The 57,671-nt window shown below is 37.8% G+C and carries 51 protein-coding genes (2 of these 51 only partly in view); 20 read left to right on the top strand and 31 right to left on the bottom strand.

Annotated features, from left to right (window positions below; all coding sequences use genetic code 11):
* A protein-coding gene (locus tag G521_RS0100935; protein ID WP_026896829.1) for an ABC transporter substrate-binding protein crosses the window boundary here: on the top strand, window positions 1-139 show its 3' end. Its footprint begins 1,499 nt before the window's first position; only the last 139 of its 1,638 coding nucleotides appear in the window; its start codon lies beyond the left edge, outside the window; the stop codon is at window positions 137-139.
* Between the two features lie 111 nt (window positions 140-250).
* Here the strand turns inward: G521_RS0100935 and G521_RS0100940 are convergent, their stop codons facing one another.
* Entirely contained in the window at window positions 251-2,716 is a 2,466-nt protein-coding gene (locus G521_RS0100940) for an outer membrane beta-barrel family protein (protein WP_026896830.1), read from the bottom strand.
* 321 nt (window positions 2,717-3,037) lie between these two features.
* Window positions 3,038-5,887 (bottom strand): leucine--tRNA ligase, encoded by a 2,850-nt coding sequence (gene leuS, locus G521_RS0100945; protein WP_026896831.1) that lies wholly within the window; start codon window positions 5,885-5,887, stop codon window positions 3,038-3,040.
* A 187-nt stretch (window positions 5,888-6,074) separates the two neighbouring features.
* On the opposite strand from leuS, the gene G521_RS0100950 reads away from it, so the two are divergent.
* The 6 genes from G521_RS0100950 to G521_RS0100975 all read left to right on the top strand — a co-directional run bounded on the left by G521_RS0100950 (window position 6,075) and on the right by G521_RS0100975 (window position 10,893).
* Window positions 6,075-6,953: a cell division protein FtsX gene (locus G521_RS0100950; protein WP_026896832.1), complete on the top strand. Its 879-nt coding sequence runs from the start codon at window positions 6,075-6,077 to the stop codon at window positions 6,951-6,953.
* Window positions 6,953-7,189 carry a DUF3098 domain-containing protein gene (locus G521_RS0100955; protein ID WP_036677958.1) on the top strand — a complete coding sequence of 79 codons (237 nt, stop codon included), beginning with the start codon at window positions 6,953-6,955 and terminating at the stop codon, window positions 7,187-7,189. Before G521_RS0100950 ends, G521_RS0100955 begins: the two co-directional genes overlap by 1 nt.
* Window positions 7,189-7,983, top strand: a complete 795-nt coding sequence (locus G521_RS0100960; RefSeq protein ID WP_026896834.1) for an undecaprenyl-diphosphate phosphatase — start codon at window positions 7,189-7,191, stop codon at window positions 7,981-7,983. The genes G521_RS0100955 and G521_RS0100960 overlap by 1 nt, the downstream gene beginning before the upstream one ends.
* Window positions 7,980-8,720 carry a tRNA pseudouridine(55) synthase TruB gene (gene truB / locus G521_RS0100965; RefSeq protein ID WP_026896835.1) on the top strand — a complete coding sequence of 247 codons (741 nt, stop codon included), beginning with the start codon at window positions 7,980-7,982 and terminating at the stop codon, window positions 8,718-8,720. Before G521_RS0100960 ends, truB begins: the two co-directional genes overlap by 4 nt.
* Window positions 8,721-8,873: 153 nt before the next feature.
* A complete protein-coding gene (locus G521_RS0100970; protein ID WP_026896836.1) occupies window positions 8,874-9,827 on the top strand; it encodes a bifunctional riboflavin kinase/FAD synthetase in 954 nt (317 codons plus the stop codon).
* A 16-nt stretch (window positions 9,828-9,843) separates the two neighbouring features.
* Complete coding sequence (locus G521_RS0100975) at window positions 9,844-10,893, top strand: DUF2157 domain-containing protein (RefSeq protein WP_026896837.1); 1,050 nt, start codon at window positions 9,844-9,846, stop codon at window positions 10,891-10,893.
* A gap of 92 nt (window positions 10,894-10,985) precedes the next feature.
* Here G521_RS0100975 and G521_RS0100980 read toward each other — a convergent pair whose 3' ends face one another.
* From G521_RS0100980 to G521_RS0100995, 4 genes are all read right to left on the bottom strand, one after another.
* Entirely contained in the window at window positions 10,986-11,729 is a 744-nt protein-coding gene (locus G521_RS0100980; RefSeq protein ID WP_026896838.1) for a tyrosine-protein phosphatase, read from the bottom strand.
* Window positions 11,729-12,781, bottom strand: a complete 1,053-nt coding sequence (gene rfbB, locus G521_RS0100985; protein ID WP_026896839.1) for a dTDP-glucose 4,6-dehydratase — start codon at window positions 12,779-12,781, stop codon at window positions 11,729-11,731. Before rfbB ends, G521_RS0100980 begins: the two co-directional genes overlap by 1 nt.
* 90 nt (window positions 12,782-12,871) lie before the next feature.
* Window positions 12,872-13,909 carry a UDP-glucose 4-epimerase GalE gene (galE, locus tag G521_RS0100990; RefSeq protein WP_036677961.1) on the bottom strand — a complete coding sequence of 346 codons (1,038 nt, stop codon included), beginning with the start codon at window positions 13,907-13,909 and terminating at the stop codon, window positions 12,872-12,874.
* 2 nt (window positions 13,910-13,911) lie between these two features.
* The gene (locus tag G521_RS0100995; RefSeq protein ID WP_026896841.1) at window positions 13,912-14,895 is read right to left on the bottom strand and encodes a UDP-glucuronic acid decarboxylase family protein; all 984 of its coding nucleotides are present in this window, start codon (window positions 14,893-14,895) and stop codon (window positions 13,912-13,914) included.
* 159 nt (window positions 14,896-15,054) lie between these two features.
* Here G521_RS0100995 and G521_RS0101000 point away from each other — a divergent pair, with 159 nt between their 5' ends.
* Window positions 15,055-16,299, top strand: coding sequence for a 3-deoxy-D-manno-octulosonic acid transferase (locus G521_RS0101000; protein ID WP_026896842.1), 1,245 nt, complete (start codon window positions 15,055-15,057; stop codon window positions 16,297-16,299).
* Here G521_RS0101000 and hemH read toward each other — a convergent pair.
* From hemH to G521_RS0101060, 12 genes are all read right to left on the bottom strand, one after another.
* Entirely contained in the window at window positions 16,296-17,312 is a 1,017-nt protein-coding gene (gene hemH, locus G521_RS18245) for a ferrochelatase (RefSeq protein WP_026896843.1), read from the bottom strand. The two genes, G521_RS0101000 and hemH, sit on opposite strands and share 4 nt — an antisense overlap.
* Window positions 17,313-19,697, bottom strand: coding sequence for a TonB-dependent receptor (locus G521_RS0101010; protein WP_220096039.1), 2,385 nt, complete (start codon window positions 19,695-19,697; stop codon window positions 17,313-17,315).
* A gap of 84 nt (window positions 19,698-19,781) precedes the next feature.
* Window positions 19,782-20,471: a fatty acid desaturase gene (locus G521_RS16195; RefSeq protein ID WP_036677964.1), complete on the bottom strand. Its 690-nt coding sequence runs from the start codon at window positions 20,469-20,471 to the stop codon at window positions 19,782-19,784.
* A gap of 24 nt (window positions 20,472-20,495) precedes the next feature.
* Window positions 20,496-21,344 (bottom strand): 4-hydroxy-3-methylbut-2-enyl diphosphate reductase, encoded by an 849-nt coding sequence (locus G521_RS0101020; protein WP_026896845.1) that lies wholly within the window; start codon window positions 21,342-21,344, stop codon window positions 20,496-20,498.
* Window positions 21,345-21,423: 79 nt separating this feature from the next.
* Window positions 21,424-22,053: a carotenoid biosynthesis protein gene (locus G521_RS16200; RefSeq protein WP_036677967.1), complete on the bottom strand. Its 630-nt coding sequence runs from the start codon at window positions 22,051-22,053 to the stop codon at window positions 21,424-21,426.
* A complete protein-coding gene (locus G521_RS0101030) occupies window positions 22,050-23,030 on the bottom strand; it encodes a glycosyltransferase (protein WP_245580813.1) in 981 nt (326 codons plus the stop codon). The genes G521_RS16200 and G521_RS0101030 overlap by 4 nt, the downstream gene beginning before the upstream one ends.
* A gap of 112 nt (window positions 23,031-23,142) precedes the next feature.
* The gene (locus tag G521_RS0101035; RefSeq protein ID WP_026896847.1) at window positions 23,143-23,766 is read right to left on the bottom strand and encodes a 1-acyl-sn-glycerol-3-phosphate acyltransferase; all 624 of its coding nucleotides are present in this window, start codon (window positions 23,764-23,766) and stop codon (window positions 23,143-23,145) included.
* A 67-nt stretch (window positions 23,767-23,833) separates the two neighbouring features.
* Window positions 23,834-25,294, bottom strand: coding sequence for a 1-hydroxycarotenoid 3,4-desaturase CrtD (gene crtD / locus G521_RS0101040; RefSeq protein ID WP_026896848.1), 1,461 nt, complete (start codon window positions 25,292-25,294; stop codon window positions 23,834-23,836).
* A 156-nt stretch (window positions 25,295-25,450) separates the two neighbouring features.
* Window positions 25,451-25,900 carry a DoxX family membrane protein gene (locus G521_RS0101045; RefSeq protein WP_026896849.1) on the bottom strand — a complete coding sequence of 150 codons (450 nt, stop codon included), beginning with the start codon at window positions 25,898-25,900 and terminating at the stop codon, window positions 25,451-25,453.
* 106 nt (window positions 25,901-26,006) lie between these two features.
* Window positions 26,007-27,419: a D-alanyl-D-alanine carboxypeptidase/D-alanyl-D-alanine endopeptidase gene (gene dacB, locus G521_RS0101050; RefSeq protein WP_051189347.1), complete on the bottom strand. Its 1,413-nt coding sequence runs from the start codon at window positions 27,417-27,419 to the stop codon at window positions 26,007-26,009.
* Window positions 27,420-27,500: 81 nt separating this feature from the next.
* The gene (locus G521_RS0101055) at window positions 27,501-28,343 is read right to left on the bottom strand and encodes an endonuclease/exonuclease/phosphatase family protein (protein ID WP_026896851.1); all 843 of its coding nucleotides are present in this window, start codon (window positions 28,341-28,343) and stop codon (window positions 27,501-27,503) included.
* Between the two features lie 2 nt (window positions 28,344-28,345).
* Complete coding sequence (locus G521_RS0101060; protein WP_026896852.1) at window positions 28,346-29,335, bottom strand: aspartate-semialdehyde dehydrogenase; 990 nt, start codon at window positions 29,333-29,335, stop codon at window positions 28,346-28,348.
* A 119-nt stretch (window positions 29,336-29,454) separates the two neighbouring features.
* On the opposite strand from G521_RS0101060, the gene G521_RS0101065 reads away from it, so the two are divergent.
* The 4 genes from G521_RS0101065 to G521_RS0101080 all read left to right on the top strand — a co-directional run bounded on the left by G521_RS0101065 (window position 29,455) and on the right by G521_RS0101080 (window position 33,336).
* On the top strand, window positions 29,455-31,296 hold the full coding sequence (locus tag G521_RS0101065; RefSeq protein ID WP_026896853.1) for a lamin tail domain-containing protein: 1,842 nt from the start codon (window positions 29,455-29,457) through the stop codon (window positions 31,294-31,296).
* Window positions 31,297-31,369: 73 nt separating this feature from the next.
* Window positions 31,370-32,329, top strand: coding sequence for an NAD-dependent epimerase/dehydratase family protein (locus G521_RS0101070; protein ID WP_026896854.1), 960 nt, complete (start codon window positions 31,370-31,372; stop codon window positions 32,327-32,329).
* A gap of 47 nt (window positions 32,330-32,376) precedes the next feature.
* Window positions 32,377-33,102 carry a YebC/PmpR family DNA-binding transcriptional regulator gene (locus tag G521_RS0101075; RefSeq protein ID WP_026896855.1) on the top strand — a complete coding sequence of 242 codons (726 nt, stop codon included), beginning with the start codon at window positions 32,377-32,379 and terminating at the stop codon, window positions 33,100-33,102.
* Between the two features lie 12 nt (window positions 33,103-33,114).
* Entirely contained in the window at window positions 33,115-33,336 is a 222-nt protein-coding gene (locus G521_RS0101080) for a DUF2442 domain-containing protein (protein WP_026896856.1), read from the top strand.
* Between the two features lie 64 nt (window positions 33,337-33,400).
* Here the strand turns inward: G521_RS0101080 and G521_RS0101085 are convergent, their stop codons facing one another.
* The 9 genes from G521_RS0101085 to trhO form a co-directional block, all read right to left on the bottom strand.
* On the bottom strand, window positions 33,401-34,174 hold the full coding sequence (locus G521_RS0101085; RefSeq protein WP_026896857.1) for a carboxylesterase family protein: 774 nt from the start codon (window positions 34,172-34,174) through the stop codon (window positions 33,401-33,403).
* A complete protein-coding gene (gene bglX, locus G521_RS0101090; protein ID WP_036677970.1) occupies window positions 34,171-36,456 on the bottom strand; it encodes a beta-glucosidase BglX in 2,286 nt (761 codons plus the stop codon). The genes G521_RS0101085 and bglX overlap by 4 nt, the downstream gene beginning before the upstream one ends.
* 54 nt (window positions 36,457-36,510) lie before the next feature.
* Window positions 36,511-38,247 carry a family 43 glycosylhydrolase gene (locus G521_RS0101095; RefSeq protein ID WP_051189348.1) on the bottom strand — a complete coding sequence of 579 codons (1,737 nt, stop codon included), beginning with the start codon at window positions 38,245-38,247 and terminating at the stop codon, window positions 36,511-36,513.
* 17 nt (window positions 38,248-38,264) lie between these two features.
* Entirely contained in the window at window positions 38,265-39,614 is a 1,350-nt protein-coding gene (locus G521_RS0101100) for a glucoamylase family protein (RefSeq protein WP_026896860.1), read from the bottom strand.
* Window positions 39,615-39,655: 41 nt separating this feature from the next.
* Complete coding sequence (locus tag G521_RS0101105) at window positions 39,656-41,308, bottom strand: glucoamylase family protein (protein ID WP_026896861.1); 1,653 nt, start codon at window positions 41,306-41,308, stop codon at window positions 39,656-39,658.
* 71 nt (window positions 41,309-41,379) lie between these two features.
* Complete coding sequence (locus G521_RS0101110) at window positions 41,380-42,282, bottom strand: LamG domain-containing protein (RefSeq protein ID WP_026896862.1); 903 nt, start codon at window positions 42,280-42,282, stop codon at window positions 41,380-41,382.
* A gap of 30 nt (window positions 42,283-42,312) precedes the next feature.
* Window positions 42,313-43,827 carry a RagB/SusD family nutrient uptake outer membrane protein gene (locus G521_RS0101115; RefSeq protein ID WP_026896863.1) on the bottom strand — a complete coding sequence of 505 codons (1,515 nt, stop codon included), beginning with the start codon at window positions 43,825-43,827 and terminating at the stop codon, window positions 42,313-42,315.
* A gap of 19 nt (window positions 43,828-43,846) precedes the next feature.
* A complete protein-coding gene (locus G521_RS0101120) occupies window positions 43,847-46,858 on the bottom strand; it encodes a SusC/RagA family TonB-linked outer membrane protein (RefSeq protein ID WP_026896864.1) in 3,012 nt (1,003 codons plus the stop codon).
* Between the two features lie 185 nt (window positions 46,859-47,043).
* On the bottom strand, window positions 47,044-48,009 hold the full coding sequence (gene trhO, locus G521_RS0101125; protein WP_026896865.1) for an oxygen-dependent tRNA uridine(34) hydroxylase TrhO: 966 nt from the start codon (window positions 48,007-48,009) through the stop codon (window positions 47,044-47,046).
* A 219-nt stretch (window positions 48,010-48,228) separates the two neighbouring features.
* Between trhO and G521_RS0101130 the strand changes: the two genes are divergently transcribed.
* The 5 genes from G521_RS0101130 to G521_RS0101150 all read left to right on the top strand — a co-directional run bounded on the left by G521_RS0101130 (window position 48,229) and on the right by G521_RS0101150 (window position 50,826).
* Window positions 48,229-48,774 carry a YciE/YciF ferroxidase family protein gene (locus G521_RS0101130; protein WP_026896866.1) on the top strand — a complete coding sequence of 182 codons (546 nt, stop codon included), beginning with the start codon at window positions 48,229-48,231 and terminating at the stop codon, window positions 48,772-48,774.
* Window positions 48,775-48,873: 99 nt separating this feature from the next.
* Entirely contained in the window at window positions 48,874-49,143 is a 270-nt protein-coding gene (locus G521_RS0101135; protein WP_245580814.1) for a zinc ribbon domain-containing protein YjdM, read from the top strand.
* 25 nt (window positions 49,144-49,168) lie between these two features.
* Window positions 49,169-49,720 carry a GNAT family N-acetyltransferase gene (locus G521_RS16205; RefSeq protein ID WP_051189350.1) on the top strand — a complete coding sequence of 184 codons (552 nt, stop codon included), beginning with the start codon at window positions 49,169-49,171 and terminating at the stop codon, window positions 49,718-49,720.
* 147 nt (window positions 49,721-49,867) lie between these two features.
* A complete protein-coding gene (locus G521_RS0101145) occupies window positions 49,868-50,227 on the top strand; it encodes a hypothetical protein (protein WP_026896868.1) in 360 nt (119 codons plus the stop codon).
* 401 nt (window positions 50,228-50,628) lie between these two features.
* Entirely contained in the window at window positions 50,629-50,826 is a 198-nt protein-coding gene (locus G521_RS0101150; protein WP_026896869.1) for a hypothetical protein, read from the top strand.
* Here G521_RS0101150 and G521_RS0101155 read toward each other — a convergent pair whose 3' ends face one another.
* The 4 genes from G521_RS0101155 to G521_RS0101170 form a co-directional block, all read right to left on the bottom strand.
* Window positions 50,827-51,285, bottom strand: coding sequence for a GNAT family N-acetyltransferase (locus G521_RS0101155; protein WP_026896870.1), 459 nt, complete (start codon window positions 51,283-51,285; stop codon window positions 50,827-50,829).
* 12 nt (window positions 51,286-51,297) lie between these two features.
* Window positions 51,298-51,909, bottom strand: coding sequence for a cupin domain-containing protein (locus tag G521_RS0101160; RefSeq protein WP_026896871.1), 612 nt, complete (start codon window positions 51,907-51,909; stop codon window positions 51,298-51,300).
* Window positions 51,906-52,472, bottom strand: a complete 567-nt coding sequence (locus G521_RS17600; RefSeq protein WP_051189352.1) for an RNA polymerase sigma factor — start codon at window positions 52,470-52,472, stop codon at window positions 51,906-51,908. The genes G521_RS0101160 and G521_RS17600 overlap by 4 nt, the downstream gene beginning before the upstream one ends.
* A 149-nt stretch (window positions 52,473-52,621) precedes the next feature.
* Window positions 52,622-55,078 (bottom strand): DUF5686 and carboxypeptidase regulatory-like domain-containing protein, encoded by a 2,457-nt coding sequence (locus tag G521_RS0101170; protein WP_026896872.1) that lies wholly within the window; start codon window positions 55,076-55,078, stop codon window positions 52,622-52,624.
* A 151-nt stretch (window positions 55,079-55,229) separates the two neighbouring features.
* Here G521_RS0101170 and kbl point away from each other — a divergent pair, with 151 nt between their 5' ends.
* The 3 genes in view from kbl to G521_RS0101185 are tightly spaced (at most 32 nt apart) and all read left to right on the top strand, a layout consistent with a single transcriptional unit that may run on beyond the window.
* Window positions 55,230-56,420, top strand: coding sequence for a glycine C-acetyltransferase (kbl, locus tag G521_RS0101175; RefSeq protein ID WP_026896873.1), 1,191 nt, complete (start codon window positions 55,230-55,232; stop codon window positions 56,418-56,420).
* Window positions 56,421-56,452: 32 nt separating this feature from the next.
* Window positions 56,453-57,490, top strand: a complete 1,038-nt coding sequence (pheS, locus tag G521_RS0101180; RefSeq protein ID WP_026896874.1) for a phenylalanine--tRNA ligase subunit alpha — start codon at window positions 56,453-56,455, stop codon at window positions 57,488-57,490.
* Window positions 57,490-57,671: the 5' end (the start) of a Rieske (2Fe-2S) protein gene (locus G521_RS0101185; RefSeq protein ID WP_036677971.1), read on the top strand. The gene runs 232 nt beyond the window's last position; only the first 182 of its 414 coding nucleotides appear in the window; the start codon lies at window positions 57,490-57,492; its stop codon lies off the right edge, out of view. The genes pheS and G521_RS0101185 overlap by 1 nt, the downstream gene beginning before the upstream one ends.

Consider the following 57,671-nt stretch of genomic DNA (forward strand, 5'->3'; position numbering starts at 1 on the left):
GGATAATCTGGTTATGCAGGAATCGCCGGTGATTATTCTGTTTTATGATCAGCTTATCAATTTATATCAAAACAACATTAGCGGAATGAGTAATAATGCTCAAAATCTGCTGATTCTTAAAAAGGTAAAAAAGGAATAAATTAAGAACAAAAAAAGCCGGTTCCATAAAGGAACCGACTTCTCAAAACTAAAACTAAATTAATTACTTACTTTCTGTGTAAGAGATTGTTCAGGGTTTTATCCTGACAAATTATTGATTTCCTGCACCCTGATCACCCTGCTTCAGGTCATCATTATTTACACGTTTTTTACGCTGGGTTGCATTGAAGTTCATTTTACCAAACTGCCAGCTAAAGTTTACACCCACCGAACGGAAAGGAATTGAAAAATTAGAAGACTGATTGAAATTCTGGCCGTTAATTTCTGATCTGAAATTTTTACGTTCATTAAACGGATCGATGATATTTAAACCAATGCTGCCTTTCTTCTTAAGAATTTCTTTCTTAAAACCGATGTTCCACATATTAAATCCGGCGTTTGTTCCCTGAGAAGTACGTCTTGGTGAATTTAAAATAAAGAATGTTTCGGCGATAAAGCCACCCTTGAAAGTCATGCTTCCGCTGATAAAAGCATTGTAAAGAACCTGAATTTCATCTTCAATAATAGGAGCTCCCAAAGAAGGAATCCGATCAATATTGTAGGTATTTAAATTTAAGTTTCCTCTTAATGTTAATTTCTGTACCGGATTTACCGAACCAAATAAATTCATCCCAAAAGAATTATTAGTACCCACGTTATTAAATGTCTGAACGTTTACCGTATTGCCGGTTGTGAGATCTAAATCCTGAGTAATAAAACTTTCGATGATATTTTGAGTATTGCGGTAGTATAATGAAGCGTTAATTACTGTTGTTTTTACAAAAGTTGAATAACCTAACTCCACATTGTTAGATATTTCAGGTTCTAAATAAGCATTTCCTTGCGACTGGTTAATTGGATCACTTGAATTACGGAAAGGATTCAGGTAGAATAAACTTGGTCTCTGAATTCGCTTGTTGTAACTAATTTTAACTGTTTGAAAGTTTTTAAATGTACGTGATAAAGTTAAGCTGGGAACAAAATTATAATAGTCGTTCTCAAATGCAATTACATTACCTGACGATGAACTACCGGAAATTTTAGTGTATTCTAAACGTCCTCCAACTTTTACTCCGTAATTTTTAGCCAGCGTAAAACCTAAAGTAGTATATCCCGCTGCTACATCCTGGTTATAATCAAAAATATTTGAGCGGTCCAGGTTCCGAACAAAAGAAGAACCTGCAAGCGTGTCAATTTCTGTATTACTGGTAATATCTCTCAAAATAGCTTTAGCACCCATTTCGAGTGTAACCTTCTTAAAAGGTTGAACATAATCAGACTGGAAAGTTACTTCCTGATTATTTGCGTCATTATTTCCAATCTCGTCCGGATTATTTCCTCCGTTGTATAATGTCGTATAATCCTGCAGGTTTTTCCCCTTGGTTAACTGGGCAGCAAAAGAAAGTTCCTGACCTGCTTTTTTAAATTTACGGGTGTAATCTGTAGTCCAGTCAAAACCAGGCATAGATATTTCGCGGTCTGTATTGCTGGTAATTAATTGCTGTGCATTTCCAAAATAACGTGTTGATAATACATCTCCCTGAAATGTGTTGCCAAAACGGTTAAAACTTATTGAAGAATTTACAGCATTGAAATTATTAAAATCATAATCTGCACCGGCAGATCCTCTGAAACCTAAACGGGTAAATTCGCTGGTGCTGGTTTGATTAAAAATGGGATTTCCTGAAAGATCTGTCTGACTGAACGCAACTTCACTATCCTGAGGCCAGGCACCGTGTCCGCCAAAATTTCCGGTAAGGCCTAAACGGCCTTTTTTAATATTTAAATTGGCGTTCCCATTATTCTGGCGAGTACCTAAACCGCCACTTAAAGATCCGCTAACTCCTTCAACATTTTTCTTTTTGGTGATTATATTAATAATTCCTGAAGTTCCGTCTGCATCGTATTTTGCAGAAGGACTTGTAATTACCTCTACATTTTTAATCTGATCTGCAGGAATCATTTTCAAAGCATCAGCCATATTATTGGCCATGGAGCCGGAAGGCTTTCCGTTGATCAGTACTCTTACATTCTGACTTCCACGCAAAGAAACGTTTCCATCAATATCAACCGATAGAAGAGGCACTTTACGTAATACATCGCCGGCATTTCCGCCACCAATAGTTACATCGCGTTCAGCATTGTATACAATCTTATCAATTTTATTTTCGATCACTGCCGCCGCACCGGTTACCTGCACCTCGGCAAGTACTTTTTGGTTTGGAGAAAGAATAATGCGGCCTAAATTCAGATCCGGTTTTTCAAGAGATGTTTTTACGGGATCAATTACTTTGGTTTCGTATCCTAAAAAAGCAATAACAACACGGTAAGTTCCGGGAGCTATATTATCGACTTTAAAAGATCCTTTGGTATCAGTTAAAGAACCATTGGTAGTTTTTGTGCCTCCGCTCCTGCCAACTGCAACTGTAGCATATTCAACCGCCTGCTGAGTAATAGAATCAATAATGGTTCCCGAAATTTTTCCGGTGATCCCTGGCGCCGCTCCTCCCACGGGTCCCTGCCCAAAGGAGGTACCTATATATAAAGCAAAAGTCAATAGTAAAAGTAAACGTTTCATATTTTGTGTTTTTGATAATTAGGCGCAAAGATAAACTGAATGTTACAGCCAAATATTAAAGAATAAGTTAAATGCGGTAACATCGGGGTTACAGATCAACAGAATATACTAAACAGCTGCAGACTAGTTATATAGTATAACCAAAACGTTGATAATGAAAAAAAATCTGTAATTGAAATTAACTCTTAGCTGTAGAAAGAGTTATTTAGTCTGATTTTTTGGAGGTCTGGGATATACTGCAGAAATTATTTCAAGAGGATAAATGCTTGAGAAATTTCCGCCCCTCACATTTAATGAGGGGCGGAAAAGCAAATCAAATAATTAAACAACTAAGTTTATAATCTTACCTTTAACAAAGATCATTTTCTTTGGAGATTTACCATCCAGGTATCTTTTGACATCTTCATTATTCAGTACAAGCTGTTCCACTTCTGCGCTTTCTGAACTCAAGGAGATATTCAAGTTCATTTTCATTTTCCCGTTGATGGAAACCGGATAAGCAAATTCATTTTCCACCAGATATCCGGGTTTAAATTCGGGATAATCTGCAAAAGATAATGTACCGGGATTATTTCCTAACAGAACCCATAACTCCTCGGTAATATGCGGTGCATATGGGTGAAGAACGACAACCAGCTGCTGCAAAATTTCCCGTTTGGTACATTTTAGATCCGTTAACTCATTTACGCAGATCATAAAGCTGGATACAGATGTATTAAATGAAAAACGTTCAATATCTTCTTCTACTTTACGGATGATCTTGTGCAATGCTTTGTATTCAGCTTTAGAAGGCTCGTCTTCTGAAACACGGAAGTTAAAGCTATCGTCGTGAAACAGTTTCCAGAATTTGCGCAAAAACTTAAATACGCCTTCAATTCCATTTGTATTCCAGGGTTTGCTCTGTTCCAGCGGACCGAGGAACATTTCATACAGGCGTAAAGTATCGGCTCCGTAACGTTCAACAATGTCATCCGGACTTACCACATTGAACTTGGATTTGGACATTTTCTCTACCTCTACGCCGCAAATGTATTTCCCATTTTCAAGAATAAATTCGGCCTGTTCGTATTCAGGTCTTGATTTCTTAAAGGCTTCAATATCCAGAATCTCATGAGCCACAATATTTACATCTACGTGAAGCGGAGTTGTTAGATATTGATCTTTAAGTCCATGAGAAACAAATACATTAGTTCCTTTACCCGCCTCATCTTTAATTCTGTAAACAAAATTTGATCTCCCCTGAATCATTCCCTGGTTAATCAGCTTTTTAAAAGGTTCTTCCTCGCTCACATATCCCAGGTCTTTTAAAAACTTGTTCCAGAAACGGCTGTATAATAAATGACCTGTTGCATGTTCAGATCCGCCAATGTAGAGATCTACACTTTTCCAATAATTGATAGCAGATTCGGGAGCAAAGACATTTTCCTCTCTTTCTTCGGGCGAAGCCATATATCTGTACCAGTACCAGCTGGAACCGGCCCAGCCCGGCATGGTAGAAAGTTCATATTCATAAACCTCTCCATTACCTTGTTCAGAAGAAAGAGAATATCGCCAATCCTCGGCTCGGGCCAAAGGCGGTTCACCGCTTTCGGTAGGCAAATATTTATCTACCTCAGGTAATACAAGGGGTAATTCACTTTGCTGAATCAGGTGTGGTAATCCATCTTTAAAATAGACAGGAACGGGTTCACCCCAGTAACGCTGACGACCAAAAATAGCATCACGCATTCGGTAATTTATTTTGGCTTTTCCTGCATTTAACTCTTCTAATTTATTGATCAATACGGGTAATGCTTCCTGATAAGAAAGTCCGTTAATCAGATCCGAATTAATATACCGGCCCTCTTTTGTCGGGTCGGCCTGCTGATCTAAATTTTGCTGCGCATCGGATATGGCCACAATAGGTAAATTATATTTAGTGGCAAACAGCCAGTCGCGTTGATCGCCTGAAGGAACAGCCATCACTGCACCCGTACCATATCCTGCCAGAACATAATCTGCAATCCATACCGGGATTTGCTGTCCGCTTAAAGGATGAATTGCAAAACTTCCTGTAAAAGCTCCGGAAACGGCTTTGGCGTCTGCCATCCGCTCCAGTTCCGATTTTTTCCTTGTCAGAAGAATATATTCTTCTATTTCTGCTTTCTGCGCATTGGTTGTCAGAGCGGTCACTAACTCATGCTCAGGGGCAAGAACCAGGAAAGAAGCTCCATAAATTGTATCTGCACGGGTTGTGAAAACTTCGATGAACTTATCTTTATCAGCATCACCTAAATTCTCAACCAAGCTTGGGCTAAGGCTAAATTTCACCATCGCACCCACACTTTTCCCGATCCAGTTACGCTGCATTTCTTTGAGTGGTTCCGGAAAATCAATACTATCCAATCCCTGCAGAAGCCTGTCGGCATAGGCAGTAATGCGCATGCTCCATTGCATCATTTTCTTCTGCACAACCGGGAAACCGCCGCGTTCAGAAAAACCGTCTTTCACCTCATCATTTGCCAGCACCGTACCCATTGCCGGGCACCAGTTCACCGTGCTTTCGCGAAGGTAGGTTAACCGGTATTTGAGCAGAATCTCCTGCTTTTCATTTTCAGATTTAACGCTCCATTGTTCTGCAGTAAAATACGGGATATCTTCATCAGAAACAGCCCTTACAGAATGATTTCCGCTTTTTTCAAACACTGAAATTAAAGCACTTATGGGTTCCGCTTTATCTGAATCCAGATTATACCAGGAATTAAATAATTGCATAAAGATCCACTGCGTCCATTTATAGTAAGACGGATCACTGGTTCTAACTTCACGGCTCCAGTCAAATGAAAAACCTATATTATCTAATTGCTCGCGATAGCGGGCAATATTTGTTTCGGTAGTAATTGCCGGATGCTGCCCCGTTTGGATAGCATATTGTTCGGCGGGTAATCCAAAGGAATCGTATCCCATGGGATGCAAAACATTAAAACCTTTTAATCTTTTATAGCGTGCAAAAATATCTGAAGCAATATAACCCAGGGGATGGCCCACATGTAAACCGGCTCCCGAAGGATAGGGAAACATATCAAGCACAAAATATTTTGGCCTGGATGATTTATTATCGACTTTATATGTTTGATTTTCGGCCCAGAATTGTTGCCATTTTTTCTCAATATCCCTAAACTGATAGTCCATTTCGCATTTCAGATAAGTTGCGAAAATACTAAAATCAAAACATTTTCTGAACCCAAAGCTGAATGTATCTGCTGAGGTTCTAATTTGGCATTTAACAAAACATTAACACGCTTATTTCAACACTTAATCCTTTATTATTTACGTTTGTAGACTGAAATCTTTATTTTCGCAATTCATTTTAGCATTTATGGAAGAATTTGAAGGCAGTGCATCCTCAAAAAAAACAAAAACTATATACATTTCAACAGTTATAAGTATTGCCCTGGTATTACTTATGATTGGTCTGTTGGGCTTAATTCTGGTTCACGCTAAAAATCTGTCTAATTACGTAAAAGAGAATATTGTTCTGAATATTATTGTAAATGATGGTGCTAAAGAAGTTGATGTTTTAGCGTTAAAAAAGCAAATTGACAGCAACCCCTACGTTCTAAAAACTCAGTATGTAAGTAAAGAACTTGCGGCCAGAAACCTGACTAAAGATTTAGGAGAAGATTTTGTAGAATTTCTGGGATATAATCCGCTTCTGTCTTCCATTGATGTTTATATGAAGGCCGATTATGCCAACAACGACAGTATAAATGCCTTTACAAAGCAGTTAAATAAAAACCCATTGATAAAAGAAGTGATTTACCAGAAATCACTGATTGACATGGTTAATCAAAATATTCGTGGCATTGGACTAATCATTTTGGCTTTCGCCGGAATACTGCTGATTATAGCCATTGCACTTATTAACAATACTATTCGCCTGGCTATCTACTCTCAACGTTTTCTGATCAAGAGTATGCAATTGGTTGGGGCCACAAAGAATTTTATCCGCAAACCATTTATGACCTATGGCATATTACATGGGTTTATTGCGGGCTTAATTGCAATCATTTTATTAGTCGGAATATTATATCTGGCACAAAAACAGGTTCCAGAAATGATTATTCTGAGAAGCTGGTTTGAATTTGCAATTGTATTTGCCGGAGTTATAGGTATCGGTATCTTGATTTCAGGTTTGAGCACTTATTTTGCTGTTAGCAAATTCCTTCGTTTAAAAATTTATGACCTTTACAGATAATGGTACAAAAAAACATTCCAAATAATGAAAGCCAGCCGGAACAGTTTGTGTTCGGCAAGATCAATTACAGATTTATGCTGATCAGCATAGCAATTGTGGTTGCAGGTTTTATGCTGATGATTGGCGAGAGTGATATTTATGACTTCAGAAAAACTATATTGGCGCCGATTGTAGTTTTAGCCGGCTTTGCTGTGGGTTTTTACGCCATCTTAAAAAAACCGGGTAAAAACGTATAATGAACTTTTTTCAAGCAATAATCCTGGCCATTATTGAAGGCCTGACGGAGTTTCTACCTGTTTCATCAACCGGACATATGATAATTGGCTCGTCTTTGATGGGCATTCAAACACAGGAGTTTGTAAAACTTTTTACCGTTGCCATCCAGTTCGGCGCTATATTGTCGGTGGTGGTTTTATACTTTAAACGATTTTTTAAGAGCTTTGATTTCTACCTAAAATTATTTGTCGCGTTTATCCCGGCAGTATTTTTTGGTCTGCTATTGAACGATACCATCAACCAGCTTCTGGAAAGCCCCATGGTTGTTGCGATCTCTTTGGTATTAGGCGGAGTAGTTTTACTCTTTGTAGATAAATGGTTTAACAATCCGGAAACTGATGATTCAGACGAGATTGGCTATATGACCGCCTTGAAAATTGGTTTTTTTCAATGCATTTCCATGATTCCCGGTGTTTCACGCTCGGCAGCAACTATCATTGGCGGTATGACTCAAAAACTATCGCGTAAAGCTGCCGCAGAATTTTCTTTTTTTCTGGCTGTACCAACCATGTTCGGTGCTACGGTAAAAAAGATCTATGACTTTTACAAAGATGGCTACGTGATTACTTCTGAAGAAATTCAACTTCTGGCAGTCGGCAATGTGGTAGCATTTATAGTAGCAATGCTCGCTATTAAATATTTTATCAGCTATTTGCAAAAAAACGGATTCAGAATATTTGGATGGTATCGTATTTTTGTAGGATTAATCATCCTGGGTTTTCTATTGGCGGGGTATGATTTGAGTGTTATATGATGACTGAAACTGAGGTAAAAACTTATCCTGATTTTGATTTTGCAGCTGGCGAAATCCTTTTAATTAATAAACCCTACAAATGGACCAGCTTTGATGTGGTTGGCAAGATCCGGAATTCTTTTAAACCGCTGAGATTAAAGGTAGGCCATGCCGGCACTTTAGATCCGCTGGCAACCGGTCTTTTAATTATTTGCACCGGCAAAATGACCAAAAGAATAGACGAATTTCAGGGTCAGGAAAAAGAATATACAGGCACCATGATTTTGGGCGCCACCACGCCTTCTTATGATCTGGAAACCGAAGTGGATGAAACCTTCTCAATTGATCATATTTCTGAAGAAGATATCAGGAACAATTGCCATCAGTTTACTGGCGAAATTGATCAGGCACCGCCTGTACATTCGGCCGTAAAAGTAGACGGCGAACGCTTATACCGTAAAGCCCGCCGGGGGGAAGCCGTAGAAATCAAAACCCGTAGAGTAACGGTAAGCGAATTTGAGATTACCCGTATAGAATTACCTGAAATAGATTTTAGAGTAGTTTGCAGCAAAGGAACATATATCAGGTCTTTGGTTTTTGATTTCGGACAGGCCCTTAATAATGGCGCTCATCTTTCTGCTTTACGCCGCACACGCAGCGGTGCTTGTAAAATTGAAAATGCATACGGGGTGATGGAACTTGTAAACCATGTACGCAGCCTCAAAGAAAAAGAGAAAGAAAAAGAAGTCTCAGAATAATTGATCTGTTTCAGCTGAATATTCAGCATCGGTTAATAAAAATGAACGGTTAACATATCACAATCAAAGCAGGAAGATTTAGCTTCCGGAAATCCTGATAATTCAAAATGGCAGGTTAAAGAATCTATCAGTTAATTAAGGATATCATAGAGAATGAAAATCTATCATCATATTGATGAATTTACCCCTTTAAATCGTGCGATTGTAACCATCGGCACGTTTGATGGTGTGCATGTCGGCCATCAAAAAATCATTAACAGGCTTTGCGAAGTTGCCCGCACCAACGGTGGCGAAAGTGTTATTTTAACTTTCTTTCCGCATCCGCGGATGATCCTTCATCCCGAAGATGAAAATATAAAACTCATTAGTACCATCCAGGAGAAAGCAGATCTGATTCAAAGTCTGGGTGTTGATCATTTAATTATTACACCCTTTACAAGAGATTTTTCCAATTTATCGGCAGAGGAATATATTCGTAATGTTTTGGTTGAGAAGATTGGAACCCGGCAGATCATTATCGGCTATGACCACCGCTTTGGAAAAGATCGCCAAGGTGGTTTAAAAGACCTTCAAAATTATTCAGCCATCTACCATTTCGGAGTTGAAGAAATTCCGGAACAGGATATCCACGATGTGGCCGTAAGTTCTACAAAAATTAGAAATGCGCTTCTGGCAGGCGATGTAAAAACGGCTTCCGATTTCCTGGGATATCCTTTTCATGTAAGCGGTAAAGTGATAAAAGGCGACCAGATAGGCCGAAAAATAGGTTTTCCAACCGCCAATTTATTTGTAGAAGAAACTTATAAACTCATTCCATCCGACGGCATTTACGCCGTTAGTGTGGAAATAAAATCACAGACAACAAACTCAGAAATTCCTGCCAAAATATTAAAAGGTATGGCTTATATTGGACACAGGCCAACCATTAATGGAATGACCCGTAATATTGAAGTGAATATTTTTGATTTTGCGGATGATATTTACGGCGGTATGGTCAGACTAAATTTTCTTCATCATATCCGTAATGATGAGAAATTCGACTCTTTAGAAGAATTAAAAACGCAAATTGCAAAAGACGAGATCGCCGCAAGAAGACTTTTGGAATAAAATCTAAGTAAAAATTTTGACCAAACTAAACCTGGATAAAGAGGAAAGTGAATTTTTAGATTCCACAATTAAAAAATGGGAATCTGATGGTTTACTCGACACAGAAACTGCCAGTAAGTTACGATCATCCTATACTGTTAAAGGATTTGACTGGCGTCGGCTTGCGCAATATTCTTTTTGGGTTGCACTGGTTTGCGGCATTATTTCAATTGCTTCGCTGATTATTGATGATACAGTGATTAAATGGCTTTCTCAACTTTACGATACACCGGATATATTAATCAGTTTGATCTCAGGGGGACTGGCCGCTCTCCTCTTTTATTTGGGGAATAAAAAAAAGAAAAAATTTCCTGAGCGAGTGTTCAGTAACGAAGCTGTTATTTTTCTAGGCGTGTTATTTACAGCAAGCTGTATTGCCTTTTTAGGAAAAACTTTTGATACGGGAGCCGGTCATTTCTCCATTTTATTTTTGCTTTCGGTATTCGTGTATGGACTGCTTGCTCATAGATTTAATTCCCGGCTAATCTGGGCATTTTCACTCATCTCTCTGGGAAGCTGGTTTGGTACCGAAACAGGTTATCAGACAGACTGGAGCTACTATTTCCTGGGGATGAATTATCCATTACGATTTGTATTATTCGGCATTCTTCTGGTTGCATTCAGCTTTATCATGCAGAAAATTAACCGTCTGAACTATTTCCGAGAATTCACTTACATCATCGGACTGATGTATTTATTCATATCACTTTGGCTCTTATCTATTTTTGGCAACTTCGGTACAATTGAAGATTGGTTTAAAGTAAAGCAAATAGAATTATTTTACTGGGGAATTATTTCTACGGCCATTGCCGCTGTTGCTACAGTTTATGGACTTCGCAAAAATGATTTTATAGCCCGGGAATTTGGAATAACATTTTTGCTGATCAACATCTACACCCGCTATTTTGAGTATTTATGGGATGTAACTTATAAAGCTATTTTCTTTACCATTCTGGGTTTATCTTTCTGGCTGATTGGCCGTAAAGCAGAAAAAATCTGGAATTTAGAGTTTTTGAAGAAAGATTGAGTGACATTCTCTATTCAACAAAAGTATATTTCATGCTCCGAAGAAAGATCAGGAAAATTCTAAAAAATCAGGGTTTATTAGTTTCCGGGAAATTACAGCAAAATTGTATTCTGCAACTGATAATCTGTAAGCAAAGTTCTAACCAAGGGTAAGTTCAAGGATCTTTTTAAAGCGCCGGCATGCTTTAAATGATGCATATCACTTGCAATAAAATCAATCAGCATATTATTTACTAATTCCTCTGCAGCTTTTTGAGTTCCTTTACCATAATATCCAGTTAAGGAAATTGTGTTTAATTGCAAATAGCAACCTGATTCTTTAATCTGGCGATATTTATCCAGTGAATCTGTGAGATAAGGATATCTTTCGGGATGTGCCAAAATAGGTTTTAAACCCTTGTCCTTAATCCTTTCAATGGTTTCGAACATGTTAGTAGGAAAATTGACAAATGAAATTTCGAAAAGCAAAAAGCCATCTCCAATAGTCATCAGATCGCCCTTTTGCAATTTGGTATCAAATGATTCATCCAGATAATATTCAGCTGCAGCTTCAACGGGCATATTAATATTTTGCCTTATTAATTCTTCACGCAAAATATCCAAACCTCTTTCAATTGTATCTCGGGTATTACGGTAATAATCTGCCATAATGTGTGGCGTAGTAATAATCTTTTGAAAACCCAGATCTTTCATTGCAGAAACCAGGGCAACAGATTCTTCTACCGTTTGGGCACCATCATCCACACCGGGGATCATGTGCGAATGCAGATCTACAGCTATTCCCGAAAAATCAATTTGCGGTTCAGATGGTTGAGATTTTTTAAATAATCCGAACATTACCTTTCAGAATATTGATCCTGATAATATGATTGATAATTACCGGAAGTAACATTATTCAACCAATCTTCATTATTTAAATACCATTCAACCGTTTTTTCTAAACCTTCTTCAAATTGCAGGCTCGGTGTCCATCCAAGTTCATTCTGGAGTTTTGTTGAATCAATTGCATACCGAAGATCATGGCCAGCCCGATCTGTGACGAAAGTGATAAGTTTTTCAGAAGTTCCGGAAGGCCGATCCAATTTTTTGTCCATGATTTTACATAACAAGCGGATCAAATCAATATTTTTCCATTCGTTATGACCGCCGATATTATACGTTTTACCGGGTTCTGATTTATGGAAAATTACATCAATGGCCCGGGCATGATCTTCAACCCATAACCAATCCCGTATATTTTCGCCTTTCCCATAAACGGGAATGGGATTATTATTTTTAATGTTATTAATTGCCAGAGGAATCAATTTTTCAGGAAAATGATATGATCCGTAATTGTTAGAACAATTAGAAATCACAGTATTTAACCCATACGTATCCTGATAAGCCCTTACAAAATGGTCTGAACTTGCTTTTGATGCTGAATACGGACTATGCGGATCATATGCTGTTTGCTCAGTAAACATTCCCTGTTCGCCAAGTGATCCGTAAACTTCATCGGTTGAAACATGATAAAATAAAGTATCAGAAAATTTATTAGCCCAATGTTTCTTTGCAGCGTTTAACAGATTTACAGTACCAACCACATTGGTCATTACAAAATCCATCGGACTGCTAATGGAACGGTCTACGTGAGATTCTGCAGCTAAATGAATAACTGCATCAAATTGTTCTTCTGAAAATAATTGATCAACAAATGCGGCATCAACAATATCACCTTTAACAAATTTATAATTTGCCCGGTCTTCGATATCTTTTAGATTTAACAGATTGCCAGCATACGTTAATTTATCAAGATTCACAATCGAGTAATCCGGATATTCATTTATAAAACGACGGACAACATGTGAACCGATAAATCCGGCTCCGCCAGTGATTAATATTTTTTTCATTAGTTTAAATGAGTTCTGTTTCAAAAATACATTGAATGCTGATTAATAAATAATATTTATGGAACGCATTCTACATTAATTGAATTATTGCTATTCAAATAAAGGATTTTCCTGAAGATATTTTTCCCAGGCCCAGGCTGATCGCATCATTTCGCTTAAATCGAGTTCAGATTTCCAGCCCAGTTCATGCTCTGCTTTGCTTACGTCTCCATACACTTTTTCGATATCTCCTTTACGGCGGGGGCCAATTTTATAATCAAGTTTAACTTCTGTGGCTTTCTCAAAAGCGTTTATGACTTCTAAAACCGAACTTCCACGGCCAGTACCAATATTAAATGTAGAATAGTTTAAGTTAATCGTTTCCGCTTCCATTAATTGGATAGCTGCAATATGGGCTTTTGCCAAATCGACTACATGAATATAATCACGGATACAACTGCCATCAGGGGTTTGATAATCATTTCCATAAACAGTAATTGGTCCTCTTTTCCCGATTGCAGACTGTGTAATAAAAGGAACCAGATTTTGAGGTACACCAATAGGAAGTTCCCCGATTAAGGCAGATGCATGAGCACCTACCGGATTGAAATACCTTAATACCGTGACATTCAATTTTTTATTAACCTGAGCAATTTCTTGCAATATCTCCTCCGCTATTTGCTTGGTATTCCCGTAAGGTGATTCCGCCTTTTTAACATCGGCGTCTTCATTTACAGGTAAATTATCAGGCTGACCGTACACGGTGCAGCTGGAAGAGAAAACAAAATTAACTTCTCTGCCATCAAAAGCTTTTAACAAATTGATAAGGGAAAAGAAGTTGTTGTGATAATATTTTAAAGGATTTTCCACCGATTCGCCAACAGCTTTAAATGCAGCGAAATGAATTACTCCTTGTATATCCGGATTTGCTTTAACGAATTCCTCCGTTGCATTTTGATCACATAGATCAAATTTGTGAAATTCGGGTTTTACACCCGTAATTAGTTCAATCTGCTCTAAAATCCTGGGAGATGAATTTGAAAAATCATCAATAATTACGGGCTTGTAACCTGCGTTTATCAATTCAACTACCGTATGGGAACCTATATATCCCGCACCGCCGGTTACCAGGATTTTGTTTTTCGACATTGTTATTTATTATAATAAGAGAAATCTTTATGCTTGATTTCCTGTTCAGGCAATGATTTAAAATATTCGTATGTAATTTTTAACCCCTCTTCACGACTAACTTTGGGTTCCCATCCTAAAATTGATTTGGCTTTAGTAATGTCAGGGCGTCTTTGTTTAGGATCATCAGTTGGTAATTCCTGATATATTACTTTCTGCGAAGTTCCGGTTAATTTAATAATCTCTTCTACAAACTGCTTGATTGTTATTTCATCAGGGTTTCCAATATTAACAGGTTGTGCATAATCAGAAAAAAGAAGGCGAAAAATTCCTTCCACCAAATCATCTACATAACAGAAAGACCGGGTTTGTGAACCATCTCCAAAAACAGTAAGATCTTCGCCCCGCAAAGCCTGGCCAATAAAAGCCGGCAAAACCCGACCATCGTTTAATCGCATACGCGGACCATACGTATTAAATATCCTCACAATACGCGTTTCCAAACCGTGAAAGGTATGATAAGCCATGGTCATTGCTTCCTGAAAGCGTTTAGCTTCATCATAAACCCCTCTGGGCCCTACCGGATTTACATTTCCCCAATATTCTTCAGGCTGAGGATTTACGGTTGGATCTCCATAAACTTCGGATGTAGAAGCAATCAGAAGCCGTGATTTCTTTGCTCTTGCCAATCCCAATAAATTATGAATTCCCAGAGAACCTACTTTTAAAGTTTGAATCGGGATTTTCAAATAATCTATAGGACTTGCCGGAGAAGCAAAATGAAGAATATAATCTATTTTTCCGGCGACATATACAAACTTAGAAACGTCATGGTGGTAAAACTCAAAATTTTCTAATTTGAACAAATGCTCAATGTTTCTTAAATCTCCGGTGATCAGGTTGTCCATCCCGATTACGTGGAAATCTTCTTTAATAAACCTATCGCAAAGATGCGAGCCCAAAAATCCGGCAGCTCCGGTAATTAAAACACTTTTCCTTTTATTCATTGAATCAATCAAAAAATTTTACAGAGTTAATATTTATCATGATTGAATTTATCTCCCTAACTATGAGACTGCAACACATTGAATACTCTCTTTTTAATAAAGCATATTCTTATTTTAGTGTTTAATATTAACTTCGGCGAAGTTAACAATTAATTCTAAATGCTGCTTTTATACAATCTGGTTATTAAATTTTATAATGCTGCTATTTGGCTGGCTTCATTTACTAATCCCAAAGCGAAAGCCTGGATTACAGGGAGAAAAAACCTGCTCGAAATCATTAAAAGTCAGGTTAAAAATAGAAATCCTTCTGTATGGTTTCATTTTGCTTCATTAGGTGAGTTTGAGCAAGGCCGTTCTGTTATAGAAAATCTGAAAAACGACTATCCTGATAAGAAAATCATCATTACTTTTTTCTCTCCATCGGGATACCAGATTCGAAATAATTACGCTCTGGCTGATCATGTGTTTTACCTGCCGGTTGATTCAAAGAAAAATGCAAAAACCTTTATCGATCTCATTAATCCTGAAATTGCTGTATTTACAAAATATGAATATTGGTACTACTATTTCAGCGAATTATCTCATCAGAATATACCCATTTACGTAATATCAGCAATTTTCAGAAAAGAGCAGCCTTTCTTTAAATGGTACGGAAAATTACACAAGAGAATGCTTGCATGCGTTTCTCATTTTTTTGTTCAAAACCAGCAAAGTCTCGACTTATTACAATCTTTAAAAATTAAAAACGCCACCCTGAGCGGAGATACCCGGTTTGACCGCGTTTATGAAAATTCAACGTCAGGAAAAGAGATTTCGCTTATTAAAAGTTATTGCGAAAACAGATTTACTTTAATAGCCGGAAGCACTTGGCCACATGATGAAAATCTTCTGGCCGATATCGTCCGGCAAAATCCGGAGTGGAAATACATTATCGCGCCACACGAAATCACGGAAGAAAAAATCCGAAGGATTGAAGGATTGTTTCCCAAAACAATAAGGCTCTCCAAATTACCGGAAATAGATCAAACAGCAATTCCTGTTTTGATCATCGATAATATTGGGATGTTGTCATCTTTATACCAGTACGCTCAAATAGCTTATATCGGAGGCGGATTTGGTGCAGGAATCCATAATACACTTGAAGCCGCAGCTTTTGGAATTCCGGTAATTTTCGGGCCTAATTATAAAAAATTTAAAGAAGCCCATGATTTAATTAAAGTAGGGGCTGCGTTCAGCGTTAATGATTCCAGCCAATTAATTCAGGTGATAGAGAAACTTAAGAATAAGACTATTCGGGAAAATTCCGGGTTGAGAGCCAAAGAATATGTTCAAAACCAAACCGGTGCAACCCGGATTATTTTAAATCATATTTATCACAACGAGCCAAATTTTAAAGCAGTTTAATTTACCGCCATTTCTTCCAATGCATCAATCCAAAGCGGATGATCGTTCAAACTTTCTACAAGCTGAACATGTTCTCCTCCCAATTCTTTAAATTCATCACCATATTCTACAGTCACTTCATAAACCGTTTCCAAACAATCCGCAACAAAAGCGGGGCAAAAAACCAATAGCCTTTTAACACCCTTAGCTGCAAGCTGCTTGATAACTTCGCTGGTATAAGGCTGCACCCATGGATCTTTTCCTAAACGGGATTGAAAACAAACTGTGTATTTTTCTGGGCTGAGATTTAATTTCGCGGCAATCAATCGGGCAGTATCATAACACTGTGCTGAATAGCAAAATTTATTGTTCTCGGTAAGCGTTTCGCAACAATTATTCACTTTTAAACAGTGCTGTCCTGAATGATCAGATTTAATCAACTGCCTTTGCGGAAGTCCGTGAAAGCTGAACAGCACATGATCGTAAGTTTCCGGATGATGTTTCCGTCCGTTATCTGCAAAAGTTTCAATCATCTTTTCATTATTGTGAAAAGAGTTAATAATCGAAAGACTAGGAATGGTTTGCCATTCGCTCAGTAACTTCATTACTTTATCAATTACAGAGCCCGTGCTTGCTGAAGCATAATGGGGAAATAATGGAATTACTTTTATACTCTCAACCTGCCCATCTTTCAATTTCTGCAAAGCCGTTTCAATTGAAGGACTCTGATATCTCATAGCTAATTCAACCTGGTAATCATCACCCAAGCGATCCTGCAATAATTTAAGCTGTAATTTACTGTAATGAAGTAAAGGGGAACCAGTTTGATCTGACCAGATTTCTTTGTAAAGCTTAGCTGATTTAGGTCCGCGAAAAGGAACAATAACGCCTTTTACCAATGCAGCACGCAAAACGGGATTGACATCGATAACACGACCGTCCATTAAAAATTCATTCAAATATTTACGGACATCTGCCGTAGAAGGACTATCAGGAGTACCTAAATTGATTAATAATATGCCTTTTTTACTCATTTATAATTCGAATATAATACCCAAAGTAGGCAGGATGTTTCCGTTTTCGTTATTTAACAATTTCGTCTTATATCTGGACGCATCTGCAGGATCATCCTGGGGAGTTCCATCTGCCGACTGGTCTAAAAGTAAAATAGGCTGCAGCTGATATTTATTATATGTTAAATTTTGAATGTCCAAATATATGTTCAAATTGAACTTACGAAAAGGATATTTTTTATCAATACGCAAATCTACCTGGTAAAAATCTTTTAACTGATTTTCATTCAGGCGCTCATAATCCTGAATACCCTGCGGATAAACATTAAAATTTTCTTTCAATGATGAAGCTGCAATATCATAAGGAGTATAAGGGCTGCCCCCGGTTAATCGGAATTTTGCACCAATCTCCCAGTTGCGTTTAAATATTTTTCCGCCGGTCATGCTGATTATATATCTACTGTTCCAGGATGACTGTACATATTCATTATTTTTATCTTCAAATTCACTTCTGAATAAAGTTAAAGCCATAATTCCGTACACGCTCTTATTGAGTTTTTGCTGAGCCAGAAATTCAAGTCCATAGCTGCGGCCTACCGTGAAACCCGTAACGGGTTTATTGCCCACCACTCCAAAATCAGCTCCCAAATTTGCAAGCGGAATTTGGTTTCCCAAAACCCGGATGATCGGGTAGTTATCATAAGCTTTGTAAAAGCCTTCGAGAGTAAAGCGTGTATTTGCTAAAGTATTGTATTCTAAGCCAACAACAACCTGATCTGACCTGATATACTTCACATTTTTATTAACCAGCGGACCAGCTGTTTCTTCGCGATAGCCTAAAATAGTATAGGCTGGCAATTGGTAGTAAATTCCGGTATTAAAGTTAGCACTGAACTTTTCTGTAAAATTATAGGATGCCGAAAAACGGGGTGAAAATGTATTCAGCAGATTAGTCATTTTATCGGAATAGGTATTTGCATCAGCCCTTAATCCCAGAGAGAGATTTAATTTTCCTTCAATGAACGTTCGGCTTAACTGACCAAAAAATCCATATTTTAAAAAGCTTATATCAGAATTATAAATCTCAGAATTGAACGGCAAAATATTCAGGGTATTAGTTTTATAGGTCGCAGTTTCTATTCCTGCCCCAAAATTGATGCGATAAGCACCTTCCCGACTGTAATTTTCAAACCGGAACTTATTTTCAATTTCTTTGGATGAATAATCAAGGATTTTAATTTTGCTTTCATCATTAACCTGGAATTTTTCTGCCCCGTTATTCAGGTAGTTTCTACTCAGAATAAATATTGAATATCCTTTGTCGCGGAAATTCTTGTAATTAGCTCCAACCGTATAATTATCCTGCAAGTTTACCGGCACGTTTTTTAAAATGTACAGGTTCTGTTCCGTAGGATCGGAACCAAAATTTAGCTTAAAGCGATCAATAGCGCCCAAACCAAGCAGTGTTAATTCATTTTTAGAATTGAATTTAGTTTTGGTTTTAAATTGAAAATCCTGATAAGAAGGCAAGAAAGGTAATCCAATCAATTTGAATAATCCCTGAAGGTAAGAATAGCGGTAAGATGAAATAAAGGTTGTTTTGGGAGAAAGAGGTCCTTCCAGAGTTGCTGCCAGATCACTTGAGCCGGCTGTTAAAGATGTGGACAGCTTATCTTCCCTACCGTCCTTCTGCTTAAATTCAAAAACTGAACTTAAGGCATTCCCCCTGCTGGCCGGAAAAGCACCTGAATAAAAGTCAACTTCGCGAATGAAATCAACATTAATTAAACCTACCGGGCCGCCGGATGAGCCCTGTGTAGCAAAATGATTAATGTTGGGAATTTCTACTCCATCAATATAAAACCTGTTTTCATTGGGTGCTCCGCCCCGAATTATAATATCGTTTCTAAAACTTACCGGAGCAGAAACTCCCGGCAGGGATTGGATAACTTTTGAAATATCGCGGTTACCACCGGGATTTCTTTTTATTTCTGTAGAACCAATTGAGCGCAAAGACAGCGGACTCTCTACAGGCTTATAAAAAACAGGAGTATTAATCTGAACCTCATTCAGCAAAGAAGCATCAATTTCAAGAGAAGCATTCACTATTGAAGCTTTGGAATTTACAACGATAATGTCAAAAGCAACGTAAGGCTTGTAACCCACATAGGTAAATTGAATATTATAAACGCCGGGCTTTAATTTTGCAATTGTAAAATTACCTGATGTATCAGAAACCCCTGTCCGGGTAGTTCCCTGAATTTGAACAGATACTCCCTGCAATTCTGCATTTGATAAAGCATCGGTAACCTTTCCCTGCACAACTCCCAGTTCAAGCTGGTTTGTCTGAGCGTTAACAGAACCTATAAATGAAACTAAAATTAAAAAAAGTACAATTTTTTTCATAAAAAGCATTTGCGCAAAAGTACAGCAATCTTCAAGCACAATATTTTGATTCTTGAATATAATTTGCTTTTTACGTAGCTGTGACTAAATTTTTATTGTTCCGGATGATTTCAATTTCCATAGTTTCCACCATGGAGTTCCCGGCGAATCGTGGTGTTCAAAATGATATCCGAAAAAGTAGCAGGAGAAAAATGCTTTGAGATGATTTTCTGATTGGGTTCGGGATTGATGTTTATTAGTATGATGTCCGTGGTGTGGCTGCCATGTTCCGAAGTAAAAAAGTTGAAGTGTGCTTAGCAAAGAGGGTACAACCCAAAACATAATGAGGTTTAATTCATTTATCCAAAGTTTTAAAACATTATAGATTACTGCCATCAGTACAATCTGCCACCAGGATATATACTCGGCAATAAATTTATAATACCAGGAAATAAAATTCCCATTATAATGATCCGGATCATCAGGTGTATGAACGTGCCGGTGATGTAAATGATGTTTGCTGTTTAATTTTTGAAAGGGAAAAAGCGCATAGAGCAATGTGCAAGTTTGACCAATAAAATTATTAAGATTTTTAATAGAAGTAACTGTACCATGCATGGCGTCATGTGCTGTGATGAATAAGCCTGTATACAAATGCATCTGTACAAAAATCATTGCATAGGTTTTCCAGTTCTTAAGGTCTGTATCCCATCTCATCAAAAAGAAGATGCTCAGACTCCATAAAATCAGGATGATGATTGCAATGATTAAACCTGCGTTTCGCTGGGATTTCATAAAAATAATAAAACCGGAGATGTACTAGTAGGTTTCTAAAACCTCTTTCACGTTTTTCATCAGCCACATAGGTGTGGAAGTTGCTCCGCAGATTCCAACCTTATCACCCGGATTGAACATGCTTAGTTCAAGTTCATCGGCATTTGAAATGAAATAGGTATTGGGATTATACTGGCGGCAAACCTCATATAAAACCTTCCCATTTGAAGATTTACGACCTGATACAAATAAAATCCGATCGAATGATTTAACGAAATTCCGAAGATCATCATAGCGATTTGATACCTGACGGCAGATAGTATCATTTGCCTTTACATCAAACCCGCGATTAATCAACTGATCTTTGATGGCGTAAAATTTATCTGTGCTTTTGGTGGTCTGACTATATAAAGTAAACTTATCAGGCAAATTTACATCTTCCAATTCTGCAATATCCTGAAATACCAAAGCTTCATTATTCGTTTGTCCCTGCAAACCAATAACTTCAGCATGACCATGCTTGCCAAAAATTAAAATCTTTTCCTTAGCGTCGTGCGAGTTTTTAATCCGGTTTTGAAGTTTTAAAACAACCGGGCATGATGCATCTATCAGCGTAATATTATTTTGAAGAGCAATTTTATAGGTTTCGGGAGCTTCGCCATGTGCTCTGATAAGTACTTTTTCATTTTTAAGATCTATTAAATCATCATGTGAAATAATTCTCAGACCTTTTAATTTCAGGCGCTCAACCTCCGCATCGTTATGAACAATATCTCCCAAACAATATAAATAGCCATCTTCTGTCAGAATTTCTTCTGCCATATCAATTGCGTAAACAACTCCGAAACAAAATCCCGAATCGCGATCGATAGAAACCTGGAGATTATAACTCATATCAATTAGTCATTTTACCCTGCTAAACTTATTTACAGGTTGTTTAAGTCACAAAAATACAAAATTGTTTAGCAGAAGTTTACAAATTAAGCACGGCAAAGAATATCGCCTGGGAAATGAGCAGAACTAATGCTGCAATATTTTGCTTTTTAAATTTACGGGCATAAAAAAATAACAGCATTATAAAAGAGAATATAAACCAGGCAACATAATTCTGAAACGGGATATTCATTCCCTCCCAGCTCCAGTAGTCAAATTTTACGGCAACAGGTTCAATTAATATATCTAATAGCAGTAGTAAAAAAGCACCAATTATTGCTCTGATTACATGATTTTTTATCTTTAAGAATTTTACAGAGGTTCCAATACTGTAAATTAAAATGACCCAATTAATACCAATCAGCAAAGGAACATCGGCAACTTTAAAGCCCAGCGTTTCTCCGTATTGATATGAACCAAATATAAGTCCGCTGCTTACGCCTAACACTTCAATAATAAATCCCGCAAGGAAAGTAACTGCAAAAAACAGCCAGAACTCTTTATTCTTGTGTGAGTGCGAATAAATAAGTAGTCCCATCATCAGCAATAAATGAAAAGGTACCAGCTTGATAAAGAGAGGAGTTAAAGAAGGATTTAAGAATCCAATAAGTCCGACGGTATGAAATAATATGATTAGAATACTGCTTATTTGCGGCTTGTTTAATTTCATGTGTGGATTGTTCTACCTTTCCAGGTGAGGGTTTTAGTAAAGTATTTCTGAATAGATAACACAGCCAAAATTAATAAAAATACCATTTGCAAGGGGTGCAGCAACAAATTGAACCATGGATTTTGACCGGATGATAGTGAGATCATTATCCGGCTGAGAATTATCAGAGAAATAGCAAATAGTAATAATTCCAAGCCGGCATAATACCAGATAACAACAGGACCCAATATTACCAGAGAAAGGTAGAAAAGCAATCCGGCAATATTATAATTAAATCCGGCAAGTAAGTTTTTGCTGAAACCGCTCAGGGCATCATTCAGGTTTTTATACATGCGGCAATGAATCAATCCATTTGCTAACAAAGCTTCGCCCCTATAGCTAAGACCTTTAACCAATTTCATGATTTCAATATCTTCTACCACTTTTCCTTTAACCATAGAATGCCATTGGTTATCATGATAATCCTGTGCATTAAAAAGCATAAACTGTCCGCTGGCTGCAGCAAATGACGGGTTTTTTGATAAGCGAACCAGTCGTAAAGGCAATAAATTTAGTAGCAGAAAATGCATTAAAGGAACAACCAGGCGCTCTCCTATTGTAAGCATTACCTGATTGGTAAATAAACTCAGCAAAGCAAGTTTCTGAACTTCCATACGGTTTACAGCATTATTAATTAAACCGTCAGAAACAATTTCATCGGCATCTAAAAACATCAGGTATTTGCCTTTTGCATGTTTTGCGAGCTGATAGCATGCAAAATTTTTTCCCAGCCATTCAGCCGGAAGCTTTTCACCCCTGATTACCTGAAAGCGGCTGTCGGTTTCTGAGAAAGTTTGACATAGATTAAAGGTTTCATCTTCCGAATGATCATCCAAAACTATGGTCTCGAAATTATCATAGTTCTGCCTGCTGATGGACTGCAGCAAAGCAAGAATATTTTCGGACTCATTTCTGGCCGGAATAAGTATGGAAACCATCTTATTATACTGCTTAATAGAGCCTGGTAATTTGGGGTTGGATATAAAATTAAACAGTGTTACAGTAAACCGTAAAATCAAAAAAAAGAAAATGAGATAAAGAAAAACCATATCAAGCCGTTATTTCGGCTTGTTGCTGCCGCGATGTTTCATAATGTTTATTGAAATTACTTTTAATTAATTGCAGGCTGGTAAACTCGGCACCTTCCCATTGCTGCAGGTAGCAATAAACCGAAGGTTTCCTGTTTTCAAAATAATCTACAAAGGTTGCGGCAAACAGATATTGAAATTTTTTGTGGGATGAATGGATCATTTTCATCAGGCCTTTCTCAAAATTGATTTGCTGCGCATGATTGGAAAACAATTTTCCCTGCGGAAATATCAGGACCAGGTTTGAGGGGTCATTTAAAAGTTCTCCGGCAAACTCCAGACTTTCTACAATACTTCGTGAATTTTTAAGAACAGAAAATGATCCCAAATATTTCAGGAATTTTACTTTCCGATAGTTATCTTCTGTAATCATCACATGGAATTTTTTCTTGAAATAGATTCTATTGAGCTGAAACATTAAAAAACCATCCCACCATGAAAAATGATTAGCTAACAATAATATAGACCGACCGGGATCAAATTCTGATTTATAAATTTCAAACGAGCGGAAATCCGTCCGGATGATCCGACTGATGTACCATGAAAAAAATGTATAAATAACTTTATTCTGCCTCGGCTTTAACATGTTAAGCGTAAATATAAAAATTTAAAGCATTTTTTCTCTGCATCAGTTAAGTACTACAAATCCTTATTTATTTGATCAGGCCGCTTACAATTTTAGCCGACAAAAGAGCTAATGGAATTCCTCCGCCCGGATGAACACTTCCACCTGCAAAATACAAGCCTTTAACCTTTCCAGAAAAATTGGAATGCCGCAAAAATGCTGCAAACTTATTGTTAGAACTTGTTCCATATAAAGAGCCCTGGTAAGATGAAGTTTTAGATTCAATACTTCTTGGATCAAGTATGTCTTCGCAAACAATTAAGGATCGGATATCAGTCTTTAAATTAGCCGAAATCTTATTCAAAATATTTTCTCTTGCCCGGCTTATCAACGTATCCCAATCCTGACCTTTATTAGAAGGCACATTGATCATCACAAACCAGTTTTCGCAACCCTCAGGAGAATCCTTCTTATTGTATTTTGAACTTATGTTCAGGTAAACCGTTGGATCTGAAGAAATCGTGTTATTTTTCCAGATATCCTCAAATTCCTGTTTATAATCTTCGCTAAAAAATATGGTGTGAAGATCTAATTCTGAAAATTGCTTTTTAATTCCCCAATAAAATATAAGAGCAGAGCTGCTTCTTTCCTGATTTAAAACTCCCGATGGTGATATTTCATTCTTAAGCAAGTGCTTGTAAGTAAACCACACATCCATGTTTGAGATAACCAGATTTGAATGATAAATTTTATCCCCTACTTTGACGCCTTTTACCTGACTGCCTTCGCAAATAATCTCTTTAACAGGACTATTGTAAATGAATTTCACTCCCACATCCATAGCCAGCTGAACCAATGACCGGGTGATACTGATCATTCCGCCATGCGGGAAATATGCGCCAAAATGCTGTTCGAGATGAGGAATAATATTTAAAGTGGCTGGTGCCTGATAAGGATCTGAACCATTATAAGTGGCATACCTGTTAAATAACCGAACCGTTTTACTGTCACTAAATTGAGTTGAATTTGCTTCGGCCATTGTGCGAAAAGGATCTATGGCAGGAAACCGAAAAATAGAATTCAGTGTTTTAAGATTAAGATATCCTGACAATTTATGAAGAGATTTCTCAAGAAATATATGATTGGTTATATCATAAATTTCAGCACTTTTCTCTAACTGTTTTAGTACAGCAGATGAGCTGTCGCTTGTTTTTTTCTCTATTTCTTCCGCAAATTTATATTTATCAGACCATGCGCTGATGCGTGTGCCGTCTTCATAAAAATAGCGGCAAATTTCTTCAAGTTTTTCATACTGAAAATAGTCTGAAGGATTTTTTCCGGCCAGTTTAAAAAGTTCATCTACATACTGAGGCATAGTAAATAAGCTGGGCCCGGCATCAAAACGAAAACCGCTATTCTCAATTTGAGCTAATTTTCCCCCGGCGTATTCATTTGCTTCAAATACAGTTACAGAAAATCCTTTAACAGCTAACCTGATAGAAGAGGCAATTCCGGCTATCCCGGCTCCAATAATTATGGCATCTGGCATTCGGTGAAATTAGTTTATATCTCCTGATTCCCATAATATGAACTGATTTCCTTTTATCCGGAATCCATGAATTTACATTCAGGATACAGATTAACTCCACAAAGAAAATGCGGCAGCTTTAAAAGCCCGCCGCATCAAATAAGGTTTAGGTTAAATCTATTTAGATGGATGAGTTTTCATCCAGTGATCTACAGAGTATGGTCCAGAACCTACAATCCAGAATAAAATCAGTAAAAATAATACCAGTACAGAAAGCCATAATTCGGAATTTAAAGGCGAGAATCCCTGCGAGATATTTACAAAAAACACAGCTCCCAATAAAACCGGAATCTGAACAACTACAGCAAACCGGGTTAATAATCCCAAAATTATTAAAATACCACCTGCTAAGTGGGCAAATGCAACAATATGGGTTAATGACATTGCAACCAATCCGGAAAAACTGTAAACACTATTTTGCACGAACAATTCTTTTAAAACACTCGTGTCTGAAACAAATGAAATCCCTTTGAGAAGTATAATTATTCCCAATATAATCCGAATGACATCGAGCCACTTGGCGTGATGAACATCACCCCAGTGTTCTATTTTTTCAACAGTATTCATAATAAATCCTCCCTGATTAAATAATTGATTATTATGAAGTTAAAGAATTATTATTGCAATAATAAATCCAATTTAAATTTCTCAAGGGGAATTTTACAGAGTCAAACTATTTTAAATTATCTAAGACTCTAAACATTTTTTGCCTTACCAGAGAGCCGCTACCGGAATAATTATTTATAATAATTGAAAAAACCAAAGGCGTTCCCGAAGCGGAAGTTTGGTAACCTGTATAGGCTATAACTCCGTTAATGCTTCCGCTTTTCATTTTCATGTTGTTATATACCGGAAAGCTATCAAAGTACTCTTTAAACCATAATTCTTTTTTTGCAGACTGAAGAATCATGGCCATAGCCTTTGTGGTAATTCGGTTACCCGGAGAAAGCCCGCTTCCATCTACAATATTCAAGGCATTTTCATCAATCCCGAGCTTATTTTTCCAGAACTCTTTAATCAGGTCGGTGCCGTTTTCGGTGTTCACTTTCAATTCTTTTTTTAAGGCCATCGTTTTTAAAAGATGCTCACCATACAGGTTAATACTTTTTTGATTAAACCAATAAATAACCTGACTTAAATCGGGCGAAGTGTGGACTGAAATTACATTTCCGGCTTTTTGATATGCCATATTCTCTATTTCCAGCTGCCGCGATGTTTTAACCATCTTGCCAAAAGTTACTCCAGATTTTTCAAGTGATTTCTGAAGTAAATGCCCCAGTTGCAGAGCAGGATCTGGAACAGAAATGGCAATTTTTTTCTTGAGATCTATTCCGTATGTGCCTCTTAAATAAATCACATTAGAATAAGGAGATGAAAAGGCATACACCTGATCTCCGCTGCCTGCGCTACCGGTTAAAACTTCATTCACAATTTTCACCTCGAAAATCTCTGAATCATCCATTTTAAACGTTGTGGGATCACCGGCTTTCGCTCCGGCAATAAAAATTAACTCTGCCTGATTTTCCTGCCAGCTTAAGGAATTAGGGCCTGCGCCATAGTAGTTTCCAATATCCTGCCAGATCCATCCCGGAGGAAGAGTTTGAGTTCCGAATAATTGATCGTCAGCAATAATTCTTCCGCTTACTCTTTTGATTCCAGATTTGTGAACAGCATCAGCCCATTTTTTTATCAGCAAATCGGGCTTTGTAGTTTCATATCGCCAGCTTCCCAAAGTTGGATCTCCACTGCCGGTAAGAATAAGATCGCCGTTTAATACACCTGCAGCCGAAATTGCTCCGGAATATCCTAATGTGGTTTCCCATTTGAAGTTTGAACCCAGTAAATGAAAAGCTGATGCAGCACTGATGGTTTTCAAAGTTGATGCGGGCGCTAATCCCGTGTCTCCGTTTCTGGAAAAAAGAATTTCAGCGGTATTGGCATTCATTACAGTTAAAGAACTGCTGCTGTATTTTAACTGAGGATCATTTTCAAGCGATGAAAAGGCCCTGTCAATTTTCTGAGTAACCGTTTGTGAAAAACCATTAAAACCACAACACAATAAAACGATAGTCAGGAAAAATCTCATTAGAAAACAATAAAAATTTAGGAAATAGCAGGAAATATTCTTTGTAATAAATCAATAATGCAATGATCAGCAACCAGAAATTTATTTAATACGAAGCCTTACCATCACCGGCAAATGGTCTGAAGGATAACGCTGATTTTTTGAATCGGAAAGCACGGCAAATTTCATAACATCAATCTGATCATTTACAAAAATATAATCGATACGCTCTTTCAATTCAGCATTAAAATTAAATGCACTAAAAGTACCTTCTGGTCCGTAAGGTTTTGCCTTTGAAATATCTTTAGCATCGCTTAAAAAAGTTTTAAGCGTAGAAATAGGCCGGGTTTCCGGCTGAGTATTTAAATCTCCGCTTAAAATTACAGGCGAGTTTCCGGCTATCAGTTTAATCTTTTCCTTTAACAGTTCTGAAGATTTATCTCTGGCAATTAAACCCATGTGATCGTAATGGGTATTGAAAACAAAAAAATCTTTTTTAGATTTCTTATCATACAATTTTACCCAGGTACATATTCTGATTATTTGAGCATCCCAGCCTTTAGAAGCAATTTCTGGAGTTTCAGAAAGCCAGAATGTACCAGCTTTCATTTTTTTAAAACGACTTTTATCGTAAAAAACAGCGGTATATTCTCCCCGGGTTTTACCTTCATCACGGCCTACACCTTCCATCTCAAAACGGCTGTCTTTTAAAATGTATTCAACCTGATCTTTCAGGGCTTCCTGCACGCAAAGAATATCAGTATCATAAAACTCAACCAGTTCTTTAACCCAGTCTTTACGGTTAGTCCAGGCATTAACTCCATCATTTGGCGTGCTGAACCGAATGTTGTAAGTTAAAAGATTGAGTGATTTGTCGGTTTTTTTTTGAGCTAAGCAACTGAATGCAACAAGTGAAAAGAACGACAGAAATGCATATTTAATCATTTTTAAATCAGATTTTTTTGAATTAAGTATTCTGCAATCTGAACCGCATTGGTGGCTGCACCTTTTCTAAGGTTATCAGCAACGATCCAAAGATTTAAGGTTTTCGGCTGTGATTCATCCCGGCGAATCCGGCCAACAAAAACTTCATCCTTCTCGTGAGCATCCATTGGCATCGGATATTTTAAATTTGCCGGATCATCCACCACAATAATTCCTTCTTCATCCTCCAGCAAACCTCTTACTTCAGCCAAATCAAAATCATTTTCAAATTCGATATTTACAGATTCAGAGTGACCGCCCATAACCGGTATACGAACGGTTGTAGCAGTTACCTGAATAGAATCATCACCCATAATTTTTTTGGTTTCCAGAATCATTTTCATTTCTTCCTTGGTATACCCATTTTCCTGAAACACATCAATCTGAGGAATTACATTCAGATCAATGGGATATGGATAGGCCATTTCTCCTTCAATTCCTTTCCGTTCATTCATCATCTGCTCAACCGCTTTAACACCGGTTCCGGTTACTGACTGGTAAGTAGAAACCACCACTCTCTTAATCTTATATTTTTCATGTAGCGGATTTAGAACCACCACCATTTGTATTGTTGAACAATTAGGATTAGCAATAATTTTATCCAGAGAAGTCAGAACATGCGCATTTACTTCCGGTACAATTAATTTTTTATCCGGATCCATTCTCCAGGCAGAAGAATTATCAATAACCGTAGTTCCTGCTTCAGCAAAACGCGGAGCATCCTGTAAAGATGTACTGCCTCCGGCAGAAAAAAGGGCTACATCGGGTTTCATTCCAATAGCCTCATCCATGGTTACAACCGTATAATTTTTACCCTTAAATTCAACCTTTTGGCCTGCACTTTTTGCGGAAGCTACGGGAATTAATTCTGTAAGAGGAAAATTTCGTTCTGCTAAAACCTTTAACATTACCGATCCGACTAAACCGGTAGCACCTACTACTGCAACTTTCATTTGACTACTTTTAAATGGTGATAATCCGTATGTGCAGATGAGTTGGTTCATTTTGATTCTGAACTGCACACATTGATTTAATATTCTTTTGTATTTTGTTAATACACAATAAGGCAAATATGAAGAATTGTTTATTCATTTCCATTTTACTGAGCTGGTTTTGTGGCTTTTCACAATTAAATGAAAAATTTTCCTCCAATATCTTTTTTAAATCTCCCAAATCAATTTTTCAGGGAGCCGTCGATAGAAATCTTCCGGGAAAAATTTCTCATAATCATCCGATTGCTAAAAGTGGTTACATGAAATATTTTTCTGCTGCCAATGATATAATTATCAATGAAATTTTTGCTGATCCCACACCAAAAGTTAATCTTCCTGAGGTTGAATATGTAGAGCTTTACAATAATAGCTCTGAAACAGTCTATTTAAAAGATTGGACATTCAGCGATGGCAATACAAGTTTCAGGTTTTCCGCAGATAGTATGCGCTCCGGAGAATTTTTAATCCTTTGTCCCCGGGCGGATGTTTCTTCATTTACTAACTACGGACAGGTGTTGGGTTTATCTCCCTGGCCATCCTTAAATAATTCAGGCGATAAATTAACTCTTAAAAATGATTCAGGGATCATTATAAATCAGGTTAATTATGTTGATACATGGTATAAAGATGCACTGAAAAAATCAGGAGGATATTCTCTTGAACTTATTGACCCTGGTGCAAGTTGCGCCGGGAGTCAGAACTGGACCGCAAGTTCTGACCTATCCGGAGGAACACCGGGGAAACAAAACTCCGTTTATAATAAATCCGCCGGCAACTCTGAGTTTAAATTGATATCCGCAAAATTAGCGGACAGTACTTCTGTAATTTTAAGCTTCAATAAAATTCCAGATAGTGTATCGGCAACCGATACTTCAAATTATTTTTTAAATAACGGAATCGGAAAGCCGGTTTCCATTTCATTACTGGCTGATGAATTGATGCAGATTAAGCTCCGCTTCCCGGATATTATATCACGGGGAAATAATTACAAAATCACTGTAAATACTATTTCAGACTGCTCGGGAAGCAATCTTGTATCCGGTTATAATACCGCAGTATTTTTTCTCCCGAAACAGATCCATAAAAATGACCTTTTAATCAGCGAAATTCTTTTTAATCCAAGACCAAACGGAGCTGATTTTGTAGAAATCTATAATCATTCACAATCAATTTTGGATTTACAGGAGCTTTTATTAGCGACCATAATTAAAGATTCCATTGCAGGTGAAAAAACTATAAGCAATTCTCAATTATTGATAAAACCACAGGAGTATTTTGTACTTACAGTAGATCCTGAAAATATTCTTAAAGAATATGAAACAGAAAATCCCAATTCATTTATAAAATTAAAATCGATGCCCGCATTTAATAATGATGAGGGGACAGTAATTCTACTGAGCAACCGACAAGTTATTGACAGGTTAAATTATAATGAAAAAATGCACTTCCAGCTTATCAGAAATCCCGAAGGGGTTTCGTTAGAACGTTCTTCTTTTAGCCTTTCCACCAATCAAACCGGAAATTTCAGGTCGGCGGCAGCTACTGTCGGCTTTGCTACTCCGGGTTATAAAAACTCGCAAGCCGAAGAGGATTTTACGGATAATGACGAATTTTCTTTAAGCTCCAAAACCTTTTCTCCCGACAATGATGGTTTCGAAGATGAGCTTCAGATCAGCTATCAATTAATTAATCCCGGATTTGTTGCCAATATTTCTATTTATAATGATAAAGGAGAGCTGATAAAAAAACTGGCTAATAATTTAACCTTAGCAGCCAAGGGACTTTTTCAATGGAACGGGTTAAACGAATCATCACAGCTTTCGCCTGTAGGAATTTACCTGATTTATGCAGAATTCTTTAATCTGGAAGGTGCGTTTAAGAAATATAGAAGGACCTGTGTTTTAGCTCAAAAGCTTAATTAAATAAGTTTATACTGCAATACACAATTCTCATTTCTTAAACTTTTTTACCTTTGAGGCCTAACCTGTATAAATAATGCCAGAAACGATTTTAGTTATCGGCTCTAACGGCCAGATTGGCACCGAATTGGTTGCTGAATTGCGCCGTATTAATGGTGGCAGCAATGTTATTGCATGCGACATTAAAGAGCCGGATTATGATACCCTTAATGCCGGACCTTTTGAATTTTCGGATGTTTTAAAAAAAGAAAATTTAAAGGCACTTTTTCAAAAATACCGCCCAACACAGGTATATTTATTGGCCGCACTTTTATCTGCCGTTGGCGAGCAGAAACCCAAAATGGCATGGGATTTAAACATGAACGGTTTATTTAACGTGCTCGATCTCGCTATTGAATTCCAGGTAAAAAAAGTTTACTGGCCAAGTTCTATAGCCGTGTTCGGACCGCATTCACCGCAATTTAACACCCCGCAGTATTGCGTAATGGACCCAAACACTGTCTATGGATTTAGTAAACTTGCCGGAGAACGCTGGTGCGAATATTATTTCAATAAGTATGGCCTGGATATCCGAAGTATCCGTTACCCGGGATTAATTGGCTGGAAAGCTGCTCCTGGCGGTGGCACTACAGATTATGCCGTTCATATTTTTCACGAAGCTCTGCAAAAAGGTACTTATGAAAGCTTTTTATCTGCCGATACCGCTTTACCGATGATGTATATGAATGATGCCATCAGGGCAACAATTCAGTTAATGGATGCCCCGGCAGAACAACTGACTATTCGTTCTAGTTATAACCTTGGCGGAATAAGCTTTACACCCGATACGCTGGCTGCTGAAATCCGCAAGCACATCCCTGATTTTAAAATCAGTTATTCAGATCATGATCTGAGACAGGCAATTGCCGATAGCTGGCCAAAATCTATTGATGACAGCCAGGCGCAAAAAGATTGGGGCTGGGAAATAGAATATGATTTGGCCGGTATGACCAGAGATATGCTACAAAATTTAAAAGACATTAAGATTTCGAATTAACCAATCAGAACACCTACACAAACATATATTAAAAGATAGCCTGTATTATGGGAAGAGCATTTGAATTCCGTAAAGAAAGAAAATTTAAACGTTGGGCAAAAATGGCCGTTCAATTTACCCGTTTGGGAAAAGAGATTGTAATGGCTGTTAAATCCGGAGGTTCGAGTCCGGATACAAATTCACGCTTGCGTACAGCAATGCAAAATGCGAAAGCGGTTAACATGCCTAAAGATCGTGTGGAAGCCGCCATTAAAAGAGCAAGCAGCAAAGACGAAAGCAATTATGAAGAGATTGTTTATGAAGGGTATGCTCAGCATGGTGTGGCCGTTTTAGTAGAAACAGCAACCGATAATACCAACAGGACAGTTGCCAATGTTCGTAGCTATTTTACAAAATATGGTGGCAGCCTTGGTAAAACCGGTGCACTGGATTTCATTTTCAGCCGCAAATCAGTTTTTCGCTTTAATCCCGGAGAAAAAGATCTGGAAGAACTGGAGTTTGAACTGATTGATGCCGGATTGGAAGATCTTTATCTCGAAGAAAATGAGGAGGGAAATGATGTAGGAGTAATTCATACTTCATTTGAAGATTTTGGTAAAATGCAAAAGGCTATTGAAGAACAGGGTCTGGAATTAATCAGCGCTAAATTAGAACGTGTTCCAATGTCAACCGCAGAGGTTACCGAAGAACAGGCTGTAGATGTTCTTAAACTCATCGACAGGCTGGAGGAAGATGATGACGTTCAGGCTGTTTATCACAACATGGCCGAATAATTATCTATTGCAATGGGATTATTTACTTCAAGAAAACAGAAGCAAAGTATTGAAATTAAATTCCAGAACGATCTGTTGTTTATAAAAGTAGCTGATGAAAAGGAAATTGCTTATCCTTTAACCTGGCATCCCAAATTAAAAAATGCTACGCAGGAAGAACAGCAGGACTGGAAAATAAAAGAAGATGGTAGCGGAATTCATTGGAACCAGCTTGATATAGATATAACCATATAAAATCTTAAAAACTAAAAAGGACAAATCTTAAGATTTGTCCTTTTTAGTTAGATGAAAGAGGTTATTATTTGGTATGAGAAAAAAGCCATGGCAAAAGATCCGGTTCGGCAAATGCCTGATCCCAGCTATTATGATTAGCCTCGGGGTATAAACTATATTTCACCGGAGCACCTAAAGATTTTAATGCCGAAACAACCCGCTCCGAATTTTCAGGAGGAACAACATCATCTTTTCCTCCGTGGAATATCCACAAAGGCACTTTTTTGTACTTTTTAACATTTTCTATATTATCTCCGCCACAAATTGAAAACGCAGCGGCAAAGTTATTCCTCAATCTTCTGAGCACTTCAAAAGTTCCCATTCCACCCATTGATAGGCCACCAACATATATTCTTTCTTTATCGGTGTAGCTTTTAGATTTCATTTCTTTTACGAGCGACATAACCAGTTTCATAGCTATAGTTGGCTTACCTCTTTTTTGAAACATAAATTCCCTTTTCCCATTTACTGATTCAACTTCTACGTTTGACCAATAACTGTCTTTAGGACATTGCGGGAAAATAATAATAGCAGGAAATTTCTCCCTCACATCTTCCTTCAAAAATAACTTACTGCCGTGAGTAAGTTGTGCCTGGTTATCATTACCACGTTCGCCAGCACCGTGAAGAACAAATAAAACCGGGTATTTTTTGTTTTCATCAAAATTTTGAGGCATCAGAATCCGGTAAGGCAATGTATCATTGCCGGAAACCAACTGACGCTCCAAAAACTGATTAGAATTTTGTGCCTGAACTATCGAACTCAGCAACAGAAAAATAATTAATATTCCTGATCTCATTTCACAAGTTTGAAATTTGCCTCTTTTACATCCCGGCTATTGGTACCAATAAATAGCTTAAAATCGCCCGCTTCTGATATCATTTTCAAATCAGAATTATAAAACATTAAATCCTCATTACTAATAGAAAAGTTTATCATTTTGCTTTCTCCGGGTTTCAACGAAACCTGCTGGAAGGCTTTTAATTCTTTTACCGGACGGGTCACAGAACCCACCATATCGCGAACATATAACTGGACGGTTTCTACGCCTTCTACTTTTCCGGTATTGGTTACCTGCATTGATGCCGTAATTTTCTGTGACGGGTTCATACTTGCCGTATTCAATTTAATATCGCCATAGCTGAAACTAGTATAACTTAAACCATAACCAAAAGGATATAGAGGTGTATTTGGTGCATCCAGATACTTACTTGTATATTTTTGATTCTCGTCAAATGGTCGTCCGGTGTTCTTGTTATTATAATATATTGGAACCTGACCTACGTTGCGGGGAAAAGTCATGGTAAGTTTACCGGAAGGATTTTGTTCTCCAAATAAAACAGATGCAATAGCAGGACCAGCCATAGTTCCTGAAAACCATGTTTCAAGGATAGCATCCATATTTTTATCTTCCCATTCCAGGGTTAAGGGACGGCCGTTCATCAACACCAATACAACTGGTTTTCCGGTTTTTTTCAGAGCCTTTAAAAGTTCAACCTGGTTATCAAGTAAACCAATTGAGCTGCGGCTGGCTGCTTCACCGGTCATGCCAAAAGCTTCGCCTAATACGGCTACTACAACGTCTGCCTGCTGAGCTGTTTTTACAGCTTCATCAATTAATTGCTGCGGCGATTTTGAATCTGGAATTATATCTCCTCCGTGCGGATTTAATTTATTTCTGATAAGGGAATCATCTACCAGATTACAGCCTTTTGCATATAAGAAATTACTCTTATCTGATCTCAACTCCAATGCGGACCAAAGGCTGCGGGCATTTTTATAAGTATCGCTCGCACCACTCCAGCTTCCAACCAAATTGCGCTGATCTTTAACTAAAGGACCAATAAATGCGATTTTCTGATTTGATTTTAAAGGTAAAGCCTCATTTGAATTCTTTAGCAGAACCATACTTTTTACAGCAGCTTCTTTACTCAAGTCTAATTTATCCTGACTTAATATCTGGCTTTTATTTCTTTCTTCACTAACATATTTATACGGATCCTGAAATAAGCCCAGTTTATATTTTGCTTCAAGAATGCGGCGGCAGGCGGCATCTATCTGAGCCTGGCTAACTTTACCTGATTTTACCAGTTCAACGCCATGCTTCAAAAATACTTCACCAACCATATCCATATCTACACCTGCATTTAAAGACAATTCGCCAACTTTCTTTTCATCACCCATTCCGTGATTAATCATCTCATTAATAGCCGTGTAATCCGTTACTATCAAGCCATTAAAGTTCCACTGTTTTCTTAAAACATCGGTCATTAACCACTTATTAGCACTGGCCGGAATTCCCTCAACTTCATTGAAAGAAGTCATTACACTTCCGGCACCGGCGTTTATTGCTGCCTTATATGGCGGAAAATATTCATTGTACATTTTAATCCGGCTCATGTCCACAGTATTGTAGTCGCGGCCGGCTTCAGAAGCTCCATATAAAGCGAAATGCTTTACGCAGGCCAATAAAGTATTGTTTAAAGAAAGGTCAGTACCCTGATATCCAACAACCATGGCTTTTGCAATGGCAGATCCTAAAAACGGATCTTCTCCGGCCCCTTCACTTACACGGCCCCAACGCGGATCACGGGCAATATCTACCATCGGAGAAAAAGTCCAGTTTAAACCATCGGCGCTGGCCTCTTCTGCTGCGGCACGTGCTGTGCGCTTAACCAAGTCCATATCCCAGGAAGAAGACAATCCTAGCGAAATAGGAAAAATGGTACGATGTCCATGAATTACATCATAACCAAAAATAAGCGGGATTTTTAAACGACTTTCATTCACCGCCATTTCCTGGAGCTTTCGAACCGCATTTGGCGTATAGGTATTAAAAACTCCTCCAACCAGTCCCTTTCTAATATTTTCTTCTACACCTTTGCTTACAATCGGACCAGTAACATCAAATCCCACCGATGGCAAATGTAGCTGACCCACCTTTTCTTCCAGGGTCATCTTTTTCATAAGTGCATCAATGTAGGTTTTCATTTTTGCATCACTATTTTGTGAATATACTGCCGGGGGAAGGCAGAATGTGCTGATTGCTATCAGTAATGTGGCTGTTTTTTTCTTTAACATAATATATAAACTTGGTTGGATTAAACTATTTATTTAAATAAGCAGGCGTGGATTTTAATCCACTTTTTTAACAGTTGATTTTACTGAAATTCCATTTTCGTTAAATGCTTCAACTGAAAAATAATACGCTTGATCAGTCCCTAAACTTTTAAGCTCCAATTGATTTTTTTCATACACAAGGTAAGAATTGTATAATTTATCGGGGGCAATTCCCCATAAGATATTATAACCCTGAATATTTTTTTGCGGATCCCATGTTATCATGGCATCACGGCGATCTTTATAACGATTCACTTTCAAATTGCTAACTCTGTCGGGAAGTTTACCCTCTCCTTTTCCAAATATACGTAAACCCGAAATTGCAAGGTTAGGAGTTGGAATCTGTATATTCTTATATCTTATATATCTAACTTTCTGAGGAATTCCAAGTTCTACATAATCATTAGGAACATCCCTGTAATTATCTTTCCGGTTTACCAGTGTCATCCAGGTTTTACCATCCAGAGAGCCTTCTATAGTGTATCGATGAAAAAGTCCAGGAATTTTTCCATATAACCCGGATTTATAATCATGGTAGTTGAGTTGTATTGCATATACTTTTCCGGGCTTTACTAAATCAATTTCAACCCACTGCCGGTCATCATTTTTCTCCGCTACCCAGAATGTTTTCACATTTTCATCAGTAATGTTTGCGGCCGCAAACTGATCAAGCCGGGAGGATACTTTTATCGGCTTTTTGTAAGAAAGCAACATCCAGCCTGTAAACTTGCCTTCTTTGCCGGAAACTCCCGGAGCAAAATGAGGATAATCTCCAAAAGAGGTATTTGAATACATCAAACCTTCTTGATCAAAGAAAGTTGGATACATAGAAATTCTTCTTTCCCAGTTTACATTCACAGAAACAGCCATGGAACCAAAATGCCAGTATTGATCCTGCGGGCCCAGCACTGTACTTCCGTGACCGGCACCATTCATAAATCCACCGGGTTTATAGGAAAAAGGGTTATTGGGCATGTACTTAAAAGGGCCCAATGGTGAATCACTGATGTATGCTCCATCTCCATAAACATTAAATTCTGTTCCGGGAGCCGCATACTGCAGATAATATTTATTGTTGTGTTTGGTCATCCAGGGTCCCTCCATATATCCGGCTAAAACCGTATCAGAATGATTTTCTCCAAACCGCTCCCAGCCATGTTTTTTCGAATCGAGATTAAAGAGCTCATGGGTTTTTTCGGATGGGCGAAACCGCCGGTTTTTATCCAATTCTTTAGCCCTGATAGGATACGTATTTGAAGAACCCCAATACATATAAGCCTTTCCATCATCATCAATAAAGAGAGCCGGATCCTGAAGATCGTTCAGTATGGCAGGAACAGCTTTCCAATCACCTTTTTTGGGATTATCAGTATATAAAATACTCATATTACCGGATGGATTACCGGTAACATATAAAACAGAATCTTTATAATTATGAGCTGCAGGGGCATTTGATCCTTCGAAATACCATTTTTCAGGAGTGATAAAGTTCCAGTTATTTAAATCGGTAGAATGCCAGTATCCCATTGACCGGGTAACAAACATATAATATTCGCCCCTGAACTTCACCACCGCCGGATCTGCGCCAGACCGGTAAGAAATATCATTATGGGCATTGTAAATCATGTACGTGTAATCAAGGTTTAGGGGATTACAGTAGGTGCTCATTTGTGAAGACTGCGCCCAAAGACTGGTTGCAGATCCTATATTGAAGATGACAAAAAGGAAATATTGCTTAAATTTTTTAGTCATATTGATGTTATTCAATTCTATTTTTGATATTCAAAACCTAATTTATCCAGTCCGGTTTGAACCTCAGGACTGCTCATAAACAATTTCCAAAGTAAACCTGAACGATGGTTTTCGATCATCACTACGGCCGGACCCTGATCTATCCCCAGATAACGTTTTGGATACCAGTTTTCTGATTCACTGTACGCATCGTAAAAGCCATAAGGACCCCAAACTTTATCACCCAAATTTTCATACAAATACCTGATTACTTTCATGGATTCTTTCGGAGTATACGGGATAGAAGAAATTGCAGCGGTTGGAGAAATTACAGACAGATCTTCAGAAATGCTATGCCCCGCGTAGCCTTTCATTGAATAACTTGAAGTTAAACCCCAGCCATTTTCTCCATATCCTTTATAACCTTTCGGATTTTGAACACAATAGTCATGTACAGCTAATGTATGATTTGTATTTTGCTGCCAGTAATCGGCATATTTATCTTTAAGTCCCTTTGGATTTAAACCCAGATAAGAATAGTGAGACCAAAATAAAGGACCTACAGAACCTTTTGCTCCCTGGTGATCTAAAGTTATGTGATGGCCGTAAAGATTAAAATCGGCACTGATTGCTCCGTTCCTGGCCCAACCTTCATGATATACTTCGGCAGGTATGGCATGAGTTGGCGATGATGCAGCCAGAACATACATAATCAGGCATTCGTTGTATCCTTTAACAGGAAAATTCATTTGCCATTGATAACTTGGCGACCAATGCCAGTATAATACATTTTCTCCCTTACGGTAAAAATCAAAATCAATTCCTTTCCAAAGCTCATCGGCTTTTTTAGCAACCGCCTGCTCTGCCGGATTACCGTCTTTTAAATATTGCCTGACACAAAGTAATCCCTGAGCCAGGTAAGATGTTTCCACCAAATCAGCACCATTATCTTTAGGTGAAAATGGCTTAACTTTTCCGGTTTCGCCAACCAGCCAATGTGGCCAGGCACCGTGAAAACGATCAGCTTTTTCGAGGAAATTTAAAATTTTAGCCAATCTTTCAACGCCTTCGCTGCGGGTGATGTACTGGCGCTCAATTGCACTGATGATAGACATTACGCCGAAGCCTGTTGCTCCGGTAGCAACCGTGTTTTTATCGTTTTGAGGATAGACATTATCCACATGAAAGCGTTCTCTTGCCGCTCCGGAATTTAGTTCGGCACCCTCCCAAAAATATTGGAAAGTTTGTTTTTGTACCAGATCCAGCAGATCTTCATCTGACAGTATTTTTTTAATTTCTGTGGAATTGTTGGTATGGGAATTAATCCCGTTAAGGGAACAAGAAGTGAGGCTTAGGATTAATAGTAACAGGATTGATTGTTTCAGCATGTTCTAAAAAGTTAAGGGTTACATCTATTTAAAAGTTAAAATTATAAATGAGGACTTTGAAAACCCAGTCCTTTCATTCCGGTTTTTACTTCAGGACAACTCATAAACAAATCCCACAATAATCCGGTCCGGTGGTTTTCAATCATCACAATAATTGGACCCTGATCAATTGCAAGGGTAGAATTAGCAAACCAGGATTCACTTAAATTAAACGCATCATAAAAACCATATTGCCCCCACGATTTGTCTCCAAGTTTATAATAGAAAAATTTTAATGCTTTCATAGATTCAACCGGAGTATATGGAAAAGATGATAATGCCGCCGTTGGCGAAATTGTTCCATTATCATTATTGGGCTCATGAGCCAGATATCCACTTTTATCATCACTGGCAGTGAGTCCCCAGCACTGATCACTGTAACCTGCAAACTGTTTGGGATTAGCGGAGCAATAATTATAATTTATTAAGGTATGAGCCTGGTTTTGACTTTCATAATTTGCGTATGCATCGGTTAAATTTTTGGGATTAATCCCCAGAAAAGAATAATGAGCAAAAAACAATGGTCCTCCTTTATCCGGACCTAAAGGAAGCTGTATTCCAAAATAAGTGTTCCCGTTACGGATGGAGCCATTTTTAGCCCAGCCATTATCATAAACTATTTTTGGAACGGAAAAAGTATTGGAAGATGCTGCAAGCACATACGTAATCAGAGCTTCGTTCCAGCCTTGTACCTGATGATTCATTTCCCAATTGTAATTGGGACTCCAATGCCAGTACAACGTATTTTCATTATTTTTCCGAAACCAGTTCCACTCCACTGCGTTCCATAATTTATTTATATTTTCACGAAGGGCAGTTTCTCCGGCATCGGCTCCGTTAAAATATTGACGGGCCGTAAGTAACCCCTGCATCAGATATGAGGTTTCTACAAGGTCGGCCCCGTTATCTTTCTGGCTAAAAGGGATAACAGCTCCGATTGCACCGTTTAACCAATGAGGAAATGCGCCATGAAAGGTTTGCGCATTATTCTGTAAAAAGCCTACGATTTTTTGCATGCGGGCCAGTCCCTCGGCCCGGGTTATAAACTGACGGTTGACACCCACAACCAAACTCATGATTCCAAATCCGGAACCACCGGAGGTAACCAGATCACCTGATGTATTTCTTTCACGGGCTAATCCGCTTACGGGATGTCCGAAATCCCAGAAATATTTAAAAGTTTGTTTTTGAACGAGGGTTAGCAATTCTTCATCGCTTATTTGAGGAAATTTGTCGGAAAGATCAAGACCCGTTCTAAGATTTATATTAACTGCATTTTTCAGTGTACTTCCATCTGCAGATTTTAGATTTGAAACTATAAGAATAAATGAGGTAAAAGCAGGCAATGAATTGACCGGGCTGATAACCAATGTTGATCCATTTTCTACAGATGCGCTAAACGGAATTGCAGTTCCGCCAGATTGAAAAGAAACTGAGGAATTAATCCCTGCAGGATTAATTACCGCATTAAAAGTAATTTTAATTTGAGGTTTAACAACTACATTCTGATAGCTTAATGAAGGACTGCTAATACCGTCTACAGAAGTTGAAAGATAATTGAAGGGTGTTTCTTTTGGCGGAGTATTCGTTTCGTTTTTCTTACAAGAAACAAAAAAAAGCAAAACAGAGATTAATATAATAGATGGCAACTTCATCAGCAGCATATTTAAGTTAAAAACATAGTATAAAAAAAATGCCCTGAATTTTAAGATTCAGGGCATTTTTTTTAACGTCCCTGGCGTTCCAGGATTCCCAGGGCACTAATTTCCTGGGCGGTTAATACTGTATTATATATTCTCAATTCATCCAGTTTACCTGTATAGTTTAACATCCAAGGCTCGGGGCTGTTGAACGGCGCTCCCAACTGATTTTGAAATCCACCAATGATAAATTTTGTTGCCGATTTAAAATTCAGGCCTCCCAATGGAGTACCGGAACCATCTGCTTTTCGATCTTCCATACCTGCAGGAAGCGTTCTTTTTTGTCCGTTTACGAACAAACCAGCTTTGGATGTTGTGGCATCATAAGTCCATACCACATGTCTCCATGCGTTGTACATATCATCCGGACGAAAGTCACCGAATGGCTCGATCCAATGTTCTATGAAGGATGCTGTATTCTTTTCAAAATGCAGTTTCATAAACATTTTATTATCTGAGGAATTATTTCCTTCAATCATCATGAAGAAATTACCCCAAAAACTTCCATCCTGTTTAGCCAGCGTAAATACACCCTGAGCACCACCATCATGTTTGGCAGTGTTAATCCATAAACTTACTGTAAAACTGGTTAAACCTGCTATCGGCCCCGGATTGGTATACCCGATAAATCCATTGGTTGAACCCTGGTAAGCCTGTCCTTTTCTGCCTTCCACAAAACTTGTGGTTCCCGAAGCAGAACCGCCTGTAACTCCACCTTTTAAATCAGCCACCGTTCCTTCGAAAGGAAAATGGGCAATAAGGCTTGCAGGTTGAATCTCATCCGAATTTACGAATCCGCCCTCTACAGCAGGCGGATCACCGGCAGTAAAATCATCATCTAATTCGGGCTTGGTACATTGAGTAAGGCCTACTGAAACGAGGACCGATCCCAGCAATGCTATTTTAAAAATTGTCTTATTCGTTTTCATAACCTATGTCTAAAAATCGTTCATTTTAAATTAATACCCGGGATTCTGGGTCAGCCTGTTACCACTTAAATCAATCTGCACCTGCGGAATTGGGTAAAGCTCATTTTTGCCAGCTTTGAATCCTTTTGGTCCTAAAACAGTAGCTGCACGACCCTGACGCACCAGATCAAAAAACCGGTCTTGCTCCATGGCCAGTTCTACCCTTCTTTCTTTCCAGATATTTTCAATTGTACCTGTTGAAGCAGGAAGGTTAGCCCTTGATCTTACCATGTTTAACATAGTGGTTGCATTTCCATTGCCTAAATTGGCCGCAGCTTCGGCATGGATTAATAACACCTCTGCATAACGCATTAAACGAATGTTTTTAGGCTTTGTGTCTTTATTGTTAGAAATCTGCGGAGATTCTGCCAGAGCGCTATGATATGCTTTATAACTGTAACGCTCGTTTTCAACTGAATCTTTAGATGGAATTCGGAAACCATCCCATAGAACAGTACCCGGACTATTGGCTGGAAGAGTTGGTGTTATGAATATAATAGTGGCATTACGGCGGGTATCTCCGGCTTCATACGCATTTACCAAATCGCTGGAAGGGCTGTTAAAACCGAAACCTAAATCGTTCCAGCCACCTCTTCCTCTTGCACCCTGACCATTGCTAAACAATGGACTTACTGCATTTTCACCTACGTTTATTCCTGTTTGAACTTCGAATATTGATTCACTATTATTGATTCCGCCAATTCCATTAACCGGTTTCTCTCTGAAAATAAAATTATAGTCATCAACCAGGCGATATTTACCGGAATTGATTACACTCAAAGAAAGATCAAAGGCTTTTTGATAGTTTTTCTGATACAGATAAACTTTTGCCAGATAACTTTCTGCGGCACCTTTATCTGCTCTGCCAAGTGAAGAAACACCTTTCAATGGTAAATTATCAGCTGCAAATTGCAGATCTTCTATAATAACCGCATAGATATCTTCCTTGGTAGCACGAGTTTGAAATTCATCGCTGTTTCCTTCAGAAGGATCTGGTACTCTGATCAATTTCGGTACACCACCAAACAATCTGACCATGTTAAAATAATATAAACCACGCAGGAATCTAACCTCGCCGATAAGGCGATTTTTAACAGATTCATCAAATGTACTCTGGTTTAATATGTCAATGGCACGGTTCGCCCTTCCTATCGCAGCATAATGGCCGCTCCATAGATTATTCAGAATAAAATTATTTGGATTAACGGTGAAATTATCAATTTCACCTGCCGGTGGAAAATCTGAAGGGGTACTTCCTTTGTCAGAATCATCTGAAGCAACATCTGTTGCCATAACCATCAGAAAACCGACTGTTGTATTACCAAATCCTCCAAAGTATAATGTGCTGTAAACACCACCTACCAGTTTTTCTGCAGCTCCGGGGTCCTGTAAAGCTTGTACTTCTGTAAGTTTACCCTGTGGTTCAACCTCGAGGAAACTTTTATTGCAAGCACTCAGCACAATGGTTGCAGTTAATATGATTGAAATTCGTTGTATACTAATCATGATTCTCTATTTTAATAAGTTAAAATCCAACATTAACACCGAATGTGAACGTACGGGTTGTAGGATAAATACTTGATTCAATACCTCCGTTTAACGGGCTGCCACTTGTAATTTCAGGGGTAAAACCACTATAACCGGTAATAGTTGCCAGATTTTGCGCTGCAACAAATGCTCTTACTTTTTGTATTTTGTATTTTGAAAGGAAACTTGCTGGTAATGCATAACCTAATGTCAGGTTATTGATTCGGAAAAAATCTCCATTTTCAAGAAAGTAGGTAGAAGCCAGTAGCGGATTTAAATTTGCCCTCGGAACTTCATTTCCCGGGTTATTTGGAGTCCACCTGTTTTTGGCTACATCAGTTTCTATATTATCTCTGGAGTCAGCACGGGCGGCTTTTTTTCCGTTATATATTTTTCCGCCTGCAGTTCCATAGGTGCTGATATTTAAATCAAACGATTTAAAAGTCACATTTCCGTTTAAACCAAACGTCATTTTTGGCTGATAAGAACCTGAGTGAGCTCTGTCTTCTGAACCTATTGTACCATTGCCGTCTAAATCTTTATATCTCAAATCACCCGGCTTTGCATCTTTCTGTGCTGAAGCGGCAATTTCTGCGGCATTCTGAAAAATGCCGTCTGCCTGTAGTATAAAGAAACTGCCGATTGGCTGTTTATTATCAGAGAACGTAGTTGGCTGACCATTTACTACTCCATCAAATAAAGGCTGTCCACCGCTAAGACCGGTAATTTCATTCTTATTGTAAGCTACGTTTGCACCAATGGTATAGCTCCAATTTGTACCAACTTTGGTATTCCAGTTAATTCCAAATTCAACACCCGTATTCAGAAAATTAGCAGCGTTAGTAATAAACTGATTATCGGCATCACCCAAAATCGCCGGAATAACAATTGGAATTAAAGCATTCTCAGTTTTTTTATGGTAATAATCAATCTCTCCTGTCAGTTTGTTATTTAAAAATCCGAAGTCTAAACCTAAATCATATTCTTTAGTAGTTTCCCATTTGATATTTCTGTCAGGCAGCTGATCAAAAGAAATTCCGAGAAATTCTGTACCGTTAAAAATATAAGGCTGATTGATTGTAGCAAGCGGTAAATATATAGATGTTGGAATTTGATCATTACCAACCTCGCCATAACTACCTCTTAATTTAAGAGCAGTAAAAAACTTTTGCTCTTTCATAAATCCTTCATTGATAATATTCCATCCTAAACCTACTGACGGGAAATATCCCCATCGGTTATCGCTTGGAAAACGAGAAGTTCCGTCAGCACGAAAAGTTGCTGTTAACAAATATTTGCTGGCGTACGAATAGTTTAATCTGCTGATGTATGAATTACGGGTTGACATATCGCCGGTACTGATATTACTGGCGCCCAGTGGCGAACCTGCTTCTAAATACCATTGATCTTTATTTTCGGGTACACCCACACGAAAACCATTCAAACTGTTAAACTTTGATCTTTCGGCTGTAGTACCAACCAGCAAGCTGAAGCTATGATCACCAAAAATTTTGGATGCTGTGGCTGTATTATCCCAAACCCAGCGACTGTTGTTATTATTGGTTATCCCTAATCCGCTATTATTACGAATCTGGTTTCCACCCGCTGTAATAAACACATTATTATCACCGGTATTTAAATAACGGTATGCATATGATGTGTTCTTGTAGAAATCCACATCAATACCAAAGCTTGAACGTAATGCAAGCCAGGTAATTGGTTTATAATCTAAAGCAAAGGAGCCCTGAATACGGTTACCTATCCCCTGATCGTTATTTTTTTCAAGGTCAAGAAGCGGATTACCTACGTTATTAGACAGAGAAGTATTTCCATACAAGTCTCCTACTTTAGAGGCCACATAAGGCGCTGCACGATAAGCCACATTGAATGCGTTCAGATTTACTTCCCTAACATTAAACCGGCTGTAAGATGCCAGCGTCGAAAATTTCAGCTTATCATTTACATTATATTCGTTATTGGATCGTAAGGTTAAACGATTAAAATTGTTAGTTTCAATAATACCTTCATCACTTAAAAATCCGGCACTAAAGAAATAAGTTGTTTTTTCACTGCCTCCGGAAAGGGATAAATTCTGATTCTGCTGAAAACCTGTTTTTAAAACAGCATCATACCAATCTGTATTTGCACCACTTTCTAATAATTGCGGGGTAATCAAAACATCACCGGTACCGTAAAAAACATTGGCTTCGTTTACATATCCTGCATACTGATTAGCTCCTGCCATATTTACCAGGTTTGAAGCTTGTTTATATCCAGCCGTAGCATTGTATTCGATAACCATTGCACCCGATTTACCTTTTTTGGTGGTAATCAGCAAAACACCGTTTGCCGCACGCATCCCGTAAATCGCGGTAGCTGATGCATCCTTTAAGATATCCATGCTCACAATATCCGAGGAATTGATGTTTCGGATATCATCTGTAATTACACCATCTACAACGTATAATGGATTGGCACCGGCAAGCATAGTTCCTGTACCACGCACACGAACTGTAGGCAAACTATTGGGGGCGCCGGAACTGATGATCTGAACACCTGCTACTTTACCCTGAATTGCCTGTGTAGCCGACAAAACAGGTTCGCGGGCAATATCTTCTCCTTTAACTCTGGAAACAGATCCTGTAACATCTGACTTTCGCTGAACGCCGTATCCCACTACAACAACCTGCTCAAGCATTTCTGTGGACTGTTTAAGGGAAACGTTAATTTGCGGACGATTATTTACAGGAATCTCCTGGCTTGTATATCCCAGGTAAGTAAAAACCAGCGTTCCGGTAGCTGGAACACTTATTGAATAGGCACCGTTAACATCGGTAGTTACGCCTGTGGTGCTTCCTTTAAGTTGTACAGTAACTCCAATCAGGCTTTCACCATCAGAAGCATCAGTAACTTTACCAGAAACAGAAATACGTTCCTGTGCCCAAGTTACTGTAGTAAAGAAAAATAAGAGGAAGGCCGCAAACGAAATGATAGGTAATAATCTTTTCATAGCGATTAAATTAAATTAGGGGTTAACTATATTTGGTTAAATGTTAAAAATACCAAAGAAAATCAGCATTAGCTAATTCAAATGTAATATTTAGGACATCAAATCAAGTAAGAAGAATTACCCACAAATGTTTTAATAATCTCAAGAATATACTATCCAACAAACTTAAAATTGACTTATTTGCACTAATCCAGCACGTTATCATTAATGCGTGATTTAGACTTCACGTTTACCGGCTGAGGCACTTTTACATAATAGCCCGTACCATCATAGATTCGCTTTCGCGGATGAGATTTACATTCTTCAGAACAAGCGCCATCTAACAATGTTCCGCAGCAATCACATTGGGTGAAATGCTCATTACATTCCGGATTGGCACAATTAATCATTTTTTCGGTTACAGATCCGCAATTTCTGCAGGTAGAAATTGCCACAGGGTTTACCGAGTTTACGTCAACTGCTACACGGCTATCAAATACATAACATTTGCCCTCAAAATTTTGACCGCCAACTTCTTTACCATATTTTATTATGCCGCCATGCAATTGATAGACTTCCGGAAAGCCTTCGTGAAGTAAAAGCGCAGATGCTTTTTCACATTTGATTCCACCGGTACAATAGGTTATAATTTTTTTGTCTTTAAACTTAGCCAGCTGATTAATTTTTTCCGGAAATTCGCGGAAATTTTCCATATCAAGCGTAACCGCATTTTTGAAGCGGCCAATAGAATGTTCGTAATTAGACCTTACGTCGAGAATAACAACATCATCTCGATCCATCATTTCCCTAAAATCAGACGGTTCCAGATGAATCCCTGTTTTTTTTCCGGGGTTAATGATATTGGGATCACGCAAGCCTGAATGCACAATTTCCGTTTTATAGCGGCAATGCATTTTGATGAAAGATGGCTCTTCCACATCATCTATTTTGAAATCAGTTTCTTTAAACCTGGGATCAGCTTTTACTGCGGTCATATACTTTGCGCAGCTTCCAGAATCACCTGAAACAGTTCCGTTTAAACCTTCATCAGCTACAATAATGCGCCCAACAAGATTTAAAGACTTACAAAACTGAAGATGGTCTGCAGCAAATTGCTCTGCATTTTCGATATGGCTGTAGCAATAATACAGCAGGGTCTGGTATTTACTCATAAATCATTGATACTGTTGCAAGCAGCGTTTAATGCGGGGCAAATATAATATTTATGAATAAATTTTACACTTCCTTTTCTTGACTAATCTCAAAATACTAACAAAGGTAACTACCTGAATTACTATAAGATGCGAACGAATGTAATATTTCATTAAACAATTAAATTTTCACAGAGTTACTATATCAACATATCTATCTAATCTTAAAAAACTATTAACATGGCAACTAGCACAAAAACTAAAAAACCTACGGGTAAAACAGGCAAAATGCAAAATTCTGAATTCCATAAATTCTTTATTGATGAACTTAAAGATATTTATTGGGCAGAGAAGCATTTAGCTAAGGCCTTGCCTAAGATGCAAAAGGCTGCTACCAGTCCTGAACTTGTAGCCGCATTTGAAAAACATACAAAAGAAACTCAAATGCATATTGAAACTTTGGAGCAGGTTTTTGAATTATTGGAAGAAAAACCGACAGCCAAAAAATGCGATGCTATGGAAGGCTTGTTGAAAGAAGCTGACAGCATTATTGAGGATACCGATAAAGGTACAATGATTCGTGATGCTGCTTTAATACTTGCTGCTCAGAAAGTAGAGCATTATGAAATTGGAACATATGGCACATTAAGAACATTTGCCGAAAATATGGGCCATACAAGTGTTGTTGATCTTTTACAGCAAACTTTAGACAACGAAAAAGCAACAGATGTAGCTTTAACAGTTATCGCTGAAGATTTCATCAATGAAGAAGCGGCTTCAGAATAAAATCTGATCAATACATCCTGAAAAGCCTGCACCACATTATGGTTGCAGGCTTTTTTTGTTCACTATTCCCAAAGACGGTTTAATAAATTAAAAATACCTTTGCCTGATATCTGTAAGAAGAATATCAGGAACGGAAATAAAATAGACATGATGGAAGAAATGATTGTAAAAGATAGTAACGGAACTATTTTAAATGAAGGCGACTCGGTTTTATTGATTAAGAGTTTAAAAGTAAAAGGATCAGCAGTAACTCTTAAAAAAGGAACGCTGATAAAAAAAATCAGGCTCACATCTGATTCCGAAGAAGTTGATTGCAAAGTGGAAAACATGAGCGTGGTACTCAAAACCTGTTTCCTTAAAAAGAAATAATTGAATTCATATTAACGGTTTATTTATGTCTTCTTTTGATTTTAATACAGATTTGATTCTTGAAGATGATGTAGTTATGCTGCGGCCTCTTCTCGTATCCGATCTGGAAAATCTTATTGAATTTTCTCTGCATGAACCGGAAATCTGGGACTTTTCATTACTTCAGGCCTCGGGGAAAGAAAATCTTAAACGCTATATTCAATCAGCTTTAGATGGACGGAACGAGAAAAGGGAATTCCCTTTCATTGTATTTGATAAACGAGTAAATAAATATGCCGGCAGTACTCGCTATTATGATATTCAATTAAAGAACCAGACTCTGCAATTAGGCTATACCTGGTACGGTAAAAATTTTCAGGGAACAGGCTTAAATAAACATTGCAAATACCTGCTTCTTACCTATGCTTTCGAGCATTTACAGATGGAAAGGGTTGAATTCAGAGCTGACGCAAAAAACATCAGAAGCATCGAAGCAATGAAAAGTATAGGCTGTATTCCAGAAGGTATTTTGAGAAGCAATTTACCAACCCCCGCCGGTAAGCGCCCCAATAGCATCGTGCTAAGTATTTTGAAGTAGGAATGGGATGATCATGTTAGATCTTTCTTAAAAGCCAAACTAAGCACCTGATTATTTACAGAATTGATCTGGAATTTGATAAAAATTAATCCTAAATTGTAATAACGGAGGAAAAATTCATTTGTATAGAATTAAAGATCGTCTAAGATGAACCAATTTGATATTTTATTCTTTTTCGATAGTCTTCACAAATCGGTATTTGAAGTAAGGAGACACGGAACTGAAGAAATCTCAGATTTGAGCAAATCATTTTACTGGCTATTACTCGACAAAAATACCAAAACTATTCATCGCCTGGATTTTGTTTCACTGAGTAAATTTCCAAATTATGAAAAAAGGGAATTTAACCAGGGCACTTTAAAATTTAATTCAACGAGTGCCCATTATATTCCATACGATACGCTCATACAATTGGATTTAGAAAGCCTCCAGCCGTACGAGGTTACAGATACAGTTCGGCAAGTTATAGCAAACTATTTTAATGAAATTGACCGGCAGGGAATCTAATCCGGTCACTGTATTTTAAAAAGATAACAAGCATTTGGAGAGATCAAAACCTTTATCCAAAATGATTGTATATCAATGACATAAGAATATTTTAAACTTTAAAATATAATAGTATGGCATTACATCTCCCCCAGTTACCCGAACGCCCCCATCTTCCTGAAAACTTAAAAATGTTCATTTTTTATGTTTTGGTAGTTGTGATGATTATGTTCTTCCTTTTTTCAATATTCTTACTGATTTCAAGTCTTAGTTCCAAAGCAGGAATTTAATTGAACCCATAATGAATTGCTGAAAAATTGTGCGCTCTACCCGGCGGATTCCACTTTTTGTGCTATTTTTTTTGCTTATCATTTTAGGAGTTCAGTTCTTTCATAACAACTAATGTTCTGTATTTTTACAGCATGCATTCCTCTCAACAAGTAAAGCTTATTGCCGATAGCCTCTTAGAAACTTTTCTTCCTAAAGATGAAAATCAAAATTCTATAACTTTTAACTTTACAATAGCACCTAAAAAAACCTATCGGGTTAATTATGAAAAAAAGGAAGTTAAAGGAAAAGCAGAATGGACGTTTGTCAATTACTCGGAAGTAATAATATAACTACAAAACCATTTCCGCCCGAAAATCAGACCGGGAATACGGAGAATTATTCAGTTGAACTTCAATAAACCCTAACTTTTCATAAAGTTTAATTGCAGAAACCAGCTTTTTATTTGATTCCAAAAACAGCAATTTACAACCCAGTTTTTTTGCTTCTTTAATTACATGCTCGCCTAACAATCTGCCGGTGCCCATTCCTTGAAAACGTGGGGAAACCGCCATTTTAGACAATTCAAATACAGTGTTATTCACTTTTTTTAAAGAAACGGTTCCTATAATTTCCGTTCCTGATCTGGCAAAATATATTTTCCCGCCATTGTCAATAATATATTCTTCGGGATGATCCAGCTGCTGAAAATCTAAAGGCTCAGGTTCAAAATACTGAGAGATCCATTCTATATTCAGACTTCTGAAATCATCCTTGTATCCGGGTTGATAATCTATGATCTCAATTTCCATGAGGCAAAAATTTTAAGCGGCAACTCTCTGTAAAATAACCTTACAGGGGATATCTGAAGTAATTCTTACAAAATGATTTTTATGTAATGGAATTTCTAAATAGCAGCCGGCGTGCAAACTATGTTCGGCATTTTCAATAGTAATAATACACGATCCTTCCAGGATAAGAAACCGCTCAAATTCATTATCATGAGTTTCTTGCGGGGCCATCTCTTTTATCCAGACAAGGGCACAGATCATATCGGAAGTATAGCTGATTATCTTCGCATAAATATCCGTCAAATCCACCGGTGCAACCATATCACTGCGGTTAATCCATTGATCATAATCAGCTATTTTGGAATTTTCGTGCAAAACCGGAGGAGATTCCGGGATTTCTCCGATCGCCAATCGGTCTTTATAATCAATTGTGGCCATTAAAAATGGCTTTATTATCGGATCTGGCTCAATGGCATTTTGCAAGGCATATTCTTCCAAAACCTGTTCGATGGCATTTAATTCCTCCCGGATTTCTTCATGAGCTTCAGCCATTTGCTCAACCTGTTCAATTTCATGAGGACTTGCCATTCCCATTAAATACGATTCCAGTAATCCGGATTGAATCAATTCATTAATATTCCTCATGCTAAAGCAGTTCCTTGTAATTTTTTAATTGCTGAAACCAAATCTGACCTTAAAATACTTACAGGAATATTGAGGTGTGCAGCGGCATCTGCAAATGTAAAGTCTTTAAAATAAATAAGGTCTAAAGCCTCCGCATATTTTTTCTCAATTCCAGATGTAAATCCTCTTCCTTCTCTACGTTGCTTTTCAAAAAGATACTCTTTTACATTGCATGCATAAACCAGGTTGATGCTTTCTTTAATTTCATTACATTTTGATTTACCCTCAACCTTTAATTTGGAACACGTAAGTCTGGCAATTTTAACAAGCCAGGTAAAAATTCTTTCCTTTTCAGGATTATATTGTTTCCTGTTTTGCCATACGGTACCAAAAGATTTCTGCAGAATAGTTTCAGCCTCATGTTTATCGTTAATAATTCGTGAAATAGCACCTAATAAGGAAGGAGCATACGTATCATACAATTTTACAAAAGCTGTTTTACTGCCATTTTGGAATAAGATAATTAGGTCATTACCAAAAACAATATTGTCAGATTTAGGAAATCCAGTAGGCTTGTTAAACATTTTAACTAAATTAATTTCGCTTGATTTTGAGAATTCGATAGTACGCAGCTAAAATTAATCAGCGAAAGAGGATATCGAAAGATTAAAAGACATACTCTATATGTCTTAAAATGTTTCGGCATCACAAGTATGTTACAGCAGTATCAGCGTTAAAACCCATACGCAATCCTAAAACCCGAATTTGAATTGTTCCGTCCGTCGGATGAAAATCCATATAAAACCCGGAATGTTAAATATTCAAGGCCGAAATATACCTCATTATAATTTTTAATAACCGGCGTTGAGAGATGATTTACGCCTGCTATCTCCTGCAGTTTTAATTTCCTTAATAGTGGAACCTTGTTAAAAATAAATCCCGAAAAATTATGTTCAAAGTGGGCTTCCAGATATTTATCAGGAGTACTGAAGTTATAATAATCCAGAAAAAGATAGGTGTTAGATTTGGGAATGTAGCTTAGACTTTGCGTTCCGATAAAATGTTTATAATCAACAAAATCTAATTTATCGCTGCTGAAAAATTTCCCCGCTGCCACAGAGAATGATGATTTACCGTATAAACCTAATTTGATATCTTCTTTACTGATATCAAAAGATAAAAAATCATAGTCGACATCAGAACTAAATATATTCCGGATGGCCTTTATATAACTTAGCCCGATAAGCGGATATTTTGAAGGAAAATAAACTTTCCCGGAGGGATAACTGGCATACGTTTGCCCAAACTGATAACTGGCTGTTAATCCCACTTTGAAGGCTTGTCCGGTTGGAAAAAGCGGCAGTTCCTGCGCCAGACTAAATGGATTATTTGAAGTAAACTCACGGTCTTTATCATCAATAAAAGTATAATCGGTTACGTTCTGCAAACTTTTACGATTAGACCATTCGGTAAAAAAAGTGGTTTTAATTGCAGGAATAATTCGCTGAGAAGCCGAAAAGTAGAGAAACTTCTTCTCATACAATTTCATAAAATTGCGTTCGTAAAAGAGAGAATTAATGGAATTACCAAATGGTGCAATTGTGCCGCGGTTATTCAAATCGAGAATATCAGACCCGACATTAAATCCGAGGGAAGTATTTTTAATCGGAATATTTCCTCCCACACTTCCATAAAAATCTTTGCTGGCAAAGCCGTACCGAAGGCTGCCGCTAAAGGATATAAATTTATTTGTTAACGTATCAATCCGCTTGCTGTATCCGGCTTTATAATTGATGCCGAAGCCTTCCACTGTATTGTAAAAAACCGAATTTCGTAAAGAACTAAAATTATAATATTCCTTTTTAAACCGATTCCGGGGATTATATCCATTTCCAACAATAAAGCCGAGAGGCTTAAACTTATTATTTTCTTTATCTAAGGAATCCAGGTAAGGTTTTGATTCACGTTTTGCGGCTAGAGTTTCCTTTTTTAGATAATCCAGATTTTCCTCTTCAGTTAACGGAACCGGGCGTGATTGAGACCAGTACCCCGAATCCTTCTTACTTACACCTTTATCTATTTTTAAAACTTCAATAAAATCCTTCGGATTTAATTTTGGATTAAGATCATAATTCTTGTAAATAGCTATAAAGTAGCCTCCAAATCTGAAACCAAAAACTCCTCCTGTAAATTCAAACTTAACCGATGAAGGCATATAAACTTTCCCAACCGGAAAAAATTGCTGATTGATTTTAAGAGTGTCTACAAAGTTTATGTTTGCCTCTTTGGTCATGTAAAGATCTACGCTGTGCATTCGCCAGGAATCATCCAGAATATAAATAATGCCCCTAAAAACCGGATCGGCGTTTCGCCGTGGAATTACCTGTATTTTATTAATAGTTTGTCCATTTTCTATGGTTGAGCCTAAGAATTTATACTGATAGTAGAAAAGGGCATTATCTGCAATTGGCGATATAAAAGGACGGTTGCTTAGGCCATCCCAATTCTGAATATTTTCATAAAAATTCACTTTAATATCCGAAGCACGGTTAAAACTGAAAGCACGGTTACTTCCGGATACTTTTGAAGAAATCATTTCTTCACGATATTTATCGGGCTGAATAAAACTTAATCTAGATTCAGATTCTGAGAGATAAATTATCCCTTTTCTGTTTGAATCCAATCCTATTTCCTTACCCATTTTTTCGACATCTTTCCCCAGAAATTTTTTGGGTGCTGCCAAAAGTTTTTGCAATCCTTTGATGTACACATCAGCCGTAAAAGAATTAACCTCTCTTAAATGTAATTTCCTTTTCCTGATTGCCTGGCGGATTATTTCATAAGCAGCGTCCTCACCTCCTGCGCTGATGACCACATCATTTAATTCATAAACCTCGGCTGCCATACGTATATCAAGAACCTGATTTTTATTTATAACCAGAGGACGGGTTTCCAACCGGTATCCGATAGCTTTAAATATCAGCTCCAATTTGCCGGCGGGTACTTTTAACTGGTATTCCCCTTCGATGTTGGCCGAGGTTCCGATACTGGTATTTTTAAGATAGATACTTGCAAAGGGAACGGGTTGCCCCTGTGAATCGGTGATTTTGCCGCTTAAAGAATAATTTTGAGCTACTGCACCCAGGGCAGCAAAAATAATCAGGAAGGTGAATGTTAATCTCAGGTTCATATGAAGTAAAGATGATTTATTTACTTAAAGGTTACAGGGCCAATTCAGTTAAAGAGTGTTAAAATTAAATATCTGCTTTGAGAATTCAGTAACGTTTAAATCCTGACAAGTCTGAAGAATTGCTAATTTTACAGCCTTAAAACCTATTGCTATGTACAAAACTTTACAGCCGGTCTTACAAAATGAGTTAGCAGAGATCGAAAAAGCAGGATTATATAAACGTGAAAGAGTTATTACTTCTCCGCAGGGAGCTGAAATTACCGTTCAGGGCGGGCAGAAAGTAATTAATTTCTGTGCTAATAATTATCTGGGATTGTCCTCTCATCCAAAAGTAATTGAAGCTGCAAAAAAAGCTATAGATTCCCACGGTTTCGGAATGTCATCTGTCCGTTTCATTTGCGGAACTCAGGATATCCATAAAGAACTGGAAGCAAAAATTTCTAAATTTTTAGGAACTGAAGATACTATTTTATATGCGGCGGCTTTTGATGCCAACGGAGGTGTTTTTGAACCCTTGTTTAACGAGCAGGATGCGATTATTTCTGATGCTTTAAACCATGCATCAATTATTGATGGTGTTCGTTTATGCAAGGCGCAGCGTTACCGCTACAATCATGATGACATGGCCGATCTGGAAGAAAAATTAAAAGAAACACAGAATTTACGACACCGGATTATTGTAACTGACGGAGCGTTTTCTATGGATGGAACCATCGCTCAGTTAGATAAAATTTGTGATCTGGCTGATAAATATAAAGCATTGGTAATGATCGACGAATGTCATTGCTCCGGTTTTATGGGCAAAACCGGTCGCGGAACGCATGAGCATCACAATGTAATGGGCCGCATCGATATCATTACCGGAACATTAGGAAAAGCATTAGGCGGCGCCTCCGGCGGTTTCACCTCCGGACCAAAAGAAGTTATAGACCTTCTTCGCCAGCGGTCACGCCCTTATTTATTTTCAAATACGCTGGCGCCATCCATTGTTGGAGCGTCTATTGCTGTGTTGGATATGCTTAGTGAAACAACCGAACTTCGCGATAAATTAGAAAACAATACAAGCTATTTCAGGAAAAAAATGACCGAAGCTGGTTTTGATATCAAACCGGGAATCCATCCAATTGTGCCGATTATGCTTTACGATGCAAAATTAGCTCAGGATTTTGCTGCCAAACTTCTTGATGAAGGGATTTATGTGATTGGATTTTACTATCCGGTTGTTCCTCAGGGAAAAGCCAGAATCAGGGTGCAATTATCTGCCGCTCATACACAGCAGCATTTAGATAAAGCAATTGCGGCATTTGTAAAAGTGGGTAAAGAATTAGGTGTAATTAAGTAATTTGTAACTTTGTCGTTCAGACAATTCAGGCTATGCAGAATAAAATAGATCAGTATACTTCAGAAATAAATTCATTCAATTCCTCCAACGCCCAGGAACTGGAAACATTCCGGATCAGGTTTTTGGGAACCAAGGGGATTATTAAAGATCTGTTCGAAGAATTTAAAACGGTTTCTGCCGATGACAAACGAGTGTACGGTAAAGTATTGAATGAGTTTAAGCAATTAGCCGAATCAAAATATCATGAGGTAAAGGAATTGATTGACAGCATGGTCTCTGATACTCCTGAGTCAAAAATTGACCTTACCCTTCCGGGAGATGGAATGGAATTGGGATCCCGGCATCCGCTATCACTGGTAAGAAAAGAGATTGTTGAAATATTTAAAAAATTGGGCTTTAATGTGGCCGAAGGGCCAGAAATTGAAGACGACTGGCATAATTTCTCAGCCTTAAATTTTCCGGAAGAGCATCCTGCTAGAGATATGCAGGATACCTTCTTTATTAAAAAAGACAAAGAAAATGGTGATACCGCCTTACGTACTCACACTTCATCGGTTCAGGTGCGGATGATGGAAGCCGGACAGCCTCCTTTCAGGGCAATTATGCCGGGACGGGTTTACAGAAACGAAGCTATCTCAGCAAGAGCTCATTGTTTTTTCCACCAGGTAGAAGGATTATATATTGATGAGAATGTTTCCTTTGCCGACTTAAAGCAAACACTTTTTTACTTTGTACAGGAATTATTTGGAGAAGGAACTAAAGTAAGATTTCGTCCTTCCTATTTCCCGTTTACAGAACCGTCTGCCGAAATGGATATTTCATGCACTATATGCAAAGGAGATGGATGTCAGTTTTGCAAGCATAGCGGCTGGGTAGAAATTTTAGGCTGCGGAATGGTTGACCCTAATGTTTTGGATAACTGCAAAATAGACAGTCAGAAATTTACGGGTTATGCATTTGGAATGGGAATAGAGCGTATTACTAATCTTAAATATCAAATAAAGGATTTAAGACTCTTTTCAGAAAACGATGTTCGTTTTTTAAAGCAATTTCAATCTGAACTGATCTGATGAAATATCCTGCCCTTCTTTTATTGATTTTAACTGGCATTTCCTGCTCTAAAGATCAGGAGGGCCGAATACCCGATGTAGCAGTAAATTTTAGAGCATCATTAAATGACCCAAGAATCAATCAGATTAACAATGCGGGCGGAGCTGTAGCTATTTCCGGATATGGTGTTTCGGGTTTAAT

This window comes from Daejeonella oryzae DSM 19973 (assembly GCF_000422945.1).
In the GTDB taxonomy this organism is placed as follows: Bacteria; Bacteroidota; Bacteroidia; order Sphingobacteriales; family Sphingobacteriaceae; genus Daejeonella; species Daejeonella oryzae.

Coding starts and splice junctions, on each gene's coding strand:
- G521_RS0100940 (WP_026896830.1), bottom strand. CDS start 2,716: ATGAAACGTTTACTTTTACTATTGACTTTTGCTTTATATATAGGTACC.
- leuS (WP_026896831.1), bottom strand. CDS start 5,887: ATGGACTATCAGTTTAGGGATATTGAGAAAAAATGGCAACAATTCTGG.
- G521_RS0100950 (WP_026896832.1), top strand. CDS start 6,075: ATGGAAGAATTTGAAGGCAGTGCATCCTCAAAAAAAACAAAAACTATA.
- G521_RS0100955 (WP_036677958.1), top strand. CDS start 6,953: ATGGTACAAAAAAACATTCCAAATAATGAAAGCCAGCCGGAACAGTTT.
- G521_RS0100960 (WP_026896834.1), top strand. CDS start 7,189: ATGAACTTTTTTCAAGCAATAATCCTGGCCATTATTGAAGGCCTGACG.
- truB (WP_026896835.1), top strand. CDS start 7,980: ATGATGACTGAAACTGAGGTAAAAACTTATCCTGATTTTGATTTTGCA.
- G521_RS0100970 (WP_026896836.1), top strand. CDS start 8,874: ATGAAAATCTATCATCATATTGATGAATTTACCCCTTTAAATCGTGCG.
- G521_RS0100980 (WP_026896838.1), bottom strand. CDS start 11,729: ATGTTCGGATTATTTAAAAAATCTCAACCATCTGAACCGCAAATTGAT.
- rfbB (WP_026896839.1), bottom strand. CDS start 12,781: ATGAAAAAAATATTAATCACTGGCGGAGCCGGATTTATCGGTTCACAT.
- galE (WP_036677961.1), bottom strand. CDS start 13,909: ATGTCGAAAAACAAAATCCTGGTAACCGGCGGTGCGGGATATATAGGT.
- G521_RS0100995 (WP_026896841.1), bottom strand. CDS start 14,895: ATGAATAAAAGGAAAAGTGTTTTAATTACCGGAGCTGCCGGATTTTTG.
- G521_RS0101000 (WP_026896842.1), top strand. CDS start 15,055: ATGCTGCTTTTATACAATCTGGTTATTAAATTTTATAATGCTGCTATT.
- hemH (WP_026896843.1), bottom strand. CDS start 17,312: ATGAGTAAAAAAGGCATATTATTAATCAATTTAGGTACTCCTGATAGT.
- G521_RS0101010 (WP_220096039.1), bottom strand. CDS start 19,697: ATGAAAAAAATTGTACTTTTTTTAATTTTAGTTTCATTTATAGGTTCT.
- G521_RS16195 (WP_036677964.1), bottom strand. CDS start 20,471: ATGAAATCCCAGCGAAACGCAGGTTTAATCATTGCAATCATCATCCTG.
- G521_RS0101020 (WP_026896845.1), bottom strand. CDS start 21,344: ATGAGTTATAATCTCCAGGTTTCTATCGATCGCGATTCGGGATTTTGT.
- G521_RS16200 (WP_036677967.1), bottom strand. CDS start 22,053: ATGAAATTAAACAAGCCGCAAATAAGCAGTATTCTAATCATATTATTT.
- G521_RS0101030 (WP_245580813.1), bottom strand. CDS start 23,030: ATGGTTTCCATACTTATTCCGGCCAGAAATGAGTCCGAAAATATTCTT.
- G521_RS0101035 (WP_026896847.1), bottom strand. CDS start 23,766: ATGTTAAAGCCGAGGCAGAATAAAGTTATTTATACATTTTTTTCATGG.
- crtD (WP_026896848.1), bottom strand. CDS start 25,294: ATGCCAGATGCCATAATTATTGGAGCCGGGATAGCCGGAATTGCCTCT.
- G521_RS0101045 (WP_026896849.1), bottom strand. CDS start 25,900: ATGAATACTGTTGAAAAAATAGAACACTGGGGTGATGTTCATCACGCC.
- dacB (WP_051189347.1), bottom strand. CDS start 27,419: ATGAGATTTTTCCTGACTATCGTTTTATTGTGTTGTGGTTTTAATGGT.
- G521_RS0101055 (WP_026896851.1), bottom strand. CDS start 28,343: ATGATTAAATATGCATTTCTGTCGTTCTTTTCACTTGTTGCATTCAGT.
- G521_RS0101060 (WP_026896852.1), bottom strand. CDS start 29,335: ATGAAAGTTGCAGTAGTAGGTGCTACCGGTTTAGTCGGATCGGTAATG.
- G521_RS0101065 (WP_026896853.1), top strand. CDS start 29,455: ATGAAGAATTGTTTATTCATTTCCATTTTACTGAGCTGGTTTTGTGGC.
- G521_RS0101070 (WP_026896854.1), top strand. CDS start 31,370: ATGCCAGAAACGATTTTAGTTATCGGCTCTAACGGCCAGATTGGCACC.
- G521_RS0101075 (WP_026896855.1), top strand. CDS start 32,377: ATGGGAAGAGCATTTGAATTCCGTAAAGAAAGAAAATTTAAACGTTGG.
- G521_RS0101080 (WP_026896856.1), top strand. CDS start 33,115: ATGGGATTATTTACTTCAAGAAAACAGAAGCAAAGTATTGAAATTAAA.
- G521_RS0101085 (WP_026896857.1), bottom strand. CDS start 34,174: ATGAGATCAGGAATATTAATTATTTTTCTGTTGCTGAGTTCGATAGTT.
- bglX (WP_036677970.1), bottom strand. CDS start 36,456: ATGTTAAAGAAAAAAACAGCCACATTACTGATAGCAATCAGCACATTC.
- G521_RS0101095 (WP_051189348.1), bottom strand. CDS start 38,247: ATGACTAAAAAATTTAAGCAATATTTCCTTTTTGTCATCTTCAATATA.
- G521_RS0101100 (WP_026896860.1), bottom strand. CDS start 39,614: ATGCTGAAACAATCAATCCTGTTACTATTAATCCTAAGCCTCACTTCT.
- G521_RS0101105 (WP_026896861.1), bottom strand. CDS start 41,308: ATGAAGTTGCCATCTATTATATTAATCTCTGTTTTGCTTTTTTTTGTT.
- G521_RS0101110 (WP_026896862.1), bottom strand. CDS start 42,282: ATGAAAACGAATAAGACAATTTTTAAAATAGCATTGCTGGGATCGGTC.
- G521_RS0101115 (WP_026896863.1), bottom strand. CDS start 43,827: ATGATTAGTATACAACGAATTTCAATCATATTAACTGCAACCATTGTG.
- G521_RS0101120 (WP_026896864.1), bottom strand. CDS start 46,858: ATGAAAAGATTATTACCTATCATTTCGTTTGCGGCCTTCCTCTTATTT.
- trhO (WP_026896865.1), bottom strand. CDS start 48,009: ATGAGTAAATACCAGACCCTGCTGTATTATTGCTACAGCCATATCGAA.
- G521_RS0101130 (WP_026896866.1), top strand. CDS start 48,229: ATGGCAACTAGCACAAAAACTAAAAAACCTACGGGTAAAACAGGCAAA.
- G521_RS16205 (WP_051189350.1), top strand. CDS start 49,169: ATGTCTTCTTTTGATTTTAATACAGATTTGATTCTTGAAGATGATGTA.
- G521_RS0101145 (WP_026896868.1), top strand. CDS start 49,868: ATGAACCAATTTGATATTTTATTCTTTTTCGATAGTCTTCACAAATCG.
- G521_RS0101150 (WP_026896869.1), top strand. CDS start 50,629: ATGCATTCCTCTCAACAAGTAAAGCTTATTGCCGATAGCCTCTTAGAA.
- G521_RS0101155 (WP_026896870.1), bottom strand. CDS start 51,285: ATGGAAATTGAGATCATAGATTATCAACCCGGATACAAGGATGATTTC.
- G521_RS0101160 (WP_026896871.1), bottom strand. CDS start 51,909: ATGAGGAATATTAATGAATTGATTCAATCCGGATTACTGGAATCGTAT.
- G521_RS17600 (WP_051189352.1), bottom strand. CDS start 52,472: ATGTTTAACAAGCCTACTGGATTTCCTAAATCTGACAATATTGTTTTT.
- G521_RS0101170 (WP_026896872.1), bottom strand. CDS start 55,078: ATGAACCTGAGATTAACATTCACCTTCCTGATTATTTTTGCTGCCCTG.
- kbl (WP_026896873.1), top strand. CDS start 55,230: ATGTACAAAACTTTACAGCCGGTCTTACAAAATGAGTTAGCAGAGATC.
- pheS (WP_026896874.1), top strand. CDS start 56,453: ATGCAGAATAAAATAGATCAGTATACTTCAGAAATAAATTCATTCAAT.